Source organism: Proteus sp. G2669 (assembly GCF_009915245.1).
In the GTDB taxonomy this organism is placed as follows: domain Bacteria; phylum Pseudomonadota; class Gammaproteobacteria; order Enterobacterales; family Enterobacteriaceae; genus Proteus.
Genome location: NZ_JAABLX010000048.1, coordinates 1 through 57,671, shown reverse-complemented (window position 1 = coordinate 57,671; position 57,671 = coordinate 1). Strand labels below are relative to the sequence as shown.

56 protein-coding genes and 1 tRNA gene (1 of these 57 running past the window's edge) are annotated in these 57,671 nt (G+C 37.1%); 43 read left to right on the top strand and 14 right to left on the bottom strand.

Going from position 1 to position 57,671, the window contains the following annotated elements:
- From GWI68_RS13750 to GWI68_RS13655, 20 genes are all read left to right on the top strand, one after another.
- Positions 1–533, top strand: the end of a protein-coding gene (locus GWI68_RS13750; protein ID WP_166540659.1) for a DUF2213 domain-containing protein. It extends 730 nt beyond the left edge of the window; only the last 533 of its 1,263 coding nucleotides appear in the window; the start codon falls outside the window, past its left edge; its stop codon occupies positions 531–533.
- Positions 533–1,030: a hypothetical protein gene (locus GWI68_RS13745; protein WP_049209851.1), complete on the top strand. Its 498-nt coding sequence runs from the start codon at positions 533–535 to the stop codon at positions 1,028–1,030. Before GWI68_RS13750 ends, GWI68_RS13745 begins: the two co-directional genes overlap by 1 nt.
- Positions 1,030–2,097 carry a major capsid family protein gene (locus GWI68_RS13740; protein WP_166540658.1) on the top strand — a complete coding sequence of 356 codons (1,068 nt, stop codon included), beginning with the start codon at positions 1,030–1,032 and terminating at the stop codon, positions 2,095–2,097. Before GWI68_RS13745 ends, GWI68_RS13740 begins: the two co-directional genes overlap by 1 nt.
- A 69-nt stretch (positions 2,098–2,166) precedes the next feature.
- Positions 2,167–2,508 (top strand): hypothetical protein, encoded by a 342-nt coding sequence (locus GWI68_RS13735; protein ID WP_166540657.1) that lies wholly within the window; start codon positions 2,167–2,169, stop codon positions 2,506–2,508.
- 2 nt (positions 2,509–2,510) lie between these two features.
- Positions 2,511–2,942 carry a DUF4054 domain-containing protein gene (locus GWI68_RS13730; protein WP_166540656.1) on the top strand — a complete coding sequence of 144 codons (432 nt, stop codon included), beginning with the start codon at positions 2,511–2,513 and terminating at the stop codon, positions 2,940–2,942.
- Positions 2,942–3,400: a hypothetical protein gene (locus GWI68_RS13725; protein WP_166540655.1), complete on the top strand. Its 459-nt coding sequence runs from the start codon at positions 2,942–2,944 to the stop codon at positions 3,398–3,400. Before GWI68_RS13730 ends, GWI68_RS13725 begins: the two co-directional genes overlap by 1 nt.
- Positions 3,400–3,771, top strand: coding sequence for a hypothetical protein (locus GWI68_RS13720; RefSeq protein WP_166540654.1), 372 nt, complete (start codon positions 3,400–3,402; stop codon positions 3,769–3,771). Before GWI68_RS13725 ends, GWI68_RS13720 begins: the two co-directional genes overlap by 1 nt.
- The gene (locus GWI68_RS13715) at positions 3,758–4,273 is read left to right on the top strand and encodes a hypothetical protein (protein ID WP_166540653.1); all 516 of its coding nucleotides are present in this window, start codon (positions 3,758–3,760) and stop codon (positions 4,271–4,273) included. The genes GWI68_RS13720 and GWI68_RS13715 overlap by 14 nt, the downstream gene beginning before the upstream one ends.
- A gap of 8 nt (positions 4,274–4,281) precedes the next feature.
- Positions 4,282–5,769 (top strand): DUF3383 domain-containing protein, encoded by a 1,488-nt coding sequence (locus GWI68_RS13710; RefSeq protein ID WP_166540652.1) that lies wholly within the window; start codon positions 4,282–4,284, stop codon positions 5,767–5,769.
- A gap of 10 nt (positions 5,770–5,779) precedes the next feature.
- Positions 5,780–6,232, top strand: a complete 453-nt coding sequence (locus GWI68_RS13705; protein WP_109397949.1) for a hypothetical protein — start codon at positions 5,780–5,782, stop codon at positions 6,230–6,232.
- Between the two features lie 40 nt (positions 6,233–6,272).
- A complete protein-coding gene (locus GWI68_RS13700) occupies positions 6,273–6,731 on the top strand; it encodes a hypothetical protein (protein ID WP_004250588.1) in 459 nt (152 codons plus the stop codon).
- An 85-nt stretch (positions 6,732–6,816) separates the two neighbouring features.
- Positions 6,817–9,111 (top strand): hypothetical protein, encoded by a 2,295-nt coding sequence (locus GWI68_RS13695; protein WP_166540651.1) that lies wholly within the window; start codon positions 6,817–6,819, stop codon positions 9,109–9,111.
- A complete protein-coding gene (locus GWI68_RS13690; protein ID WP_166540650.1) occupies positions 9,108–9,635 on the top strand; it encodes a phage baseplate protein in 528 nt (175 codons plus the stop codon). The genes GWI68_RS13695 and GWI68_RS13690 overlap by 4 nt, the downstream gene beginning before the upstream one ends.
- Positions 9,635–9,952 (top strand): hypothetical protein, encoded by a 318-nt coding sequence (locus GWI68_RS13685; protein WP_166540649.1) that lies wholly within the window; start codon positions 9,635–9,637, stop codon positions 9,950–9,952. Before GWI68_RS13690 ends, GWI68_RS13685 begins: the two co-directional genes overlap by 1 nt.
- Positions 9,918–10,733 carry a hypothetical protein gene (locus GWI68_RS13680; protein WP_166540648.1) on the top strand — a complete coding sequence of 272 codons (816 nt, stop codon included), beginning with the start codon at positions 9,918–9,920 and terminating at the stop codon, positions 10,731–10,733. Before GWI68_RS13685 ends, GWI68_RS13680 begins: the two co-directional genes overlap by 35 nt.
- Before the next feature lie 2 nt (positions 10,734–10,735).
- A complete protein-coding gene (locus GWI68_RS13675) occupies positions 10,736–11,428 on the top strand; it encodes a Gp138 family membrane-puncturing spike protein (protein ID WP_166540647.1) in 693 nt (230 codons plus the stop codon).
- Positions 11,425–11,769: a hypothetical protein gene (locus tag GWI68_RS13670; protein WP_166540646.1), complete on the top strand. Its 345-nt coding sequence runs from the start codon at positions 11,425–11,427 to the stop codon at positions 11,767–11,769. Before GWI68_RS13675 ends, GWI68_RS13670 begins: the two co-directional genes overlap by 4 nt.
- Positions 11,762–12,949, top strand: coding sequence for a baseplate J/gp47 family protein (locus GWI68_RS13665; protein ID WP_166540645.1), 1,188 nt, complete (start codon positions 11,762–11,764; stop codon positions 12,947–12,949). The genes GWI68_RS13670 and GWI68_RS13665 overlap by 8 nt, the downstream gene beginning before the upstream one ends.
- Positions 12,946–13,602, top strand: coding sequence for a DUF2612 domain-containing protein (locus GWI68_RS13660; protein ID WP_166540644.1), 657 nt, complete (start codon positions 12,946–12,948; stop codon positions 13,600–13,602). Before GWI68_RS13665 ends, GWI68_RS13660 begins: the two co-directional genes overlap by 4 nt.
- Positions 13,603–13,607: 5 nt before the next feature.
- On the top strand, positions 13,608–14,990 hold the full coding sequence (locus GWI68_RS13655; RefSeq protein WP_166540643.1) for a hypothetical protein: 1,383 nt from the start codon (positions 13,608–13,610) through the stop codon (positions 14,988–14,990).
- Between the two features lie 36 nt (positions 14,991–15,026).
- Here the strand turns inward: GWI68_RS13655 and GWI68_RS13650 are convergent, their stop codons facing one another.
- The 4 genes from GWI68_RS13650 to GWI68_RS13635 form a co-directional block, all read right to left on the bottom strand.
- Positions 15,027–16,262, bottom strand: coding sequence for a phosphoethanolamine transferase (locus GWI68_RS13650; RefSeq protein ID WP_166540642.1), 1,236 nt, complete (start codon positions 16,260–16,262; stop codon positions 15,027–15,029).
- 673 nt (positions 16,263–16,935) lie between these two features.
- Positions 16,936–17,012: transfer RNA gene (locus GWI68_RS13645), tRNA-Pro, on the bottom strand.
- Between the two features lie 85 nt (positions 17,013–17,097).
- Complete coding sequence (yejM, locus tag GWI68_RS13640; RefSeq protein ID WP_166540641.1) at positions 17,098–18,834, bottom strand: LPS biosynthesis-modulating metalloenzyme YejM; 1,737 nt, start codon at positions 18,832–18,834, stop codon at positions 17,098–17,100.
- A gap of 25 nt (positions 18,835–18,859) precedes the next feature.
- A complete protein-coding gene (locus GWI68_RS13635) occupies positions 18,860–19,087 on the bottom strand; it encodes a YejL family protein (protein WP_166540640.1) in 228 nt (75 codons plus the stop codon).
- Between the two features lie 154 nt (positions 19,088–19,241).
- Between GWI68_RS13635 and yejK the strand changes: the two genes are divergently transcribed.
- Complete coding sequence (yejK, locus tag GWI68_RS13630) at positions 19,242–20,246, top strand: nucleoid-associated protein YejK (RefSeq protein ID WP_109408876.1); 1,005 nt, start codon at positions 19,242–19,244, stop codon at positions 20,244–20,246.
- Between the two features lie 83 nt (positions 20,247–20,329).
- Here the strand turns inward: yejK and rplY are convergent, their stop codons facing one another.
- Both rplY and GWI68_RS13620 read right to left on the bottom strand, forming a co-directional pair.
- Entirely contained in the window at positions 20,330–20,614 is a 285-nt protein-coding gene (gene rplY / locus GWI68_RS13625; RefSeq protein WP_006537318.1) for a 50S ribosomal protein L25, read from the bottom strand.
- A 144-nt stretch (positions 20,615–20,758) separates the two neighbouring features.
- Positions 20,759–22,522 (bottom strand): DEAD/DEAH box helicase, encoded by a 1,764-nt coding sequence (locus tag GWI68_RS13620; RefSeq protein ID WP_166540639.1) that lies wholly within the window; start codon positions 22,520–22,522, stop codon positions 20,759–20,761.
- A 193-nt stretch (positions 22,523–22,715) separates the two neighbouring features.
- Here GWI68_RS13620 and rsuA point away from each other — a divergent pair, with 193 nt between their 5' ends.
- From rsuA to GWI68_RS13605, 3 genes are all read left to right on the top strand, one after another.
- A complete protein-coding gene (gene rsuA / locus GWI68_RS13615) occupies positions 22,716–23,420 on the top strand; it encodes a 16S rRNA pseudouridine(516) synthase RsuA (RefSeq protein ID WP_109408878.1) in 705 nt (234 codons plus the stop codon).
- A 37-nt stretch (positions 23,421–23,457) separates the two neighbouring features.
- Positions 23,458–24,642, top strand: coding sequence for a Bcr/CflA family multidrug efflux MFS transporter (locus GWI68_RS13610; RefSeq protein ID WP_109408879.1), 1,185 nt, complete (start codon positions 23,458–23,460; stop codon positions 24,640–24,642).
- A 521-nt stretch (positions 24,643–25,163) separates the two neighbouring features.
- Positions 25,164–25,511, top strand: a complete 348-nt coding sequence (locus tag GWI68_RS13605) for a YejG family protein (RefSeq protein WP_072069943.1) — start codon at positions 25,164–25,166, stop codon at positions 25,509–25,511.
- Positions 25,512–25,635: 124 nt separating this feature from the next.
- On the opposite strand, the gene mepS is transcribed toward GWI68_RS13605, so the two are convergent.
- Both mepS and GWI68_RS13595 read right to left on the bottom strand, forming a co-directional pair.
- Positions 25,636–26,250 carry a bifunctional murein DD-endopeptidase/murein LD-carboxypeptidase gene (gene mepS / locus GWI68_RS13600; protein ID WP_166540638.1) on the bottom strand — a complete coding sequence of 205 codons (615 nt, stop codon included), beginning with the start codon at positions 26,248–26,250 and terminating at the stop codon, positions 25,636–25,638.
- Between the two features lie 364 nt (positions 26,251–26,614).
- On the bottom strand, positions 26,615–27,322 hold the full coding sequence (locus tag GWI68_RS13595; RefSeq protein WP_166540637.1) for a phosphatase PAP2 family protein: 708 nt from the start codon (positions 27,320–27,322) through the stop codon (positions 26,615–26,617).
- Between the two features lie 346 nt (positions 27,323–27,668).
- Here GWI68_RS13595 and GWI68_RS13590 point away from each other — a divergent pair, with 346 nt between their 5' ends.
- Both GWI68_RS13590 and GWI68_RS13585 read left to right on the top strand, forming a co-directional pair.
- On the top strand, positions 27,669–27,980 hold the full coding sequence (locus GWI68_RS13590) for a hypothetical protein (protein WP_109408881.1): 312 nt from the start codon (positions 27,669–27,671) through the stop codon (positions 27,978–27,980).
- A gap of 266 nt (positions 27,981–28,246) precedes the next feature.
- On the top strand, positions 28,247–28,576 hold the full coding sequence (locus GWI68_RS13585) for a hypothetical protein (RefSeq protein ID WP_109408882.1): 330 nt from the start codon (positions 28,247–28,249) through the stop codon (positions 28,574–28,576).
- A 139-nt stretch (positions 28,577–28,715) separates the two neighbouring features.
- On the opposite strand, the gene yeiP is transcribed toward GWI68_RS13585, so the two are convergent.
- The 3 genes from yeiP to GWI68_RS13570 all read right to left on the bottom strand — a co-directional run bounded on the left by yeiP (position 28,716) and on the right by GWI68_RS13570 (position 31,375).
- Complete coding sequence (yeiP, locus tag GWI68_RS13580) at positions 28,716–29,288, bottom strand: elongation factor P-like protein YeiP (RefSeq protein WP_166540636.1); 573 nt, start codon at positions 29,286–29,288, stop codon at positions 28,716–28,718.
- Positions 29,289–29,430: 142 nt separating this feature from the next.
- Positions 29,431–30,672 carry a tryptophan permease gene (gene mtr / locus GWI68_RS13575; RefSeq protein WP_109408883.1) on the bottom strand — a complete coding sequence of 414 codons (1,242 nt, stop codon included), beginning with the start codon at positions 30,670–30,672 and terminating at the stop codon, positions 29,431–29,433.
- Positions 30,673–30,958: 286 nt separating this feature from the next.
- Positions 30,959–31,375, bottom strand: a complete 417-nt coding sequence (locus GWI68_RS13570; protein WP_109408884.1) for an NUDIX domain-containing protein — start codon at positions 31,373–31,375, stop codon at positions 30,959–30,961.
- Between the two features lie 186 nt (positions 31,376–31,561).
- Between GWI68_RS13570 and fruK the strand changes: the two genes are divergently transcribed.
- A complete protein-coding gene (fruK, locus tag GWI68_RS13565) occupies positions 31,562–32,500 on the top strand; it encodes a 1-phosphofructokinase (RefSeq protein ID WP_109408885.1) in 939 nt (312 codons plus the stop codon).
- 46 nt (positions 32,501–32,546) lie between these two features.
- Here the strand turns inward: fruK and nfo are convergent, their stop codons facing one another.
- On the bottom strand, positions 32,547–33,389 hold the full coding sequence (gene nfo / locus GWI68_RS13560) for a deoxyribonuclease IV (RefSeq protein ID WP_166540635.1): 843 nt from the start codon (positions 33,387–33,389) through the stop codon (positions 32,547–32,549).
- Positions 33,390–33,557: 168 nt separating this feature from the next.
- A complete protein-coding gene (locus tag GWI68_RS13555; RefSeq protein WP_166540634.1) occupies positions 33,558–34,652 on the bottom strand; it encodes a YeiH family protein in 1,095 nt (364 codons plus the stop codon).
- Positions 34,653–34,836: 184 nt separating this feature from the next.
- On the opposite strand from GWI68_RS13555, the gene yieE reads away from it, so the two are divergent.
- The 16 genes from yieE (at position 34,837) to GWI68_RS13470 (ending at position 57,076) form a co-directional block, all read left to right on the top strand.
- Positions 34,837–35,730 carry a DNA-binding transcriptional regulator YeiE gene (gene yieE, locus GWI68_RS13550; protein ID WP_109408888.1) on the top strand — a complete coding sequence of 298 codons (894 nt, stop codon included), beginning with the start codon at positions 34,837–34,839 and terminating at the stop codon, positions 35,728–35,730.
- A 118-nt stretch (positions 35,731–35,848) separates the two neighbouring features.
- The gene (locus tag GWI68_RS13545; RefSeq protein ID WP_166540633.1) at positions 35,849–37,339 is read left to right on the top strand and encodes an amino acid permease; all 1,491 of its coding nucleotides are present in this window, start codon (positions 35,849–35,851) and stop codon (positions 37,337–37,339) included.
- Between the two features lie 485 nt (positions 37,340–37,824).
- Positions 37,825–38,913 carry an iron ABC transporter permease gene (locus tag GWI68_RS13540; RefSeq protein WP_166540632.1) on the top strand — a complete coding sequence of 363 codons (1,089 nt, stop codon included), beginning with the start codon at positions 37,825–37,827 and terminating at the stop codon, positions 38,911–38,913.
- Positions 38,913–39,695 carry an ABC transporter ATP-binding protein gene (locus GWI68_RS13535; protein WP_166540631.1) on the top strand — a complete coding sequence of 261 codons (783 nt, stop codon included), beginning with the start codon at positions 38,913–38,915 and terminating at the stop codon, positions 39,693–39,695. The genes GWI68_RS13540 and GWI68_RS13535 overlap by 1 nt, the downstream gene beginning before the upstream one ends.
- A 166-nt stretch (positions 39,696–39,861) precedes the next feature.
- Positions 39,862–41,856, top strand: a complete 1,995-nt coding sequence (locus tag GWI68_RS13530; RefSeq protein ID WP_166540630.1) for a ligand-gated channel protein — start codon at positions 39,862–39,864, stop codon at positions 41,854–41,856.
- A gap of 965 nt (positions 41,857–42,821) precedes the next feature.
- Entirely contained in the window at positions 42,822–44,201 is a 1,380-nt protein-coding gene (locus GWI68_RS13520; protein WP_166540629.1) for an APC family permease, read from the top strand.
- 576 nt (positions 44,202–44,777) lie between these two features.
- Positions 44,778–45,329 (top strand): type 1 fimbrial protein, encoded by a 552-nt coding sequence (locus GWI68_RS13515; protein WP_109408894.1) that lies wholly within the window; start codon positions 44,778–44,780, stop codon positions 45,327–45,329.
- 58 nt (positions 45,330–45,387) lie between these two features.
- On the top strand, positions 45,388–46,086 hold the full coding sequence (locus GWI68_RS13510; RefSeq protein ID WP_166540628.1) for a molecular chaperone: 699 nt from the start codon (positions 45,388–45,390) through the stop codon (positions 46,084–46,086).
- Positions 46,064–46,618 carry a fimbrial protein gene (locus GWI68_RS13505; RefSeq protein WP_166540627.1) on the top strand — a complete coding sequence of 185 codons (555 nt, stop codon included), beginning with the start codon at positions 46,064–46,066 and terminating at the stop codon, positions 46,616–46,618. The genes GWI68_RS13510 and GWI68_RS13505 overlap by 23 nt, the downstream gene beginning before the upstream one ends.
- 10 nt (positions 46,619–46,628) lie before the next feature.
- Positions 46,629–47,171, top strand: a complete 543-nt coding sequence (locus tag GWI68_RS13500) for a fimbrial protein (RefSeq protein WP_166540626.1) — start codon at positions 46,629–46,631, stop codon at positions 47,169–47,171.
- 8 nt (positions 47,172–47,179) lie between these two features.
- Complete coding sequence (locus tag GWI68_RS13495; RefSeq protein ID WP_166540625.1) at positions 47,180–47,872, top strand: molecular chaperone; 693 nt, start codon at positions 47,180–47,182, stop codon at positions 47,870–47,872.
- Between the two features lie 4 nt (positions 47,873–47,876).
- Positions 47,877–48,623 (top strand): molecular chaperone, encoded by a 747-nt coding sequence (locus tag GWI68_RS13490; protein ID WP_166540624.1) that lies wholly within the window; start codon positions 47,877–47,879, stop codon positions 48,621–48,623.
- Between the two features lie 52 nt (positions 48,624–48,675).
- Positions 48,676–51,261, top strand: a complete 2,586-nt coding sequence (locus GWI68_RS13485) for a fimbria/pilus outer membrane usher protein (protein ID WP_243733388.1) — start codon at positions 48,676–48,678, stop codon at positions 51,259–51,261.
- Positions 51,262–51,296: 35 nt separating this feature from the next.
- The gene (locus GWI68_RS13480; protein ID WP_166540623.1) at positions 51,297–52,463 is read left to right on the top strand and encodes a hypothetical protein; all 1,167 of its coding nucleotides are present in this window, start codon (positions 51,297–51,299) and stop codon (positions 52,461–52,463) included.
- A 432-nt stretch (positions 52,464–52,895) separates the two neighbouring features.
- Positions 52,896–54,608 (top strand): ShlB/FhaC/HecB family hemolysin secretion/activation protein, encoded by a 1,713-nt coding sequence (locus tag GWI68_RS13475; protein WP_166540622.1) that lies wholly within the window; start codon positions 52,896–52,898, stop codon positions 54,606–54,608.
- Positions 54,609–54,688: 80 nt separating this feature from the next.
- Positions 54,689–57,076, top strand: a complete 2,388-nt coding sequence (locus GWI68_RS13470) for a filamentous hemagglutinin N-terminal domain-containing protein (protein ID WP_166540621.1) — start codon at positions 54,689–54,691, stop codon at positions 57,074–57,076.
- Positions 57,077–57,083: 7 nt separating this feature from the next.
- Here the strand turns inward: GWI68_RS13470 and GWI68_RS13465 are convergent.
- The coding region (locus tag GWI68_RS13465; protein ID WP_166539075.1) for an IS3 family transposase at positions 57,084–57,671 on the bottom strand (588 nt) is incomplete at its 5' end.

The window sequence follows — 57,671 nt, the reverse complement described above, 5'->3', positions numbered from 1 at the left end:
CAGAAGAAGCAGTGGAAAAAGCCGAAATTGCCACAGAAGAGGCTGAATCTGGCGAACCTGAAGCAGTCGAGAAAGCCGAGGTCGCCATTGAAGAAGCTGTCGAAGCGATTGAAGAAGCCAAAGAGCATCTTGACCAAGCCACTACCGATGGCCTTCATCGTCGTTTAAAACGCTTAAATCGTAGCATGACCGCAATGGATGAAATGGCATCGCTAAAACGTAAAATTAAGCGATTAGAAAAAGCCAAACCCGCAATGGATACGGGGGAGTTACTCAAACAAATCGGTGCGCGTGATTCGTTAGCGCATAAATTAACGCCATTTATTGGTGTGTTTGACCACTCAGCCATGACTCAACAACAAGTTGCCGAGTACGGTGTTGAAAAACTGGGTATTCAATGCAGTAAAGGCACAGAAGCCATTGCTCTTGATGCTTGGATGCAAGGGCGTGTGCCTGACTCCCAAAAGCCCAGCTCAACAATGGACTCTGCAGTGAGCAATAAATCAATTATGGATAAATGGGGAGCTAAATAATGGCAATTCCTAAATCAGTAGCAAACGGCTTAATTTCTGGCGTTGTTGGTGAAATTAGTCATGCAGGTCCTATTCGCGCTGTTTCCGCCATTCTCAGTTCAGCAGATGAAAAGCTGAATATTTTCGGTCGCGCCTATACCTACAAAGATGATTCCGTGGAATCTGTTCAAGTTGGGGGAAAAGGGGCATTTGCGGGGATCATGATTAACCCTAAAGCCTATCGTATCGAAGAAGCATTCGCTCGTAACGGTACGCAAGGTGAATTCCTGACAATGGGGGAGGTTTTCGTTGAACTAAAAGAAGTGGCAGGAAAAATCAACGCACCGGTTGTTTTTGATGAAGCAGACGGTTCGCTATCTTCGAAAGCCACCATTAGTGCAGGTGATCGTGTCATTGGTTTTATCAGCCGACACCTTGAGTCAACAGAAAGTGCTCACTTGGGCATTATTCGTTTAACAGAAATCCCATATCCAGCATCTCCAAAGGAAGGTGAATAATGCCAGTCAGTAAAATTAAGTTTCACATGTCTGGTCGTGATGTCAAAAAACATGGCCAACTAAATATTAACCCTGATCAGAAATGGACATACGGGGAATTAGCGCAAATCGGCTTTGGTGGTTTTTCTGCGATGGACTCCGCGATCAGCGGTGGTGCAATGCAGGGGGGCTTAATTCAACGCGAAATGTTGCAACACGTTTTACCGGGTGTCATTCGTACTGCTACGCGCGTGCGTGTGTTAGATGAAATCACAGGTATTGTTAATGCGGGCGAGTGGCATGATGAAGAAATCATTCTGAATGTGGCGACACCAACCGGTAAAGCCGAACTTTATGGTGATCATACCAATGTACCATTAGCGTCTTATGCGCAAGACCAAGAGCGCCGTGGTCTTGTTCGTTTCGAATTAGGTTTCCAAGTGGGGAAATTAGAAGAAGCGCGCCAATCGTCTGCAGGTTTTGTTGCGATGGAAGAAAAGCGCAATTCAGTGACTGAATCATTAGAGCAAGGGCGTGAGCGAGTGGGTTACTACGGGTTTAATAGCCCTGAAACGCGCGTCTTTGGTTTAATGAATGAGCCTAACTTGCCAGCCTATGAAACCGCTAAAGGTAAATGGAAAGGGGGAACATTCGCGGATATTACTGCTGATATAACCGATATGTTCTCGCGCATTGAAATCAGCTCTGGCGGTATTATCAAGGATGATACGCCAATCACTTTAACATTACCGTTAGGTTTTCGTTCTGCACTGAATGTGGCTAATCCAGTCGCGCGAGGGGAGACAGTTTATCAATGGATAAAAGAAAACTATCCGAATATGCGTCTAGTTTTCTCTCCTGAATTTGCAGGCGCAAATGGTGGGGCTGATGTGGCCTATATGTTCGCAGATAGTATTGATGATGGTTCAACGGCAACCAGTGCGGTGATCCTGCAAGTCGTGCCTGTGAAATACCAGTTATTAGGTTCACTCAACCAAATTAAAGGGTATATGGAAGATGCGACCAATGCGACAGCGGGTGTGTTTGTAACTCGTCCGTGGGCGGTGACACGCTTAACCGGTATCTAATCTCACCACTTCTCTTTTTGCGCCCTCATTTGAGGGCTTTTTTATATCCAAATAACAGGAGAGCACTCCATGCCTCTTTATGCCTATTGCACCTTATCGAATGACCAGAACTACACCGTGAGAGATGGGAAAGTGTTTATTGCGGGTCAAGCTAATGTGATGACTAAACACATGTACACACCGCGTGGCCGTGTAACAGAAATTACTGATGAACAATATAAACAGCTCAAAGAAAATCACGTTTTTAATCTTCATTGTGAGAATGGCTTTATTGCCGTTGAGCCTCGCAAAGAAGATCCCGAAAAAGTTGCCACTGATATGGAAGCTAGCGACCAATCAGCCCCTGACACTCCTGAATCGTTAGAAGCTGAAAAGTTAGACGTTCCTAAAACCAACAAAAAAGGTAAGTGATCATGGAGACGAGCACATTTCCTTTAACGTCATTTCGTGTGCTCTATCCGCAGTTTAACGGTGTGTGTGATGATGAAATATTTATCATTGCTCAATCTGCGTTGAACTATTTCTCTGTATATAAGGGTGTTTGCACTAACGAGCTGTGGATGCTCGTTGTTGCACACATGCTAACACTCAGAAAAATGATTGCTGATGATGAGTCACCTACCGGTGTGGTGACGAGTGTGACTATCGATAAAGTGAGCGTGTCATATTCTGCACCGCCTGCCGGTTCGGACTGGTCGCACTGGTTCAAAATGACCACATTTGGTCAGCAATTTCTTGCACTGATCAAACGTTGTAGCGTCCCTCAATATTTTGGTGGTGGCGGTGAGCGTTCAGCATTTCGTGGTGTAGGTGGGCGATTTACACGAGGAGGGCGGTTACGTTAATGACTAAATTAGCGCAATTAAAAGCGGTTTACGATGAATTGGCTAAAAAGCGATTAAGTGTTGGTTTCTTTGAGCATTCAAAGTACCCCGATGGAACACCTATTGCTTATATTGCTTCTATTCAAGAGTTGGGCTATCCCGCTGGTGGCATTCCTCCTCGCCCATTTTTACGACCGACAATGAATGATAAAAAGCAGGATTATAGTCAGTTAATTTTTCGTGCTGTGAAAGCCTCTATTAAGGGCAACATCACACTGGATAACGGGCTGACACAAATCGGTGCGACGGTTGCGGGCGATGTGAAAATGGCAATAAAAGCAGTCACAACACCGGCACTCGATGATTCAACGGTCAAAGCAAGAGCTCGTCGACATAGCAAAGGCAAAGCCACGGATAAGCCGTTAGTCGATACAGGTCAAATGCTTCAAGCGGTTAGTTTCGCAGTGGAGGATAAATAATGTTTGGTAACTTAAATCGTATTGCTTCACGTTATATTCCCCAGCAAAAGGTGCTCTGGTTTCGATTCAAGGAACGTGGACCTGATGATAGAGGGAATGACCAGAATTACTATTACGATCCCGTAGAAGTTCGCGGAAGTTGGCAGGCGGTCGATACCCAAGATGTTCAATCAATGGGATTAGATACGAGCCAAGTGTACCGGCGCTTATATACCTCTCATGATATTAAAGCTGTGCAACGAGGTACATCTCCTGATTTTCTTGTATTCAATGGTCGAAAATATGATGTGGTGGGTGATGCAGACTGGTACGAACAAGATGGCTGGAAATCGGTGATCTGTATCGAGGCGGGTACTTATGACGGATTATGAGGTTGATGTTGCTATTCGCAAACAACTCTTGTTGCAGTTAAAAGAAGTCGGCATTGGGATCCCCGTTAAAGCCGGTTTCCAATCTACCAAGCAAGGCCGTGAAGATAACATGGTGATGTTTTTTCCCATCAATGAAAACGGTCACGGTTGGCAGAGCCGAAAATATAATGTTCAAGGCAATAAAGCCAATCACCAAGAAAACCAGTTATCCGAAAATACGTACCAAGTTCAAGCTTTCATTACCCAGTTAGGCCATTATTCAGCGAGTGATATTACCGCGATTGTCAGAATGATCGCCAATTCATTGCCCTTTGTTGAAGCTCTCCGCAAACAAGGCATTGGCGTTCAGCGGGCAACCGGTATTCGAACGCCTTATTTTCTGAATGACCAGGGCAACTACGAACAAAACCCCTCATTTGATTTCAATGTGACATTTAATCGCACACTTCATCCTGATACAGACGCCGTGAGTGCGTTGTATCCCGATATTTATCGTATTTAAGGAACGTTATGTCTATCAAACAAACTCGCTATGTCGATATCGCGAGTGCGGTGATTGGCGCGTCTGCTGTACCGATGCGTAAGCTCACGGCTCGTATTTTTTCAACTAACCCTAAAATCCCTGCTGGTAAAGTGCTTGAATTTGCCAGTGGCCAAGTGGATGACTTATTGGGTACTGACTCCCCCGAGGCACATTTTGCGCGTCAATATTTCAGCTATGTCAGCCCAGCACCCGCAAGCAAGCCGAAAGAACTGCAAATTGCCTCTTATGAGCCTGTTGGTCGAGCGCCTACCTTGTTTGGCGAAAAGACAGGCGATTTAGCTGATTTAAAATTAATTAATGACGGTGAACTTAATATCACTATCGGAAAAGTGACAAAAACAATCACAGGAATTGATCTTACTGAAAGCACATCATACGCGGATGTTGCAACAGCGGTGCAAGCGAAATTAAACGCAGAAAATGAACCTCAGTTTTCTAGCGCTTATGTCACGTTTAATTCTCTGGATAGTGCCTTTGTCATTAGCGGTGGTGTGCAAGAGCGTGCGGATATTAGTGTACGCCAATCGGTGCTTGCTGATGCGATGAATATTAGCCACGGCACATCATCAGCCGGTAATCCAGCGCAAACCCCGTTACAAGCCTTTATTGCTTCTGAGGCTGTTTCTGACTCTTTTGGTAGTGCAACGTTTTTAACGGAACTCTCATTAGAGCATGCCGTAGAGCTGGCGCAGTACGTGGCAGGCGAAAACGTGAAGTATCAATTGCACCTGTCTGTGACCAATCAAAATGCAGAAGATTTTAGCGGGGCGTTGGTGGGTACGGCTTCAACGGGCTTAAACCTAAAAACAGCAGATAACTTCTTTGTTCAAGCGTTACCTATGGCCATTATGTCCGCCACGGATTATGACCGAACCAATGCGACGACAAACTATATGTATCGCCAATTTGGTGTCACATTCCCGTCTCAAATTACGACCGATATCGATGCCGATCGCTTAGATAAATTACGGGTGAATTATTACGGAGAAACGGCCGTATCGGGTTCGCATATCAGTTTCTATCAACGTGGCTTCTTATGTGGTGGTGTTGCCAACCCATTAGATATGAGTGTCCATGCTAATGAGCAATGGTTAAAAGCCTATATCTCACAACAGTGGTTCAGTTTACTTATGGCCACACGTGGAGTACCTGCCAATAAAGACGGTGAAGCACGTGCAATGATGGTGATTGCTGGGGCAGTAACCAAGGCAATTAATAACGGCACTATTCTAGCGGGTAAAACTTTAACCGATGTGCAAAAAATCGCGGTGACAGACGCTTCTGGTGATGATTTGGCATGGCACGATGTACAAAACAAAGGTTATTGGTACAACGCTCAAATTGTTGAAAACACAGGCCCCTCTGATTTACCCGAGTACGTGATGAAATATGTATTAATTTACGGTAAGGGCGACTGGGTTCGTAAAGTCGAAGGCTCTCACAACTTAGTGTAAGGAACACAATATGCATGATGTATCAGCAACCGGCTTGAGTATTGTTATTCAGGCTCATAAAACCTTTCCTGCCGGCATTCAAATTACCGCCTTCGCTGATGATGCCGATCCATTAGATTTGCCTGCAGTGGACATTGCGCAAACAGGAATGGATATTAATGGCAATCTTGTCAGTTGGTCAACGCCAACACCTCAAACGGTCACCATTAACGTGTTAGCCGGTAGTGAAGAAGACGAAAACCTCGCTATCTTGCTTGACTCCAATACCGCTCGTCGCGGACAACGGCATGCCGGTGACATTATCACTATGGTCGCTTCGTATGGTGATGGCTCAACAACCACGGCACGCAACGGAAAAATCACCAATGGTAGTCGTGGTAGCTCTGTTGCCAGTGCAGGACGACACAAATCCAAAGCGTATACCTTCGTATTTCAAGACTTCGATCGCACTCGCGCACGTTAATTCTAGGCGGTTCTTCCGCCTTTTTTTATGGATATTAATCATGTTAATTAAACCGAAAGAAATTACGATCACCGATGCTGATCGTGAAGAGCACACTTTTATTATTAGCCGATTACCGGCAACGATTGGACGTGAAATTCTCGCTAAATATCCTTTATCGAATGCGCCTAAAATTGGCGACTATGAAGTTAGTAAAGAAGCCATGCTAAAGATGATGGCGTATGTTGCTGTCGAAAAAGAAGGACAAGAGATTTATCTGAAAACCAGCACCTTAATTGATAACCATGTGCCCGATGGTGAAGCTCTTATTCGTCTAGAACTGGAAATGTTGAAGTATAACACCAGTTTTTTCGGCAAAGACGGGAGCCAAGGTTTCCTCCAATTCCTGCTCAACAAAATCACCGGTTCACTCCCGTCGATTATAAAAACGCTGATGGCTTCTTTGCCGTCATCATCTCAGCCGGTTTCGCCACGCTCACCGAACTCAAAACGTCAATAGATTTAGAAGAGGCGTTTGATTTGTGGGAGATCGCCATTACCAACCGTTATAACGAAGCGCTGGCTTCATCGAAAGGATAAATCATATGGCCTTGCTAGATACCTTTGTTCAGGTATTTGAATTCGATACCCGCCAAGCCGATGATGCGTTTAATCGAGTGAGTAAATCGACCGATGACATTATCGCTGAGATGAAAAAGGCGCAACAATCGGCAACGATGGGCGCTGATGGGTTTACTCAATTTATTCAAAATCTATCTGCACAATTGACAGAGTTATCGTCAAACTCAGTCGATATTCATGTTAATAGTGATACTTCCGGAGTTGCTGACAGCCTGATTGCGGAGATAGATCGCATTAAAGAAAGTGCGACGGACAACTCGCAATTAGTGAGTGATTTTATTCAAAGTATTATTGCCAGCATTGAACAATTGTCATCAGGGGAGCCGATAAATATCGAGGTTGAGGTGGGTGATACGCAAGAAAAAATCGCCTCAGTCATCGTTAAAATTGATGAACTAAAGTCATCAATGAGCTTGCTTGATATCCAACGTGGTGAGCTATCACAAGGCGTAAATGAAAGCCGTGTTTCATCCGAAACGTTAAATGCTCAATATCAACAGATGCAAGATGAATTACTGGCTTTGAATAATGAGTTAAGCACACTCACTAATGCAGAAAAAAAGAACAGGGAGGGAAAGAAAGCCATTGAGGCCATTCTTACTGCATTAAATGCCGACTATACGCAATTTATTGAAACTATACGTACAAAAGGGATTAAAACCACTGAAGAGGAATCAAAGGCTCAGGATCACTTACAAAAAGAACTTTCAGAAACGGAGGCTAAATACAAGGAAGCTGGAAGCTCGGTTGCGGGGTTTGCGACAAAAGCACTAGGTGCTGTTGGTATTGTAATGAGCATTGGCAGTATTTTTGCCGAATCCGTTTCTCGTTCTCAAGAGATTGAAACGCTGGATAAGTTGGGTAAACAAATTGGTGTTGCAACTGTAGATGTTGATGCATTTTCTGGTGCAATGGCTGAATTAGGCGGTTCTAGAGAGTCCGCACAGGCTGATTTATCCGCGATGGCCAATGCGTTTGGCAACACTAAAGACTCAATGGAAAAAGTACTTCAGACAGCGGACAAAGTTCAAGGCATGAGCTTTGATAAAGCGAAGAAAACACTGGAAGGCATGGGGGTATCGGACGATAAAACCATTGAGTTAATGATGAAAGGGCGCAAAGAATTAGAGCGCACAATGGGTATTCAAAAAGAATACTCAGGCATTAGTAAAGAGAGTATTGAAAGTTCGATTAAATTCAATACAGCCATGTCTAAGTTTCAGCAAACATCGGGGGTATTAAAAAATTCTTTTCTAGAAATGGTGATCCCCGCTTTATCGAAGGGGCTAGATTGGTTAACTAAATTTATTTCTTTCTGCAAAGAAAATAAAAACTTATTGATAGGCTTCTTCTCTGCCATTGGTTTGGCTGTAGCGCTGTATTACGTTCCCCCTATGTTAGCTGCTGCATCAGCAACACTTGCAGCAACATGGCCTATTATCGCTATTATTGCCATTATTGCGCTTTTAGCTATGGCATTTGCGATTGTTTATGACGATATCATGAACTTTATTGACGGTAATGATTCGATGATTGGGCGTATTCTCGACAAATATCCACAGCTAAAAGTCGTTATTCTTGCACTATGGGAAACATTCAAAAAGCTCTTTGAATATCTAAAAGCTATCGTTGGTGTTGTGGCAGATATTGTTGTTGCCGGTTGGGATCTAATGGCATCAGGCTTAAAAGCTTATGTTAAGTATTTGCTGAGTTGTATTTCAGTCATTGCAGGTTGGGGTAAATCCTTTGCAGGTGTATTTAATACAGTCAGTGATGCCGTTGTGAGTGCGTTTGAATGGATGTGGGAGCAAGTCAAAAAAATCATTGGTTGGGTAAATACGGGACTTGATGCAGTTAAAAATGGCTGGAAATCCGCTAAAGAGTTTTTCGGATTCGGTGATGATGAAGAAATCACTGTCAATCAAAACGTAGAGCGTAAAGTCAATGATAATGGTGAGATTGAATATGCCATGCCTCAAGAAGAAAGCCAAACGACACAACAGCCACCGGTTAGGCACTCTATTGCTCAAGCCAATGCGCAATTAGATGCGATTGCCAACAATGCAATGAACCCGATTACAAGCCAAGCTATTAGTAATCAATCCAATGTGAAGAATGAAAATAACCTGAGTATTGGAGAGTTGAAAATTGAAACTCAAGCCACAGATGCGCAGGGTATGGCATCGGGCGTAAAGGATGCATTGCAATATCAACTCGCCGATTTTAATCAGCAAAACTCAACGGGAGTAGCAAAATGATCACAGAGGTCAAAATATTTGATTTAGAATCGTTTTCTACATTGTTTGATAGTGTTAATCCGATTCAAGTCAACATCAGAGATGAGCATAAAGCGACACAGTTTCAAGTTGAAAGCGGTGAAACGCGTAGTGATCATGTGATTATTAATCCCATCGAAATTGGCATGGATTTAGTGCTAACAGGGGAAATAAAAAACAGTTTTTCATCGATGCAACAAGCTTTTGATGAACACAAACTTGTTGGTATTCAAACCCGAGTTAAAACCTATCAACCGATGTTATTAACGGGGTTTAATCATGATGAAATACCCGACATGATGGATGCAATAAAACTGTCGCTACGGTTTGTTGAGTGGCGAACTGTTGAACCCGAATACGGAGATTTACCGTCTCGAGCTACACAAAAACCAGCACAGTCATCAACAGTAAATAGGGGAAATGTGCAAACAAAAGACGCCGATACTGAGACTAAGAAAAAAGGTTCGGTCGCAACACGTATCGCAGATGGGGATTGGAGCTTCTAATGAAAGTCATACCCTTAAAAGCTATTCCAAACCAACGCTTATCCGTCAATTTGGAAGGTGTTAATTGGACGTTGACAATAAAAGCCGGTCGCCATGCGATGTATCTCGATATTGAACGAGAAAGTGAGGTTATTGCGATAGGTATGCGCGCAGTAGCAAACGCACCCATTATTCCTTATCGCTATCTGGCCAATGGCACGAATTTAGCGTTTATAACAGAAAATGATGATCTGCCCTGGTATGAATCATTTGATAGAACCCAATCATTAATTATTTGGAGTGATGATGGACTTACGACGAATACGGGTGGGGATTGAAGTTGCAGAACGACTGCAGTGGTATGAAGGATTGCATATTAAAGCCAACGGCACCAAGTATGCCAATCCTTTACAAAATGAATGCACAATTAGCATTGATGGATTAAATGCCCACACTCGAGATTATCTTCTCACTGAAACCAGCCCTTATCATAAAAGCAAACAAACTCGTCGTCTTTACCTTGAAGTAGGGCGCGTCAATACAGGATTATTTCGTATCTTTACCGGTGATATTGTCAGTGCAGAAATTGCCTCGCCTCCTGATGTCACTCTAACCATTAAGGCTAAAACCAATAACGCCAGCTCAGGTGATATTGTTTCTTCCAGTGGTGGCGCCATGCAGAAGATGAGCGAGATTGCTTCATCGGTGGCTAAGGATTGCAAGGTTAGATTGGACTTTCAAGCTACCGATAAAAATATTGCTAATTGGTATTTTTGCGGTTCAGCATTACAGCAAGTACAACGATTGCAGGAAGCGGGAAACGTTAAAGCCTTTATCGATGATGATACGTTGTTTGTCAAAGATGATAACCAAGCCTTAAAAGGGCGCTTGCGCATTCTAAGCATGAAATCAGGCATGGTTGGGATCCCAAAGGCAACCGAAAAAGGGTTGTCTGTTACCTACTTAATTGATGGTGTTTCAGAACTAGGGGGAATGCTACGACTCGAGAGTAAATTCAATTCCACACTTAATGGTGACTATATCATTGAACAACTGAAATTCGATGTTGCTTCACATGATGATCCTTTCTTTTATCAGGCTACCTGTAAACGAGCATAATCATGAATAAACCCAATACAGATATTGCTAGCGATGGTTCGCTGGCAGGTGCGCTCTCGTCTGCATTTCGTAATCTGATGATGAATACAGAGGACATGCTTCCTGCAATTGTGGTCAGTTATGACGATAAAACTAATCGTGCTGTTATCAAACCACTGGTGATGATGGTAACAACGGAAGGGGGAACGGTCGGGCGTGCACCATTGGCCAACATTCCCGTTTTTAGATTTGGGGGAGGTGGTTTCTTTATTCGCGCACCCATTAAGCCGGGTGATTTCGGTTGGATAAAAGCCAATGACAGAGACATTAGCCTGATATTTCAGCGTGGAGGATTGGAGGATCAACCTAATACCGCACGCCTCCATTCATTTAGTGACGCAATGTTTTTCCCAGACACCATCAAAGGATGGGCGATAGATGGGAAGAACATTGATGCCTTGGTTATTCAGTCAATGGATGGTTCGGTTTGTTTCTCTTTGCATAACGATAAAGTTGAATTAAAAGCTCCCCGATATGAAATCAGGGCAACTGAAACGATATTTATTGGCAATGTAATAGTAAATGGTAATCACGCTGTAAACGGTAACAGCAATTCACAAGGTGGCACGATGAAACATAATGGAAAAGATATCGGTTCTACTCATCAACATAGTGGTGTTGAAGCCGGCCGTGGGAATACAGGAGCACCTCTGTGAGAACATTTTCAATTGATAAAAATAATGATCTCTTTATCGGTCCTGATGGAAACCTTCAATTCAGCGAAAAAGACGATGCAGTTAAAAACCTTTGTCAGCATTTTGCCAAGGCCGTGCGTGGTGAAATGTTACATAAAAAAGATAAAGGCATTCCTTTCTGGCCAACAACCTTTGGTCGTCAAACTGATATCCCGATGTTTGAAACGGCATTCAGACAACGTATGAGCGAAATTGAGGAAGTCGTAGAAGTAACTCATTTCAGTGCTACGGTGGAAGAGGGGGCGTTGAAGTATCAAGCAACAATTCGCACGATATACGGAGGGTTTACACTGAATGGCTGATTATCGTTATATCAATAATAAAGGCGTTATTCTTCCCGATACGGCCACAATACGTGATGAAGTCGAAAGCGAGTTTCGTGCGGTGTTTGGTCAATCGATTAACCTTGCCCCTGAAACACCACAAGGGGCATTAGCGACGATGGAAGTTGAAAACCGTGATGCAATGGTGAGAAACAATGCCGAGTTAGCAAATCAAATCAATCCCGATATTGCGGGTGGTGTTTTTCTTGATGCAATATGGGCACTCATGGGTGGCCAACGCATTAATGCGACTCACTCTTATCTTTCGAATGTTGAGTTTAGTGGTGTACCTAGCACGATTATTCCTAAAGGCTCTCTTGCATCAAGTGTCGTGGGTGTGATGTTCGAAACCATTTCACCCTTGATTATTGATAATACTGGCAAAGCAACAGGGGATATGAGGGCGGTTGAATATGGTCCTGTTGAATGCGGTGCTGGCCAACTTAATTCGGTTGCCAGTTCAGTATTAGGTTGGGAAAAAGTCAATAATCCCACTCATGCCGTTGTTGGCCGTTATGCTGAATCTGATATCAAAGCAAGGCGACGACGTAAACAAACACTAGCTAAAAATACTGTCAGTGTTGCAGAAGCGATTATTTCTTCATTGCATGAGTTAGAAGGGGTTAACTCCCTTTCTTTTCGAGAGAACTACACTGATGCGGTGCTCACTATTGATGGAATCTCTCTGTTGCCTCACAGTATTTACGTTTGTGTTGAAGGGGGCGATAGTAACGAAATTGCTAAATCATTGCTGAGAACCAAAACCATTGGATCTGCTTTTAATGGCGAGATTGAAATTGGTGTTGTAGAGCCAGTGAGCGAACAAGAATACAAAGTAAAATTTTCACGCCCTAAAGAGATCACCGTTTTTTGTCGAGTAACAGTTAAAAAATCAGCCGTTGATGCGCAAACTATTATTCCCAGTGCCATAGAACAATGGACGCGTGGAGAGTTGGACGGCGATAACGGTTTGATTGTCGGACGTGAGGTCTCTCCTTTTGAAATAGCATCTGCAGTGAATACGGTTGAGTCTCGTTTATTTGTCACTAAAGTTGAATTGTCACTGGACGGAAAAGTGTGGAATGTCGCGTTAATTCCGATTGCCATTAATCAAATCGCACGTTTGCAACGGGGTGCTGTGCAAGTGGTGATTGTATGAACGTTCAACAATTTGAGTTTCATTCTGACCTATTAAAAGCGATCCTCTGGCAATATGAAGATGCAGAAAACCTTAAAAAACTCGCAAGTTTTAAAGCCTCTCATTTTGAAAAATCGATGGTGTCATTTTGGCAAAACTGGTACCGAGATGTGTTTAATATCGATACGGCGAATGATTTTGGGTTGTCGATTTGGTCACGTATTCTGGATGTACCGTTAGGTATTGATATTCCACCGAGCGATAAAAATAAAGTTGGGTTTGGGTTTGGTAAAAAGAAATCCAATTTTAAATCCAATTTCCGACGTAATGCAGATTACACCTTGTCATTGACTGTTGATCAAAAACGCATGTTAGTACGAATGCGCTATTTTAATCTGACACAAAGCCCCACGGTCACCAATATTAATGAATTTTTAAAACGTTTCTTTTGGCGTGATGACAGTAAAGTCTTTGTCCTTGATCCGCTAGACATGACTTATATGTATTACGTCTTTAACTTCAACCCTGACGAACGCCTACGTGTTCTTCTCGAAAATTTCGACTTAATGCCACGCCCTTCGGGGGTTGGTGTCAAATATCGCATTGTGACCAAAAAAGCCTTTGGCGTTGGTCAGCATCGTAAAAACTTCTTAGGCAGTAATTTCGGAGCATAATTCCTATGACAACTATTTTTAAAACCCCCTTTGCAACACAAGGGGATAAGGCTTCTATACCCATAGAAATCCAACCAGACGGCTCAGTATCTTATACACAAGGCTATGGTTACGACTATGAGCGTGACCAAATCACAGATCCAGCTGCGAAAGATATTGAACGTGAAAAAATGAACGGGATATTTCACGATATCACGGGAGCGATTGGCGAAATTCAGCTATTTGGTTTTCCAAAATGGGATGAAGTGGGTAAGCCGTATGCGATACGCGCTATTGTGTATCATAAAAATAAAGTCTGGCAGTCTAAAGTTGAGAATAACAATATTGAGCCGGTTGCCGGTAATGCATGGGCAGAGTTAAAAGCGGATGCTACAGCAAGCGATGTGGGCGCATATTCAAAAGGAGAATCCGATAAACGCTTTCAACCGTTAGGTAATTACACTCCATCCGGTTATAGCTACTCAAAGGCAGAAACCGATACCAAATATCAACCAAAGGGTAATTATGCACCAGCAGGGAGCTATGCCAATAAAGGAGATAGTTACACCAAAACGGAAAGTGATGGACGATATCAAGCTAAAGGAAGTTACCAACCGTCAGGCGATTACGCGACAAATTCAGCACTCAATAGCGGGCTTAATAATAAGTTTGATAAGAATAATGTAACTCAAGGTACGGGAACGTCAACGGTTCATGTGATGAGCCAGAAAGCCTCTACGGATGCTTTTCAGCCTAAAGGCAGTTATCAACCAGCAGGCAATTATGCATTAGCAGGTAATTCATATACGAAGACTGAATCGGATGGCCGATATCAAGCTAAAGGGAGCTATGCAACGGCTGGAAGTAGTTACACAAAAGCAGAAAGTGACGGACGTTATCAAGGTAAAGGAAATTACCAACCAGCGGGCAATTATGCGCTAGTAGGAGCATCGTATACAAAGGCAGAGTCTGACGGTAAATACCAACCTAAAGGGAGTTATCAAGCTTCTGGTTACAGCTATTCAAAGTCAGAATCAGATGGTAAGTATCAGCCAAAAGGAAATTATGCGACTGCGGGAAGTAGTTATACTAAAAATGAATCTGATAGTCGATATGACCGCAAAGGTACAGGACGGCAGTGGCGAAAAGTTGGGGATTTTAATGGTGCATCTGCAGTAACAGAGATTACATTAAATGAAAATATATTAGGTAAGTACGTTTATGTTCAAAGGGATGGAAGTGGTAATACATATACAGGCTTTCTTGTACCCCCATTAGCAAATATTAAGATTGCAGTCTCTGTTCATGCGGCTGCTTTTTGGGAATTTCAAGTATCTAGTGATGGAAAAAAGCTGAAAATGACTGATAGTACTTATGGTAGCGCTAAAGGGGTGTATGTATTAGATTAATAAGATTTGAGCCTATATTAATAGGCTCATCAAATATTAGTCTACTTGATTAAATTGCATAATTTCACTATTAGCATTCAGAATTTTATCTTGCTCTATTGCTTTGATGAGGTATTTTTCATCTACTTTGTATCCTAAAAATTCTGATAAGATATATTTATTCATATTTCCATTTAACCAGCCATTATTACTTCTGAACTTATCAATATATTTACAGAGACTTTGGTCTTGATTGGTAAATAAAAATAGTGGAATTAGGAACTGATCTTTTCCATATCGAAATCCATGACCTTTATTTACAATTTCCCCATGGTCAGATGTATAAACTAAAATATAATCGCCTGCATTTTCTACTATACTTTGAATTCTATTTATAATGTCATCAGTTTTTAATATTGTTAAATCATAATCATCCATGTCGGGATTGTTTTTTTTATCATTATAATAGTAGTTTGTATATGGAAGATGGCTACCTAATAAATGTATTACTATAAATTTATTTTCACTATTATTATTTATTTCTTTTTCTAAGATGTTTGGTATTTTGTCATCTTCTTCTTGTGTTAGAAAGATATGATCGCTTTTTTTAGCTATATAGCCATATTTAGAAGAATAAACACCATTTAAAGACTGAGAGCCAATCCAGTAAGTTGAGTAATTGGAGTCTTTTGCCATATCAATAATAGTTTTTCTGGAAAACATTTTTTCGTCATTTTCTGGAGAGTTAAATGATAATGACATAGATATCGAATCTCTAGTAATAGGTGCAGATGAATGGACATTATTGACTATACAACCTATCCCATTATCAATCATTTTATCTAGATTTGGAGTTGTGTTTTTCTCATATCCATAAGAATGGTAACGCGATGATAATGATGATTCTCCTATTATAACAACAATATTATGATAGGTGTTATTTGATGATTTTGTGTTTAAAATTGATTCATCAACTATTTTATTTGATAAGTTATCTTGCTTGTATTTATCATTACTTATTACAGAAATAAACAAGTAAGATAGGTCACCTATAATCGTAGGAAATTTATTATGTAAGTATTTACCTAATATCTTATTATCTTCACGAATATCTGGTACCAATCTATCTGTGCTATAAATGTTTCTTGCTGTTAATATTACTAGTAAACATAAAGTTAATAAAAATATATAATTATTTATTTTATATTCTTTTGTTTTCAATCTTATGTATAGAAGAAACAAACAAAAAAATAAAGATGGAATTATTATTGTAGGTAAAAATGAATATGACATTCTTACTATTTCTGATGGATTCGTCTCTATAATTGAATCTAATACTAATAAAGAAAATCTTTCATGAAAGTTTATAACATAAAATATTTCTAACGAAAATAAAAAGGATAGAAAAGTAGTGAATATTAATCCATAAGTTGTGCATGAAAATGAGGAGAGATATATTATAATAAGTATTAAAGTACTTAAAAGAGGTAGAGTTGAGTCAACATGAAAAATTAATTTATTAATTAAATAGGCAATAATAACAGAGATAAGCAATAAATAGATATTTCTTTTCATTTTTATAAGTAATGGTAATAAATAAAGAAATAATATACATTAAAACTTTTAATCATTCAAGTTTGTTTCTTCCAAGAAAGTATTCACTTAATAGTTTTAATTGGTTTTATATATTACTACTCTATGTTTTTATTGGTTCTAAATATATTCAGCATTATTGATTTCGAGGTTAATCATGGTATCACCTATTTAACTGTGTTTTTGTACAGTTATTTATGTAAGGTAACGAATAGAATAGCAAGGAGAAAAGGGCAATTTTATGAGCTAAAGAAAGGGTGATTTTGAGAGATGATTTGTTGTCGTTTTACCAGAGTTTTACCAGAGTTTTACCAGTGGCAAATTTCAGATATAAAAAAACCAACCTTAAGTGGTTGGTTTTCTTAAAGATGTTTGGTCGGCATGATAGGATTTGAACCTACGACCCCCGACACCCCATGACGGTGCGCTACCAGGCTGCGCTACATGCCGTTTGTGCCCTGTATATTACTGTTTTTGACTACTAAAGCAACCCTTTGCTAATTAAGTGACGTAATTTTATACATCACGAATTGCGCTAGCGTTCGATAAAGCGTTTTTGTTCGGCAAGAACTTGTAATAATAATTTTAAGTCAGGTTTTGCAGAGCTAATTTCTTTTCCTGATTTATCAAATAAAGCATATCGGCCATGTTTATCTATCAACAACGTATTATCTTGTAAAAAGACCACAAATGTTTCGTCATCACCGGTGAAAATCCATGGATGATTACGAGTGCTTGCAAATAAATCCTCACCTTGTGAATAGTTATCCGCAGGGCTAATCACACGTAAAACATGTTGCATTAAGGTTGTCATGATATCTTGATGGCTAGTCATTTTATCAATCGACTGTGGTTTCATGTTTGGCCAGTGTACCATTAGAGGCACTTGTGATTGGCTTAAGTTAAAGGTGGTTTTATCAGAAAGCCATTGGTTGTTTTGTTTTTTATCACTATCTTGATGATAGCTAGAAGTGACAACTACAACGGTATTATCGAGTACTTTGGTTTCTTGCAATGTATTAAAAACGCGCTCTAATTGTTGATTTAATGTCATACGTTGAGACGTTTTATTGGTGTGACCATCAATTTGTAAGAAAGAGAACCAAGGTGTTGTTTGGTTGTCTTTTATTAGCCAATTGCGCCAGCTATCAATGGTGGCATCGTTATTACCACTGCGTGATGTTGGAATAGAAAAATCTGATAGCACAGCTTGTTTAAACAATGGTGTCTGAAAACCATTTGTTGAGAACATTGCTAATTGATAGTTTCGATAACTTAAAGCATCAAATAGTGCGGAGTTTTTTCTGCTACTCAATACACTATCTAAATAAGAAGGTGAGATACCATAAAATAAACCAAACAATGCCGTATCGTTATCAATACCTGATGAATAATGATGGGTAAAATTGAGATTATTTTGTGCAAACTCTTGCAAGCTTGGTAATTCAGGAACTTCCTCATTACCTAAACCATCAACAACGATAACTAATAGATTATAAGAATACGTTTCTTTTGAGTAAATCAATGGTGCAAGAGGGTAGGTAATACCTTGTGCGGCTGGGTTACCTTCACTGATCACTCGTTGTTCATATTCTGATTGATTAATAAAACCATGGCGCTCAAGGAACTTACGTGCAGTCATCGGGTAGGATAATGGCAAATTGGCGCGTTGCATTGTAATCGGGCGATAAAAATTAGCATCAGCCCAAATTGACATAGAGTGAGATAAGACAAAACAAGTAATAAAAACACCAGCTAATGGTTTACCCCATCGCTGACGGTTTAAACTGCGTAATTTTTGCCAACTCCATGTTGCAAAAAGCATCTCAATAAGAAAGATAATAGGAATGCCAATAAAAATAAGTTGCCATTCACGAGCCATTTCACCTTCATCTGGATTAATGACTAGATCCCAAACAAGTTGAGTCAGATGAAGCTGAAATTGTTGGTAAACAGCCATATCAAAGATAAGGATTGTGAGTCCAGCACTGGCGAGAGCACAAGAGATCACTCTAAGTAGCCGTTGAGATACGACTACAAAGGTAAGTGGAAAAAGGACAAGAATATAGATAGCAAAAACAATAAAACTAAAGTGTCCCATCCAACTTACAATTGCGTAAAAACGACCCGCGAAAGTTGCAGGCCAATCTGAAATAAACAGGTAACGGCTTCCGAGCAATAAGCTTAGAATAATATTAAATAGCGCAAACCAGTGACCCCAACTGATCATTTGGGATACTTTTTCACGATAGGACTGAGGTCTCGTTACCATGTCTATAAATAATTTTCTATGTTTATTAGTGAATATTGCCTTCATCAATTGAAGCACGCAATGCGTGAACAAAAGAATCAGCAATCAGCATCCGTTGAGCAGGGGCAATACTTGTATTAACTAAGTTTGTCACCATGTTCCCCAACACCATCAAAGAAAGATCTGTAGGAGTATGATGTTTTTCAAGAACGCTGACAAGTTCTGCTAATAACTGCTCAACTTGTTCATCACTATAACGGGATTTTTGTGGCATAAAATCAGAATTCCTACTAAATGAATAAAACGCTATATATTACCGTATTGTTGGGTCTTTTTCCGCTATTAAATTAATTAATTTTCCCTTGATACTGAAAGTGGGGAGTGTTTGAATACGCGCATGAGAAAGTGAAGAAATAAAGAGGACGACCATGAGTCTAGATATTAGTCAGTTAGTCTTACATCAGCTTATCAAGCGAGATGAGCAGACATTAGAAGTTGTGTTACGCGATTCAGTATTAGAGATTGAACCTGTTGTTCAGGAAATGATTGAAGAGTTGCATCGTGTCTACAGTGCAAAAAATAAAGCTTATGGTCTGTTTAATGAAGAAAGTGAATTAGCGCAAGCATTACGTTTACAGCGCAAAGGTGAAGAAAACTTTTTAGGTTTTTCGCGTGCAGCCACAGTGAGATTAAAAGATGAATTAGCAAAATACCCCTTTGCAGAAGGGGGAACCGTTCTCTTTTGTCATTATCGTTATTTGGCGGTGGATTATCTTTTAATTGCTGTATTGAGTAGCTGCAATAGCATGTGGGTGAATGACAGTCTTGATGTTTCATCAACACGTTATCTAGATATTCCTCATGCAGATATTATTGCTCGTATTGATTTAACTGAATGGGAAACGGCTCCAGATTCTCTGCGCTATTTAACTTTCTTAAAAGGTCGAGTAGGACGCAAAGTCTCTGACTTTTTTATGGACTTTTTAGGTGCTCAAGAAGGTTTAAACGCTAAAGTTCAAAACAAAGGTTTATTACAAGCTGTTGATGACTTTTGTGAAGCTTCCGAAATGGATAAGCAAGCACGTCAGACTTGTCGCGAACAAGTATATAGCTACTGTAATGAGCAATTACAATCTGGTGAAGAAATTGCCTTAACCGAGCTTGCTGAAGAATTACCATCTTTGGGTGATCAAAACTTTGTTCAATTTACCGAAGAGAAGGGCTATGAATTAGCTGATACTTTTCCAGCTGATCGCAGTACCTTACGTCAATTAATGAAATATTCTGGTAGTGGCGGTGGATTAACTGTTAATTTTGATGCGAAATTATTGGGTGAAAGAATATTCTGGGATCCTGCAACAGATACACTCACGATCAAAGGTACTCCACCTAATTTACGTGATCAATTACAGCGTAGAGCATCAGAAAAATAATTACCTAGTAGAAACAAATAACGCCACATTAAGTGGCGTTACATGCTCGGCGTCCCGAAAAATAAAGCTCGAAGGGTGGCTTATTAAGCGCGCAGGAAGTCAATATGAGTAATTTTTGGCTTATACTCGTGACGTTGCACTGCTTTAACTTTAACTTTAGTTTCTTTACCATCGATTACCAGGTTAACGAAATCAGAATAGAATTCAGATTTGTGTTCTTGGTTGATTACTTCGTTGTGATCTAAATCGATAGCGATTGGCTCTTCATTTCCGCCATAAACGATAGCAGGAAAACGGTTAGCCACACGCAGGCGGCGGCTCGCACCCTTACCCTGCTCTTTACGTACAGTTGCATTAATAGTTAACATCTTTTTTCTCTTATGAAAAAGAAAGAAAATACATACTTGTTACAGGCGACCCAGCAACAAGCTCGAGATTTGGTTTATCTAAAAATAGATAAAGCGGAGCGCATTTTAACGAAAAAGTCCACTAACAGCAAATATAAATCCAGATTAATACAAGGTATCTGCTTTTCGATAGCGTCCTGTATAGTCAAAAATCTTATTTCTTATCTTCCAAAAATGCTCTTTTTTACCTTTATGAGCGACAATAAAATCAGGATGACGTAATAAATCGAACTGCTTAATAATATCGTTAGCATTATGCCAAATAAAAGGAACTCCGGGCGCTCGCTGGTGTTCACGTAGAAACTTCAACTCAAATACTTTACGTTGAGCAGGAGTGGTTAAGCGAAAACGCTCTGATACTGAAGTGCCTTCTTCATCGTAATAATTGATGTCTAACCATTCTCCTTTAGCATCATTTCCAGATTGAAATTGCATGCCACCACAGCGCAAAACAAGTGCTCCTTTTAGCTTTAATGCGGCTTTAAGCATATCATCAGGATCAACTAATATTTCATTACAGTGAACACAACGACGTGCTGCAATATCATTTTCTTCATTACAATGAGGGCATAATTTAAAGCGGAAGCGGAATTCACACTGCTGTTTTTGTCCATGTTCATTGAGTTCCCAGCCTTGGCAACGCCGACCATAATGTTCAATAATATCGCCATCAGCATCGACTATTCCCCAAAAAGTATTAGCAAATTGGCAAACAGGGCAGAATACTTGCACGGGTTTGCTATTAGGGTTGGGTTTTTTAGTGCCAACTTCAGGAAGATAAAGATCATGAGGATTACCCGCATAATCTAAAATCAGACATTCGGTTTTTCCTGCAAATAATCTTAATCCACGTCCTACAATTTGTTGATATAAGCTGACTGATTCTGTTGGGCGTAAAATGGCGATTAAATCAACATGCGGTGCATCAAAGCCTGTTGTTAGCACAGCAACATTGACCATATAACGTAACTGTTGCTGTTTAAAACGAAAAATCAGCGTATCTCGTTCATGAGAAGGCGTATCTGCGCTTACTAATGCCGCTTCATCTTGAGGCAAAAGAGAAAGAATTTCTTTTGCATGTTCAACGGTGGCTGCAAATATCATGACACCACGGCAGTTTTCTGCATATTCAATAATCTGTGAAACAATATGGGGAGTAATACGTTTTTGTCTTTTTATTTCACGATTAAGATCTTCTTCATTAAATATTCCATTTTGACTTGTTCGGACTTGGCTAAAGTCATATTGCAAAATAGGCATATCTAATCGAGTTGGGGGTACTAGAAAATGATTGCTTATCATATAACGTAAAGGCAATTCATAAATACAATCACGGAAAAAACACTCTTCATCACCTCTAATCATCCCGTGATAATGATATTGATAAATCCAACCCGTAGGTAAACGATAAGGTGTTGCAGTTAATCCCAAGATCCGTAATTTGGGATTAATGGATTGTAATTGTTTAATAACTTGTTGATATTGGCTATCTTTAGACAAACTAATACGATGGCATTCATCGATTATAAGAAGCGAAAACGTATCATTAAATTGTGATAAATTACGCGCAACAGATTGCACGCTACCAAAAACAACTTTTCCGCTACTTTCTTTTTGTTGTAAGCCTGCGGCATAAATATCTGCGGATAGACCATAAGCTTCATATTTGTTATGGTTCTGTTCAACTAATTCTTTTACGTGTGCCAAGACTAAGACACGTCCTCGCGCTCTTTTAGCAAGTTCTGCGATAACTAAACTTTTTCCTGCACCGGTGGGTAAGACTATCACCGCGGGTGTATCGTGTTGACGAAAATAAGAGATTGTCGCGTTAACAGCGTCAAGTTGATAAGGTCTGAGTGTAAATGCCATAACTCTACATAAGAAATCAAACAGGGCGTCAGCGTAGCATTTTTTTATAGATAGCGCGAATAAGGTAAGTGGTGTTTGATAAGTAAAGGATGTAATAATTTATTTATAAATTAATTAGTTGTTTTATTGTTAATATTCATTTTTAATAGATACCTCATATCAGATGGTATTCATCCATTTTTCAGAGAAATTCATGCGATTAGATAAATTTTTATCCCAGCAATTGGGGATTAGCCGTAGCTTGATACTTCGTGAGTTAAGAGCAGGGCTTGTAACAATTGACGGTGAAATGGTGAAAAGCGGTTCCACCAAAATAGCACCAGAACAAGAAGTAGCTTATAACGGCAATGTGTTAACCCAGATTTTAGGGCCTCGTTATTTTATGTTGAATAAGCCTATTGGCTATGTGTGTTCAACAGATGATCCAGTTAATCCAACTATCCTTTATTTTATTGATGAGCCTCTGGCATATAAATTACATGCCGCTGGACGTTTAGATATTGATACAACGGGGCTTGTATTATTGACTGATAATGGTCAGTGGTCACATCGCATTACAGCGCCAAAACATCATTGCGAAAAAACGTATCATGTCACATTGGAAGAGCCAATTGCTGAAGGTGTTGCTGAACAGTTCCAAAAAGGTGTGCAACTGAATGGCGAAAAAGATCTGACTAAACCCGCTAAATTAGAAATTATTACACCTACAGAAGTGAAACTCACAATTAGTGAAGGCAAATATCATCAAGTAAAACGTATGTTTGCTGCTGTGGGTAATCATGTCAGCGCATTACATCGTGAGCGTATTGGGGATATTACATTAGATGAAACTTTAGCTGAGGGCGAATATCGTCCATTAACAGAAGAAGAGATCAACAGCATTCACTTACCTCAATAATTATTATCTGTCCTGTCGTCTTTGGGAGTTTATCTGCGTGCAACAGCAACGTTCGTCGTACCTTAGTCTCATTTTAATATTGGGACTTATTTCCATGCTTATGCCATTGGCTATAGATATGTATTTGCCAAGCTTACCTACTATTGCACAAGATTTTGGTGTGCCTAGCGGTAAAGTGCAAATGACATTAAGTATCTATATTTTTGGTTTTGCTATTGGGCAACTCGTTTATGGTCCTATGGCGGATAGTTTGGGACGTAAGCCTGTCATTTTGGGCGGTGTGATTGTTTTTGCTTTTGCCTCTAGTGCATGTGCATTATCTGAATCTATTGATATGCTAATTGGTATGCGTTTTCTCCATGGCTTTGCGGCAGCTGCTGCGAGTGTGGTTATTAATGCATTAATGAGAGATATGTTCTCTAGAGATGATTTCTCTAGAAGTATGTCTTTCGTTGCATTGGTGATGACGATTGCACCTTTATTAGCACCATTACTAGGTGCTTGGGTGATGAATTGGTTTTCATGGCATGCTATTTTTTGGAGTATTGCGATAGCAGCAGTAATTGCGGGTGCATTAATTGCATTTTATATTCCTGAAACCTTACCCAAAGAGCGTCGTCAGCGCTTTAGCCTAAGAGTAACATTTAGCCAATTTATTAGTTTGTTTAGAACTCGTCGTGTTCTTTGTTATATTCTGGCGTCAGGTTTTTCTTTTGCCGGTATGTTCTCATTTCTGAGTGCAGGGCCTTTTGTTTATATCGAATTACACGGTATTCCATTCGATCAATTTGGCTTGTACTTTGGTTTTAATATTATCTTTTTAATTGTCATGACAAGCATAAATGGGCGATATGTTCGCCGATTTGGTGCGTTGAAGATGTTGCGTTTAGGGCTAACCATTCAATGTATTATGGGGATCTTTCTATTATTAGTTGTTGCCCTTAATTTACATTTCTATTATCTCGTTGTGGGAGTAGCGATGTATGTTGGTGGCATTGCAATGATCACATCAAACGCCATGGCTGTTATTCTTGATGATTATCCACATATGGCAGGAACGGTTTCTTCTTTGGCAGGAACTGTACGCTTTGGTGTTGGAGCTTTAGTTGGAACGGCTATTGCTATGTTCCCAGCAAAATCAGAATGGCCAATGGTAAGTGCTATGGCTTTTTGTGTGCTATTTGCTATGGGCTTTATTTTACTTGCGCGCCGTTACAAATAAGAATATCACGCTATAAATAAGAGAAATTTATAGCGTGCTTCTCCTTTTTCTCCTTTACTTCCCCTGAACAGACCACATTTTCCTCTACTGTACTTCATGAATCGTTTCAAATTAGTGTGCTTTTTTGATTTGAATCAATACTCAATGTTGTTGTTTTGTTAAATTAAGTAAAATTTATTTTAATAATCATCTATTATTGTTTTGTTGGTATGAAACATAGTGATAAAAATTGATGAATTGTTTTACTTGAATGCGTAATATTTTATACAATTATTTTATATAGTTGATAAAATGTTAAAAAAATGAAAGAATAATTGAAGAGATTAATCATCGTAGAAATGAATACGTACAAACGCTAAGCTAAATAAATGGTTTGATACGTCTCTTCGCTTTTTTTGTAAAATAATTGTAATAATTATGTTTTATGATTAGCAAGGTTTTAATATGACGTGTGAGCAAGTCAGTTCAAACTCGTATTGATGATGTATTAAATTAACGTGTTGATGAAACAGGATTGATTTGTGGATAATGTACAACTTTCGGTAGTTCATAAGCTGCCGCTGAGTTATCGGTGGCTAGCAGGCTTTGCAGGTACAAGAGTAGAGATACTGCCTGAAAATGATGCTGGAAAGCAAAATACACTGATTGGCTTAAAATTATTAAGTCATGATGGTATGACACTGGATGAAGCAATACAGAATTTGCGTCAGTATCTGAGTAATCTCCATATTGATAGCGTTGTGATTGAGTGGGATGGCGTGCCATGTCTTTTTTTATGTAGTGATGATGAATGTGCTGCGCTGTGTTGCTTAAAGAATGCAGGTGTTGCCATTGCTGAACCATTTCCAACAGCGTATTCTTATTTATAACATTACCTATTGTTATAAAACTGACGTGATGATTGTGTGATTTACAAAATGACGAAAGAACACAAAAAAGCCTCATTATTTGATAATGAGGCTTTTTATTTGCAATAAGATATAAGGGAATAAATTATCTTAATACACTTTTTGAAAAGTTGTTCTCAGCAAGGGTTGCATCATTGTTTTCTATAACACGTCTTGCCGCATAAAAACGCTTATTCCAGTAAATATTAGACATTTCTGACACTGTCACACCATTGCTGGTGGATGCGTGTACAAATTTATCATTTCCAATATAAATACCAACATGGCGCATAGTACGGCCTGTTTTAAATAGAACTAAATCACCTGCTTGTAATTTTGATTTGTTAACCTGAGTACCTGAGAATTGTTGGTCTGAGGTTGAGCGAGGTAGTTCTACACCGAATTGGTCAAGGAAGGTTCTTTGTACAAAGGCAGAGCAGTCGATGCCTTTTTTAGTATCTCCGCCTAAGCGATAAGCGACGCCTTTCCAGTCTGCATATTGGTCAAGTATCTTAGATTTTATATCGAGATTCTTCACCAATGATTCAAATTCATCTTGAGATGCTTGGGAAATAGAAGTGCTTGATGATGTATTAAGTGGGGTAGTGCTTGAATTCGCTAAGCGTGAATTTGCGTTCTGTGAGCTACAGGCCGATAGCGTAGCTACAACAATGAACGCCGGTATGAGCTTAAGCATTCTCATATACGGTTTTGTTCTCATTGTGACAGATTTCCCTTACATCCTTACGTGCAGAAGCGCACCTGAATTATTCACCAAATAACCAGAGAATATAGTGTAATTTAACTCTGGCAACCCTATTTCGCGAAAAACGTGCTCTAAAGCACGTAAATATCCACATTAAACAATAAATAATGAGGAAACCAGAAAAGTGTACAGAAATAGGCGTTAAATGGCGAGAGAAATGAGGTTTAATTTACAAAACATTAGATAATAAAGTGCTAATACTTAAAATAGATCTCATTTTATCATCATAATATCATTTAAATGTCAAAAAATGACCAAAAGAATAAGTGCCATTATGTTTGCACTTATTCTTTTTTAATTAATCAGAGGTATTTTTCTTTTATTTTTTAAATGGAAGATATTTTTCTAATTGTCTGACAATAACATCTGATAATGGTGTGATTAATAACCAACTTGTTGTGATTAGAGTTAAAGAAATAGAACCCACTAATATATCAGAAGCCCAATGTGCACCAGCCATTACTCGTGGTAATGCGAACACAACGGTAATAAGTAGTGCCCATAAGAAAGCGCGGAATGAAAGATAACGTAATATAAAGCTACAAAAGATAAGTAACATTAAGCCATGATCGCCTGGGAAGCTGTCACCAGAGGCATCTTTTGTTGGAATGCCAGTTACAACACCCACTCTATGTGCATCTTGAAAATAAAGTGTTGGGCTGGGTCTTTCTATTGGAATGTTTTGTCCAATTTGATTAATCAGTACAGCGCTGATCACCATCACTAATCCTACAATTATAAGATGGCGTTTACCTTTATAATCTTTTTGACGAAAAGTATTGTAATAAAGTGCGCCCATAGCTAACAAAATGACTAAATCAAATTTTCTATTATTAACGTAAGCCACAAAAGTTGCGAAAAAAGTATCAGGCAAAATATGTTGATTAAAATAATAAAAAATATGAGTGTCTATTGATAGCCAAAATCCATGTTGTGCAGGAAGATACCAAGAGAGGAAAATAATGAGGCCCACTAGGTTAAGTAGAAAAATAGCGACGGCTTTTTGGTAAAAATTAGAAAGTTTCATAGTAATCAAATGACAAATTTCACATGTTTTTGGTGATCTAGATCACAATAAGTTTAAGTTTGATTATAGGACTATAGTCAAAATAAAAAAATATATCTTTGCAATTTATTGCTTAGATAAATGTTATCTATTCGTTTCGTTTTTGTTATCTCTGTTCATTCTTACTTAACTTAAATTTAGAGTGTTTTTTCTTGGTAGTCTTAATTTGAGCGTCTTATAATTTTTTTCTATTCTTTAATTAAAGATAAAAATTAAATAAATAAAGTAACAAGCCGATATTAGTTATGACTTTAATAACATATTGGCTTGTCAGATTTCTACGCCCAATAATCAGAGGAGATTAGTTTTGAAGAAGCTTTATATTGCATCTATGTGCTTGTCTTTATTATTAAGCGCACCTTCATTTGGTAAGGAAAATAAAGTTATAGGCTCCGGAACAATCACTTTTGTTGGTGCGATTGTTGAGGGCAATTGTTTAATGGATACAGATAAAAATACTTTTAAAACAAAGTGTTGGAATGGTAGTGAAATGCAAGAGTCTCAATATAAGTTAGAAAGGAATAAGCAATTCAGCTCGAAATTGATTAACAACAAAGGTTCTATGGATATTAAGTGGATTAATGACAATTTAGCTATAATGAATATTGTTTATAATTAATCGCATAAGATTAGAATAATAACAATAATTGTATTAATTAAATAAAATTTTAATGCTTTTATAAAACAGTTATTAAAGTTACAAATATTTGACTTAAGTTTGATCAACGTTGATTTCTTATTTATAAACATCGAACACTTATATTTGATAGACATCAAATATTCTTCTTATGTCTATATGAATGTCATATTTTATTGCTATGATGAAAATATGTCGGGTAGGTGTGATCCTCATACCTGCTAGCGCAAACAAGAAGTGAGGTCGTTATGAGAAAATATCTGACCGTAGTATGCAGTCTTCTCGTTTCCAGTTCGATATCATTAGCTTGGGCATCTGATCCCATGCAAACAACAGGTCAGATTTATCTGCGGGGTGCGATTGTTGATCCTGCGTGTGAAATGAATTTCACATTAGATAAAGCTGAATACCAGTGTTACAAACACAACAAAGTGTTTACATCTACTCAATCCATTGTTCCTGCTTCTTTTGATAAATCCCAACAAATGATTATTTTGCCTCAAGATATGGGCCAAGCAGAGATCCGTTGGATGGATGATACGCAAAAAAATGGCGTTATTGACGTTCAATACTTTTAAAGCATCAATGGGGTGTAGATAAAAGTAACAAAGATAAACAAGTCAAATAATCGTTTGTCACATTGGGTTTCTTACGATTATCTGACCTATTTAGAGCAACATTAGCAATACGCTAATGAGTAGATGTTTTGACTATTGATTAGTCAGCTCGTCCCATATAGCGACGTTCTGCAATATGGATACGCACTTTATCGCCAGTAGAAAGATACTCAGGAACCTGAATAACTAATCCTGTTGGTAATGTTGCCGGTTTAGTACGCGCACTTGCTGATGCACCTTTAATACCTGGAACAGTTTCAACAATTTCCATATCAACAGTTTGTGGCAGCTCTAATGCTAAAACCTGACCATCCATTGTTAATACTTGCATTCCCGCTAAGCCTTCTTCAGGAATAAACAGTAATTCATCTTCGATTTGATCTTTTTTGAAGGTATAAGGAGTGTAATCTTCGTTGTCCATAAAGATATACTCATCACCATCAATGTAAGAAAAGCTAACAGCACGGCGAGTTAAGTTGATGGTATCAACCATATTATCGCCTTTAAAACGTTCTTCTACTTTTTGGCCTGTACGGATATCGGTAAAACGCATTTTATACAGAGTACTTGCGCCTCGAGCACTTGGTGCTTGAATATCGATATCTTTTACCAGTAATAATTTGTTGTTATAACTAACAGCCATACCACGCTTAATTTCATTGGCTTTTGCCATATAAAACCTTCCATTAAATAACATTGATGATAATGGCGACAAAATTACTCGCAGTGCAGAAACTTGGCAAGTTATTCACGTAATTTTTTTATAAGATTTGATGAAAAAATAAAGCCAGCAATGCTGGCTTTTAGTGAAGTGATTAGCGGTAGATAGGAAGAAGATTAAAGTTTGCTAAAATATGTGCGCTAGCATTGATGATGCCAAACAAAATAACAAATCCAATCATAAACATACCACCTGGAGCCTTAAAGCTTTGACCTTGATGACGTTGGCGACTGGCTTTTGCCATTAAGGCTGGAATAATTGCAGCCCAAATAGTTGCTGCGAGTCCTGCAAATCCAATGGCATATAAGAAACCATCAGGGAAAATAATAGCTAAAATAGTCGGTGGTATAAACGTCACAAGTGCAGATTTAAATCGACCACTTCCTGTATTGGAAAATTTAAAGAAATCCGCTAAGTAATCGAATAATCCTAATGAAACACCTAAGAATGAGCTTGCTAATGCCATATAAGAGAACAAATCTAGTAACAGTGATACAGTCGCATTGGCAGTTGTTGAACGCATTTGTGCTAATAAATTACCAATATTCCCACCATCAGCAATGACTTGCTTGAATCCTTCACGAGGAATATTACCTTGTACAACAAACTGCCATAAAATATAAATTGCCAGTGAAATCAGTGTACCAATCAACAAGCTTTTCATGACGGCTTTGCCATCTTTACGGTAATACGTTACTAAGCCTGGAATATTGCCATGATAACCAAATGAGGTCAGTAAGTAAGGGAGTGCAGCTAAAGCATAAGGCAAGTAACTCGCATTACTTTCATTTGTATTAAATAACACAGGCATTTTTACTTCTGTAAATAATCCACCAATGGCTAATACAAAAGCAATTACCATACCGCCAATTAAAATGGTGCTTAATCTATCCACTGCACGTGTTGATAACCAAACAAAGAAGGCAACAATTAATGCAAAGACTAAGCCCGCAATAGCTTGCGATACACTGATGATGCCTGCAAAATTTTGTACGATAATGGAGCTACCCGCAGAAATATAAGCGTAAGTTAAAATATAAAGAACAAACGCAATGGAAAGCCCATTAATAGTGCTCCAGCCTTTTCCTAATAGATCTTTGGTGATGGTGTGAAAACTTGAACCTAGAGGATAATGAAGATTCACTTCTAAGATCATTAATCCCGACATAAATAGGCAAAACCAAGTATAAATTAACAAAAAAATAGACCCGGTAAACCAGACACCGGAAGTCACAATCGGAATGGAAAACATGCCAGCACCGACAGCGGTGCCTGCAATGATCATTGCGCCACCAAGTATGGATGGACGCTTTGTTATTGATGTGACTTCTGACATAAGATGTCCTTATTAAATTGACTCAATGTACTAGCTTGATGGTGTAAAGAATACACGTTTGTATTCAGAGTGTAAATAGAGGTTATTGTGCTTTATAAAAGAAAAAAGTGAGTAAAAATAATACAGTAAAAGGGGGCGATCATATAAATCAATAGATTAGTGTAAGCATTATCAGAAATGATAAAGAAATTGAGAGTTAAATAAGTGGTTTTTTAAGCAAGATTAAACGTTGAAACCATTATTCTGAACAAAAATTATTCAGAATAATGAAAGTGATAGGAGAAAATTAGCCTTGGTAAAACTGTTTGTTTTTCCATAATGTAATGGAATTACGGCTGGCTTCAAAATGAGGTTCAGGTAAATCATTCGGTGAACACCAGCGGATCTCAGAACATTTGTCTGGCTCCATTAATTTGGGCTCATCGCCTTGGTATTGTGCAATCATGCAAATAGAAACTGTGTGTTTACCTTCTAATTGGTAAGTTTCTAAGTTATTACTAATACCAATTACTTTAGGTGATGTAATAGTAATGCCAATTTCTTCTTTTATTTCGCGAATGGCGCATTGTTCAAAAGTTTCACCATCATCGACATGACCACCAAAAATTGACCAATAAGGTGCGTGTGTGCCACAGCGTTTTCCTAATAACACTTCACCTTTTTCATTTACAATAATCACGCCAACACCGACCACAACTGACATTCTAGGCTCCTTATTTTTTATATAGTTATTGATAACGGATAGCTAAGTCATTTTTTATGAGCGTTATTGTCCTTGGCGAAGAGTAAGAGTCAAGGAGAACTGATGCAATTTCACTGAATTAAAGGTTAATTAGTGCTATATATAGCCCCTAAATATTCATAATAAAAACGATTGGAGAGTAAAGACATGAGTCGCCGTGTCGCTACGATCACTTTAAATCCTGCCTATGATCTTGTTGGTGCTTGTTCAGCGATTGACGTAGGTGGTGTTAATTTAGTCCGAACAGCTGGACTTAATCCCGCAGGGAAAGGTAATAATGTCGCGAAAGTCTTGCGTGATTTGGGGATAGATATTACCGTCAGCGGATTTATGGGACGCGAAAATCAAGAAGAGTTTCAGCATTTTTTTAGTGAAAATGGGATGGCTAACCGTTTTTATCTGGTATCTGGCCGTACACGTATTAATGTGAAATTGACGGAAGGAAAAGGGCAGGTTACTGATTTTAATTTTTCAGGGTTTACAGTATCACCACAAGATTGGCAACGCTTTGCAGTAGACTCACTTAATTGGCTGGGGCATTTTGATATGGTGGTTGTTAGTGGCAGCCTACCGAATGGTGTTGATCCTGAAGCTTTTACACAGTGGATGATTAAATTAAGGCAGTTGTGCCCTTGTATTATTTTTGATAGTAGTCGTGATGCATTAGTGGCGGGATTAAAAGCCGCACCTTGGTTAATAAAACCGAATCATAGGGAGTTAGAAGCCTGGGTTGGACATTCACTGACTGAAATGACAGATATTATTAAAGCAGCGCATCAATTGAGGGATAAGGGCATTGCACATGTTGTTATTTCATTAGGAGAAAGGGGGGCATTATGGGTAAATGCTTCAGGTGCTTGGCTAGCTAAACCACCGTATTGTGATGTCGTAAGCACTGTGGGAGCTGGTGATTCTATGGTTGCGGGATTAGTTTACGGTTTATTGATGAGCCAAACTAGTGAACATACGCTACGTTTAGCAACGGCCATCTCTGCGTTATCTGTGAGTCAGCCTGATGTTGGAATTAAAGATAGAAGTCAACTTGCTCAGATGATGACTAAAATTGAGTTAACACCAATTAAATAATGCTCTTTGCGGTTTATTTTGAGATAAACCGCAAAGAATACCAAATTTAGGTTTGTTGTGATTTTAACCAGGCAATTTCATCAGGCCAAATATCAGGATTAATTGTTTCTAAAATTAGTGGAATACCATCAAAACGCTTATCCTGCATAATATAGCTAAAAGGTACTTTACCAATATTACCTTCGCCTAAGCTATGGTGACGGTCAACTCGACTTGCTAGTTCACTTTTAGCATCATTTAAGTGCATCGCTTTTAAGTATTGAAAGCCGACGATTTTTTCAAATTCTGCAAAGGTTTTTTCACACTCTTCATGGGTTCTTAAATCATAACCAGCAGCGAAGGTGTGACAAGTATCAATACAAACACCAACGCGAGATTTATCTTCAACACCGTCAATAATCGCCGCAAGATGTTCGAAACGATAACCCAAATTAGTGCCTTGGCCAGCTGTATTTTCAATAACAGCAGTAACATTTTTTGTTTTTTCTAAAGTGATGTTGATTGACTGAGCTATTTTTTGTAAGCACTTATCAACATCAATTTTATTTAAGTGGCTACCAGGATGAAAATTAAGTAATTCAATACCAAGTTGTTCGCAACGTTGCATTTCATCTAGAAATGCGTCTCTTGATTTTTCAAGCGCTTCTTCTTCAGGATGGCCTAAATTAATTAGATAACTGTCATGGGGTAAAATTTGAGAAGGGCCATAACCATAAAGTTCACAGTTCTTTTTAAATTTATCAATGACTTCTGTGGATAATGGTGCGGCTTTCCACTGGCGCTGGTTTTTAGTAAAAAGAGCAAACGCAGTGGCTTTGATTTCATGTGCGCGTAATACCGCCTGATCAACACCACCAGCAGCACTGACATGTGCGCCAACAAATTTCATTATTTCTCTCCTTAGATTTATTTTACACCATGATAACAAACATACAGCATATAACATAATATTGAGGTGATAAAAGCAAAAAAGCGCAACTAAGAATAGTTGCGCAATAATGAAAAGAACTTCTCAAGGCGAAATTTTAAAGGGGATGAATTTTTATCGATATTCCTATTAAGACATCAACACAGTTTGAATAAAGATATTAATTATCACACCACCAAGGGTTAACCAGAAGAATAAGAATAAAGCTAACAATAACGGTTTGACGCCTGCTTGTCGGATAGCGCTAATATGTGTTGTTAAACCTAATGCCACCATTGCCATTGCTAATAGAATGGTATCGATAGTAACAATGTAACTAACAATAGACGCTGGAATTAAATTTAAAGAGTTAAAGCCAGCCATTAAAATAAAAAATACGGCAAACCAAGGAATAGTGATTGGGCTTTTTTCAGCTACTTGTGCGCCATTGTTTGCCTTGCTTTTCTTTTTACTTAAATAAGTTGAAAGAATAATTAAGAATGGTGCCAACATCATTACGCGGATCATTTTACTAATAACGGCTGCATTTTCAGCGTCAGGGCTAATTGAGTGTCCTACGGCAACGACTTGAGCTACTTCATGGATGGTTGAACCTGAAAAAATACCAAAGGTTTCTTCTGTAAATGGTAACCAGCCAGCAAATGCATTTAAGTGATAGAACCAAGGATAAAGGAAAATACCAATAGTCCCAAAAATCACAACAGTAGATACCGCAACAGCTACTTGGCTTGCTTGTGCTTTAACAACCGGCTCTGTCGCCATAACAGCCGCCGCACCACAAATACTGCTACCCGCACCAATTAAGATCACTGTTTGTTCGTCTAAGCCGAAATATTTTCGACCAATCCACATTGCAATAAGAAACGTCGATGTCAGCATAATTGCATCTATAATTAAACCCGTTGCACCCACATCGGCAATTTGCTGAAACGTCAGTCTGAAACCATACAAAATAATACCGGTGCGTAATAAATAGTGTTTGGCGAATTTGACACCGTCATCACTATAAGGTTTTGCAACAGGATAAAGCGTATTACCAATAATAATGCCGAATAAGATCGCCAGCGTTAATGCGCCTAACCCCATACTAGAAAACCAAGGAATATCACCAACATAAATAGCAAGCGCAGTTAATACACCTGTTAGTAATAAACCAGGAAGCCAGCGATAGACTGGAGTAAAACATTTTTTCGCCAATGTAATAGGTTGACTTTGCTCTGACATAGAAAAACCTTGCTTATATGAATTTTGCATAAGCATATAACAATCAATCTTATTTATTAAACTCATTATTTTTATAATAATAACCAGTAAAAGTAATATGTGTGTATTTTCTTAAATGTACTTGGTATGTTACTGGTTTGTGGATAGTATGTTATTACAATGATGGCTCAAAGGTGGAATGGACATGCGAATTACGTTGCGGCAACTGGAAGTCTTTACTGAAGTTCTCAAAAGTGGTTCTACAACGCAAGCATCACAACAGCTTGCTCTATCTCAATCTGCTGTCAGTGCTTCTTTAACTGATCTAGAAAGCCAATTAGGGGTACAGCTTTTTGATAGGGTGGGAAAACGCCTTGTTACGAATGAACATGGTCGATTACTTTATCCCAGAGCATTATCTTTACTTGAACGTGCAATCGAAGTTGAACAACTATTTCAAGCAGGAAATGGTGCCTTACGTATTGCTGCAAGTACCACAATAGGTAATTACATTCTTCCAAAAATGCTGGGTAATTTTCATCGTAATTATCCTGATATTCCATTAGAAATGAGCATTGGTAATACAGAAGAAGTCGTTAAACTCGTGAGTGAATTCAGGGTTGATTTGGGATTAATTGAAGGTGCTTGTCAAAGTTCTGAGTTAATTAGTCAAAAATGGCTCCTAGATGAAATGGTTATTTTTTGCTCACCAGATCATCCTTTAGCTAAAGCAGCAAAAGTGACTTTAGCTGATTTACAATCAGCACCTTGGATCTTGCGAGAAAATGGTTCAGGGACTCGAGATGTTCTTAATCATCTTCTTTTTGCTTCTTTACCAGGCTATCGCATTGAAATGGAATTAGGTAATTCAGAAGCGATAAAACACGCAGTTATGTATGAAATGGGTATCAGTTGTTTATCTCGTCGAGTTATTGAGGAACAGATTAATAACGGTTCATTAAAAGAGATAAAAGTAGAAGGATTGGCATTACAACGTACCTTATATCTGGTTTATCATCGCCAAAAACATGTGTCTGATGCACTGAAAAAATTGCTGACATATTGTAATGCTGAACACTTAATCGGCAATTTTTCATAAATTGCTAATAATTGACGCCCGATTATGAAGGTATCTTATAATCATGGATCCTTGCTATTCACGAACGACAGATTTGCTACAATCCTCGTCAGAAAAGTGAATATAAAAGTGGAATGTTATGTCAGAACAACAAAAAAGTACTGCTAAGTCGGGCGCAGTACAGCAGACTTTGCGCCGAGAATTAAAGGCGCGACATTTAGCGATGATCGCTATTGGTGGTTCAATTGGTACAGGACTTTTTGTCGCATCGGGGGCTACTGTTGCTCAAGCAGGGCCAGGTGGGGCATTACTCTCTTATGCTTTAATTGGGCTGATGGTCTATTTTCTAATGACAAGCCTTGGTGAGTTAGCCGCATTTATGCCCGTATCCGGCTCTTTCTCAACTTACGGTTCTAAGTATGTAGAAGAAGGCTTTGGTTTCGCATTAGGTTGGAACTATTGGTACAACTGGGCAGTTACTATTGCTGTTGACCTTGTTGCTGCACAATTAGTGATGCTCTATTGGTTCCCTGATGTTGATGGTTGGATCTGGAGTGCTCTATTCCTTTGCGTTATATTCTTGCTTAACTATATCTCTGTAAAAGGATTTGGTGAGGCTGAATATTGGTTCTCTTTGATCAAAGTTTCCACTGTGATTATCTTTATTATTGTGGGTATTGCGATGATCACTGGTATTATGAAAGGGGCTGAAAACGCAGGCTGGCATAACTGGGAAATTGGAGATGCACCTTTTGCAGGTGGATTTGCAGCTATGATTGGTGTCGCAATGATTGTTGGTTTCTCATTCCAAGGTACAGAATTAATTGGTATCGCGGCGGGAGAATCTAAAGATCCAGCTAAAAATATTCCAAAGGCTGTGCGTAAAGTTTTCTGGCGTATTTTGCTGTTCTATATCTTTGCTATTCTAATTATTAGCTTAATTATTCCTTATACTGATCCAAGTTTATTACGTAATGATGTTGGCGATATCAGCGTTAGCCCATTCACGTTAGTCTTTAAAAATGCTGGATTACTGTCTGCAGCAGCAATTATGAATGCTGTCATTTTAACGGCGGTTCTTTCTGCGGGTAACTCAGGCATGTATGCCTCAACTCGGATGCTATTTACACTGGCAAGAGAAGGCAAAGCACCAAAATGTTTTGGCAAATTGTCTAAAAATGGTGTGCCACGTAATGCACTTTATGCAACAACTGTTGTTGCGGGCCTGTGTTTCTTAAGCTCAATGTATGGAAACCAAACTGTCTACTTGTGGTTATTAAACACGTCAGGAATGACGGGTTTTATTGCATGGTTAGGCATTGCAATTAGTCATTATCGTTTCCGTAAAGGTTATGTAGCACAAGGGCGTGATTTAAATGATTTACCTTATCGCTCTGGTTTCTTCCCAATTGGTCCAATTTTTGCCTTTGTACTGTGCCTAATTATTACATTAGGTCAAAATTACCAAGCGTTTTTGGAAGATACAATTGATTGGTATGGTGCTATTGCAACGTATATTGGTATCCCATTATTTTTGTTAATCTGGTTTACTTATAAAATTGTGAAGAAAACTCGTTTTATTCGTTATAACGAAATGGAATTTCCAACACATATTGCGAATAAAAAATAACCGATAATTCAGTATATTGAGACGCCCGCTTTGTGATCTAAATCACATTAAAGCGGGCGTTTTTTTTATTTTCCAATCTAATCATTATAAAAAATATACAAAAGCTTCAATTATATTAGCAATCGTATTGATAATTATTATTATTTGCTTTATTGTTAGCGCGTATTTAATTTGTGAACTAATAAAATAACAGCGCTATTGATTGTGAATATTATGCTAAATGTAATGAGCCTGATAATAATTAGTCCTCTTATCTCTCAGTATTACAGATCAATAGCCTATCGCATTGTAATAATTTACACAGCGAATATGTTTCACCGTATAATAATTTAGCGACTCATTTCTTTGTTAGATAAATTGTCCCAGATTGATAATTTGCTTCATAGCAATAAAAAGCATCTGATGAGTTGTACGGTATGCTTTTGCCAACGTAAACGCAGGTAAGAGCAGAAGAACGTAAAAAAAGACTAGGTACAACAATTGATATGAGCATTATGTCAGAGCGACTTACCGCAGAAGAACAAGCAAAAAGCACATCCGATAATGTAAAAGTACATTATCGGAAAATGATGAGTAAGCGCATGTTATGGTTAGGTGTGATTGTTTTAATTATTTGTGGTTCGGTGGTGTTAGATTTCACCATGGGGCCTTCAGGTTTATCGCTAGATAAATTATTAACAACACTGTTTCAGCCTGAGCTTGTTGATGCAGGTTCAAGAGTGATTGTATGGGATATTCGCTTACCTTATGCCTTAATGGCGGTGGTGGTAGGTATGTCGTTAGGGTTAGCTGGTGCAGAAATGCAGACTATTTTAAATAACCCTTTAGCAAGCCCATTTACATTAGGTTTATCAAATGCGGCATCATTTGGTGCGGCATTAGCTATTGTGCTCGGTATTGGTATTCCCGGAATTCCTGATCAATGGTTTATTTCAGCCAATGCATTTCTTTTTGCGTTGTTATCAGCCTTGTTATTGGATGGAATTACACGTTGGACTCGTGTTCCGACATCTGGTGTTGTACTTTTTGGTATTGCCATGGTGTTTACTTTCAACGCATTGGTTTCAATGATGCAATTTATTGCGACAGAAGACACTCTTCAAGGACTTGTTTTCTGGACAATGGGAAGTTTAGCGCGTGCAACATGGGTAAAACTTGGTGTTATGGCTGGTGCTTTTGCTGTCATTATGGTGATTTCATGGCTAAGTTCATGGAAACTAACTGCATTGCGATTAGGTGAAGACAGGGCGATTAGCTTTGGTATTGATGTAAAACGCTTAAGATTAGGCTCATTGTTACGGATCAGTATTTTAACGGCACTGGCTGTTGCTTTTGTTGGACCTATTGCTTTTATTGGGTTAGTTGCACCTCATATTGCCCGTATGATGTTTGGTGAAGATCATCGTTTCTATTTACCAGCAAGCGCATTAATCGGTGCTTTAGTTTTATCATTGGCGTCGATTGCATCTAAAAATTTAATACCTGGTGTTATTATTCCTGTTGGTATCGTGACATCGCTGGTGGGTGTGCCATTTTTCCTCAGCATGATTTTACGTCATAGAGGGAATATCTAATGATTGAAGGATTAAAAATTCAAGATTTTAGCGCTGGCTATGCTAAACACCTCATCATTAAGGCACTTGATGTTGAGCCATTACCTAAAGGAAAGGTTACCGTACTATTGGGGCCAAATGGGAGTGGAAAATCAACATTATTAAGAGCATTAGCTGGATTAAATAAATCATCAGGTGTTGTCAGTTTAGATGGAAATGATCTAGCTTCGATGAATTTCGCACAACGAGCTCAAAATGTCGTCTATTTACCACAAACATTGCCTGCGGGTGTTCATTTACATGTTTTAGAATCCATTATTGTGGCGCAGCGTGCTTCCGGTGGATTACATAATGAACATAGTGAAGCTCAGGTAATGCACCTATTACGTCAATTAGGTATTGAGCATTTAGCGTTACGTTATTTAGATGAGTTGTCGGGTGGCCAAAAACAATTAGTTGGGCTTGCCCAATCATTGATTAGACAACCCTCTTTATTATTATTGGACGAGCCGTTGAGCGCATTAGATCTTAATTACCAATATCATGTAATGGATTTAGTCGCTAAAGAGACACACCGTAGAAATATTATTACTGTTGTTGTTGTCCACGATATTAATATCGCCTTACGACATGGCGAACATGTATTAATGTTAAAACAAGGGCAATTAATTGCGCAAGGTGCGCCAGATAAAGTTATTACAGCACAAAGCCTTGCTGATGTTTACGGTGTTCAAGGTAGATTGGAATATTGTTCACAAGGAATACCTCAAATTATTATTGATGGTTTAGTGGATAAAATATAGAGAAGCAAAAGAGAAAAGAAATAAATATAGGGATGCAGTAAATAGGGATATAAAAATAATATTAAAATAACCAAGGGTAATTAAATTATTACCCTAATTTCTGAGCAATTGTCGATCTGTCCATCTATATAAAACGTAAAGAATATATATTCTTGGAGAATCGGGAATGGTAGTGTTAAATAAAAATAAAATCGCGCTTAGTGTTGTTGCTGCAATTGCATCTAGTTTTGTTATGACTGCAACAGCTGAAAATGTAGAAAAACTACTTGTTACAACTGCTTCTGGGTTTAAACAAACCGTTGAAGATGCGCCTGCATCGGTTTCTGTTGTTACTCGTGAACAATTAGAAACTAAGTCTTATCGTGATGTAACTGATGCGCTAAAAGATGTTCCTGGCGTATTAGTGACAGGCGGTGGAAGTAGTTCTGATATCAGTATTCGTGGTATGGATGCAAAATATACCATGATCTTGGTTGATGGTAAGCGTATTGCCTCGCGTGAAACGCGTCCTAATAGTGATAACTCGGGTATTGAACAAGGTTGGTTACCGCCTTTACCTGCCATTGAACGTATTGAAATTGTACGTGGCTCAATGTCTTCTTTATATGGTTCAGATGCAATGGGTGGGGTTATCAATATTATCACTCGTAAAGCGCAAAAAGAGTGGAACTTTAGCTTACGTGCAGATACCACATTAACTGAACGTAAAAACGAAGGTAATACGGGACAAGGCAGTTTCTATGCTGCAGGACCATTAGTTGAAAATCTTTTAGGTTTAAAAGTTCAAGGCCAATATTCACATCGTGGTGAAGATAAACGCGTTGATGGTTATAATCGCCAAATTATGTCAAGTGGTGGTGGTACATTAAGTTGGACACCAGATGAGCAAAATACGATTGATTTTGAATTTAAAAAAGATAATCAGCATCGTGATTACCGCAAAGGTTATTCTGATACTGCTGATGGTTTTTCTAAGTACGAATTAACCCATTATGCATTAACTCATGATGGTGTTTATGATTTTGGTACCATGAATACTTATGTTCAGCGTGATGAAAACCGAAATCCATCTCGCAAAATGGATTATGACGATACAGTTGTGCGTAACCAAACTGTCTTTGCTTTAGGGGATCATACTTTAAGTGTAGGGGGGCAATACCGCTATGAAGAACTTAAAGATGATGGTAATAAGATAGATGGTGGTAATAAATTAGATCGCTATAGTTGGGCACTATTTGCTGAAAATGAATGGGCAATGACCAACGATTTCGCTTTAACTGGCGGTCTACGTATGGATAAAGACGAAAACTACGGTACTCACTGGACACCACGAGTTTATGGCGTATGGCATATGGCTGATGAATGGACGTTAAAAGGTGGAGTCTCTACCGGTTATCGTTCACCTGATTTACGCCAAGCAACGAAAACTTGGGGACAAGCAACGGGTGGTCGTAATGGTAATGGGGTGATTTATGGTAACCCAGATTTGAAACCAGAAAAATCAGTTACGGAAGAAATCAGTCTGATCTGGGATAATAGAGAAAATTTATCTGCAAGTGTAACTGTTTATAATACTGAATTTAAAGATAAGATCACAGAAGTCCGTCGTTGTGATAGCACAGTAGATAAAAATGGCAATAAAAAGAATGTCAATTTACGTGACTGTAATAGACCTGAAGATGGTTTAAGTAACGGCAAAGAATACGATTTTGTTAGTGATAGAATAAACGTTGGTAAAGCCAATATGCGTGGTGTTGAGGTTACGGGAAACTGGATTATTTCACCAGAATGGAATATTGCTGCTAACTATACCTTTACAGATACTGAGCAAAAAAGCGGTGATTTTAAAGGTAAGCCTTTAAATAAACAGCCTCGCCATATGGCTAATGCGACCCTAAATTGGGAAACCACACCAGAAATGGAAACATGGGCGCGTATTAACTTCCGTGGTAAAACATCGGATTATTTATCACGCACCAGTATGGCAAATGGTACACCATCTTATGCATTTGTTGATGTTGGTACTAGCTACAGCTTAACCAAACAATTAAATGTAATTGGTGGTGTTTATAACGTATTTGACCGTCGTATTGAACGTGATAACTTTGGTTCAACCTTAGAAGGTCGTCGTTACAATATTGGTTTGAACTACAACTTCTAATTAATTACCCTCGGTTTGTGTCATTAAGACTCCACTTGTGGAGTCTTTTTTTATGATTCATTTCTTTTTATTTGTTCAAAATTAATACTGGAAAATTTAAATATTGAGGTTTATATTTAGCTTATAAATCATCTTATCAATCGCTTTATTCTGACTACTAGATTGTTATTTCTACGTATTATTTATCGTTTTTTCCTTAATTTGTTTAATTACATTTTTATTGTGCGAAATAGACCTATAAAAAATAGGTGTTTTTTATTAAAAAAATGTTTTTTTGAAAAATAGAAATGGATTTTAACAAAAATATAGCATTAATCTTATTAATGTATTTTAAATGCTTTATTTTGATGGTTTGATATTGATAGTAATTCTAAATTATCTATTAGTCTTTATTTATCAATTAGTTGATGGGTTGTTTTTTTAATTGTAATTCTATCTTCCTAAATGTTTATATCTTAGTGTTTGTGATAAAATCACAATAATTGTTAATTAAATGTGGCGTTATATGTTGACTTAGTTTGCGAATTGAAAAGATCGTAAAAAAAGAGGGCTTTTTGATGAAAATGTATTGCTATTTAAGTCTGAGACGTGCAAAATGCGCCCACTAAAAATATGACTGATGCGTTTAAAGTGCATCGGTTTTTTTTTGCATTTTTACTTATTACTACACCAAGAGGTCAGATTCATTTGAGTCTGAATAGATAACATAATTTGATTAGCAGCCAGCCCCTTAGAGAAAGGGTTGTCATGATAGAGGAATGCTAATATGGTACAATTATTCTCTTTCGCAGTCGGGCCAAACGGCACCTGCGGTAATGATGACTACGGAGCACGGCGTCTCCTGAACACATACACATCCTTAAAAACTTCATTCTATTCTGTTTATAGGCAGATGCGAAGTCTTCCCAGTAACTGTCGGTTGAGTTTATTGAATACTCAAACCGAAGTTATGGGAGGGTTCGCGAATGTCAGATAACGTCATCTCCTCTATCGGCACTAACCAAACAGGTGCTAACAATCGAGTTCAACTACGTAAAACCTTGACACTAATGCAGGTAGTCATGATGGGGCTTGCTTTTTTACAGCCTATGACTATTTTCGATACATTTGGTATCGTTTCTGGCATTACCAATGGTCACGTAGCAACATCGTATGCAATTGCTTTAATTGCAATTTTATTCACCGCAGTAAGTTATGGAAAATTAGTTAAACGTTTTCCATCAGCTGGCTCGGCGTATACTTATGCTCAGAAATCCATGAGTCCTTATGTAGGCTTTATGGTGGGTTGGTCATCTTTACTCGACTATTTATTTATGCCAATGATCAACATTTTATTGGCGAAAATCTATTTACAAGCAATATTCCCGGGCGTTGAACCGTGGATCTTTGTATTTGGTTTAGTGGCCTTAATGACGTTCTTTAACCTACGTGGTATTAACGTTGTTGCTAACTTAAATACAGCAATTGTTATTGTGCAAGTTGCAGTAATGGTTGTGTTTGTAGGGTTACTTATTCACGGCGTATATAATGGAGAAGGTGCAGGGGAGTTATGGACCTTTAGACCATTTGCGTCTGTTGATGCGCAAGTCATACCTATGATAACCGGAGCAACAATACTCTGTTTCTCATTCTTAGGTTTTGACGGTATCAGTACATTGTCAGAAGAGACGCCAAATGCAGGTAAAGTTATCCCTAAAGCGATTTTCTTAACAGCGCTGATTGGTGGGATTATCTTTATTGCGGTTTCTTACTTTTTACAACTGTATTTCCCAGATATTTCACGATTCAAAAATCCAGAAGAATCACAACCAGAAATAATGCTGTATGTTGCAGGTGCTTTATTCCAGTCCATTATTTTAGTGTTCTCTTGCGTAACAGTATTAGCGTCTGGTATGGCGGCTCATGCTGGTGTTGCTCGTTTACTTTATGTAATGGGACGTGATGGGGTATTCCCAGAGAAGACTTTTGGCTATGTACACCCTAAATGGCGTACTCCTGCATTTAACGTATTATTAGTGGGTTTCTTAGCCTTAGGCGCAGTGTTCTTCGATTTAGTAACTGCAACGGCATTAATTAACTTTGGTGCGTTGGTTGCGTTTACTTTCGTGAACTTGTCTGTAATTTCACAGTTCTATATTCGTGAGCGCCGTAATAAAGGAATAATGGATCACATTAATTACCTGATATTACCTATTATTGGTGCAGCGACAATGGGTGTCTTGTGGATAAACCTTGAACCTGGTTCTATGGAATTAGGCCTTGTTTGGGGCGCTATTGGCATACTTTATATGGTGTGGATCACGCGTCGTTTCCGTCGTCCAATGCCGCAGATGCCAGAAAAGTAATATTCTAAGAATTGTCATAATGATAAATAAAATGGCCTCAGAAATGAGGCCATTTTTTTGTATTGAATAAACAGTATTAGAATTAAACAGGATAATAAATAACCAATTAATTGATTTATATACAATAAAATTAAGTGAATTTACCTATTCAAATAAAAAAATTAAAAATAATTTTATGTGGAAACTGAGTTTATTCTTAAGTATTTATAATTAAGTGCATTTACCTATTTTAATTAAATTAAATAATTTTTCATATTAGTTTAAATATGTCTATATATATGAAAAACAAACTTTATATATAAAAAAATATATGTTTTTATTTTTTGAGTATTATATTGATAATCAATTAAAGATTAGTTAAATATTCTAAAAATAAAGAAAACACTTTATAAATAAAGTGTTTTAAATAATTATCATTATGCAATTTTAACTCACTTTATGAGTAAACTTTGATTGCTGTGCTACTCTTTAATTAGGATTAGAAAATATATTTTCTTAATTCACATCTAATTAAGATGATTAAGAAATAATACTAATTCCAATAGGCGATTTATTTAAAAAACGAAAGGTAACAATATGTCTTTAATTAAGAAAGTTGCTCCGTTTATCGTGTTGTCTGGATTTATGGTTGCAGGTAATGCTTTTGCTGCAACACAGGGTACAACTGTGTCATTCGAAGCATTAATTCGTGCCGCAAGTTGTGATGTTTCTTCAACAACAGAAGGTTCTAGAATTGATTGGGGTACCTTCACAAGTGATGAAGTGACTGGCAAAAACGTCGGTGATCAATTAGGAGATAACAAGACGTTTAATTTAGAGCTTTCTAATTGTACAGCAGCATTAGCAGCTGATGGAACAATCAATCTTTATGCTCGTGGTAATAAATCAAACTTTGATTCTGAAATGTTTGCTAACGCAACAGCAGCTTCTTTAGCTGTAAAATTGTTAGCAACAGCAAGTAATACTTTAGTTAAACCAAATGTTGAAACAGGTCTGGTATTAGGACAAGAGATCATTAAAGACGGTACTGGTCGTATTCCGATGACTGCTGGTCTGTATTTAACAAATGGTGCAGTAACAAGTGATGAATTAAAAGTACCAGTTACTTTTACTGTTGCTTATAACTAATATTACTTAATTTTTAGAGGCTCTATCTAATAGAGCCTCTCATTAAAGAAGAAATATAATGATTAAAAATACAAATAGAATAAGAAAATTTTTTGTTATTTTACTAATGATTATATCACCACTTGCTTATTCCAAAGGTGTGGGTTTAAACGCTACACGAATTATTTATCCTGAAGGTGAGAATAGTGTAGGTGTTATCGTTCGTAATGAAGAACCAAAAATAAATTATTTGGTACAAGCCTATATTTCCTCTGATGAAAACCCAATTGTATTTCAAGTCACTCCACCTCTTTTTAGAATTAATAATTTATCAAGACATGAAGTAAAAATTTATGCCATGAGTAATTCTTTACCGAAAGATAGAGAAAGTATTTTTTATTTTCATGCAAAGATGATCCCTGGACAAAACAATAATTCTGACACAGCGGGCTTAAGTGTTGGATTTGATAATGTCATAAAGCTTTTCTACCGACCTAAAAACTTACCGATGACATCAGAGGATGCGCAAAAGAAATTAGGATTTAGTGTGGAAGGAAAACAATTAAAAGTAGTCAATAATTCCCCTTATTACATCAATTTTGCTGGGTTCTCTGTCAACAATATAAAGTTAGATGTTAGTTTAGCCAATAACAATGCCATGATCGCGCCTTATAGTTCGATAAAGTATGCCTTACCTACAGGTGTAACTAAAGGAAGTGTTCAATGGCGTACAATAGATGATTTAGGTGGATTTAATGAACATAAAGCCACATTTTAAACCAATTGTATTGGGCGCATTATTAACTTGTATCTCTTTTTATGGATATAGTGCTGTTGATGACTCTGCGGTTGTAATAGTAAAAGGCTCAGTAACAAAAGGAACGTGTGCTTTTACTTTATCAGACCAAGCGGTGAAATTTTCTCAATCAACATTAATGCAAAATGTTGATGAAATAGGTGTAAAAAAGGAAAACAAAATACCTTTTTCAGTTAATTATCTTTGCCAAGATTATGTTGATGAAACTCCTGATATGGAAGTTATTATAAAAGCGGGATCAGGAACACAAATTGCAAATAACAAAATATCGCCGGTGAATAATCCAACTAATGCGAGTTTTGCTCTATACGATTGTAAAGGTGAGCATTGTTCTTTAGTTAATTTTAATGCTGGAACAAGTTCTGTTTATATTACAACTGGAAATGGTAATAAAAATAAAGATTTTGAAGTCGAGCTCGTTAAGAAAGACAGTTCAGCGGTTAATCCCGGTACGCTAAAAGCAATATTAGCATTAACACTTATACAACCTTGAGAAAGTAAATATGAATATATTTCTATTGAAAAGGAGTTTGTTAAGTTTATTTATTACACCAGCACTATTTATTAGTTTTAGTGCTCAAAGTATTGAATTTGACTTTAAAGTGACCATTGATAAACAGACCTGCAAGCTCTCAGTTTCAGGAACAAGTAACAATGAAGTTGATTTTGGCAGTATTCAGTCGAATAAAATTAAAAATAATCTTATAGAACCTATTCCGATAAAGGTATTGCTGAGTGATTGTAAAACGAATGACTTTTTTGATACTTATGTGACGATGAAGGCAAAAAGCACTTTAAATACGATTACTTTTAATGATGATCTCAATAAAAGTTTTGGTATCAGAGTATCTAGTAAAAATAATGTTGCTCAATCTAATGCTAATGCGGATTTTTTTAAATCTGAAGATACGGTTTGGAATAACATAAGTAAAGATAAATTAGAAAAAACACTTTATACCTATGTCAAATGCAAAGATCCCACAGTTTGTGATCCCGAACCTGGAGAGTTTTCAGCAACGCTAACTTTTTCGTATATCGTTGATTAAGATATTATATGAATAAATTTATTATAAAAGTTTCCATTATTTTAATATTAGCTTTTAGTTATTTTAATGCTAACGCTCAAGGGGTTAGTTTAGGCAAAACACGCGTTATTTTTTCTGAAGGTAGTTCAAGTGAAAGTGTATATATTTCTAATGATGATAATCAACCTTATTTAATACAAGCTGGCGTTACTGAAAAAATTGATGGAAATTTGTCATCTAATTTTATCGTTACTCCTCCTGTATTTCGTTTAGAAAAAAAGAGCGTATCATCTTTACGTATTTTATTAAAAGATACTCAATATTTACCTAATGACAAAGAATCACTCTTTTATTTGAATACAAAAATTATACCCTCTACTAAACGGCCTAATGAAAGTGAATCACAGGAATCAAAATTAGTATTAATAACTAATTTTGTGATTAAAGTAATTTATCGACCTGAAAATATAGCAAGGCCTTCAGAACAAGATTACAAAAAAATCTTTATTAAAGAACAGGAAGGAAAATGGTTTTTAGATAACCCAACTCAATATTATATGACATTAACATCAATAAAAGTTAATAATGAAAAATATAATAAAACTTTCTTGTTAGCACCTTATAGTAAAACTGAATTGGTAGAGGTATCAATAAAAGAAGCTAGTTGGCATGTAATTAACGACTATGGTGAGTTATCAAAAGAATTCGAATATAAGGACTAATGATATGAACGTTTTAAATAGTCGTGTTTTTTCTATTATTACTTTGATATTAGGTTTTTTTTATTGCCAATTGGCATGGTCTGCTAATAATGCATTTGAATTTTCATTACAAAGAATGACATATAATGAAGGTAGTAAAAGTATTTCTATCGGCTTAAGAAATAATGAAAAAAAAGCGTATCTCGTTCAAGCTAGTATGAGATGGTTAGATGAATCTACGGGTTTACAATTAATTGATAGAAAAGAGAATCCTCCTTTTATTTTAACTCCTCTGTTACAAAAAATAGAACCTGAAGAATACTATGAGTGGGTAATTAAGTTTACTGGTTCAGAAAGTGTATTACCAACAGATAGAGAGAGTGTTTATATTTCTCAATTCAGATTAATACCATCCACATCTGAAGAAACTCCAAATGTGCAGATGAACTTTATTAGAGCATTAAACTTTAAAGTCTATTATCGGCCAAAATCTCTTGAAGGTATAAAAATAAAAGATGCAGAAAAAAAATTATCATTTTCAATTGATGGTAATAAAATAATAGCTAAAAATGACTCACCTATTTATTTAGCTTTTAACACAATAAAGATAAATGGAAAAGAGATTGAACTGCAAGAGTTATCGAAAAATGTACCTCCATTTGGTACGCAAGAATACTTATTTTTGAATGAAAAAAATATTACATCTATTCATTGGCAAGTATTAGATGAGTTTATGTTCCCATTAGATGAAAAAATGAAAACAGTAAATTAATAAATTTATAAAAATATATGTTTTTATAAAGCTAAATATTAAGAGTGTAAAAATGAATAAATCAATGGCAATGTTTAGATACAGTTTTTTTACATCACTTATTTTGTTCTCATTTAATTCTTTTGCAGAGGATTATTTTGATCCCGCTTTACTTGATGGACAATTAGGTGCATCTGCAAATGAAATTGATTTAAGCCAATTTTCACAAAAAGATGCATTACCTGAAGGTAAAATATCTTTATTAGTTTATGTCAATAATAATAACAATGGTGAGTTCATCATTAATTTGGTAAAAGGGCCTAATAATAAAGTGGTGCCTGAAATAACCAGAGAGTTATTAGATGAATTAGGTGTTAATACTAAAGTAATACCTAAGTTAAACATGTTAAAAAGCGATCAAGTGATTTATGATATTAATGAATATATTCCTGACGCATTAATAAAAGTAAATTTATCAGAATTAAAACTAATCACTAGTTTTCCTCAAATTGTTATGTCCAATGATGCCGTTGGCTATATTGATCCAGCTTCTTTTGATAGTGGTGTTTCTGCCATGTTTATCAATTATATGTTTAGTGGAGGACATTCTTCTAACGATAGCCATTTTGATAAAGTTAATAATAATGGAAAACAAAAAAATGATAATTTCTTTGCTCAACTAAGAGCTGGTTTTAATCTTTATGATTGGCGTTTACGTTCGACAATGACACAGACTTATACCCGAAATTCAAATAATGTAGAGACTCAAAGTAATAATAGTAATAAATTTTCTAATACATATCTTTCTCGTAATCTTTATTCTTTACGCTCGGAATTTATTATTGGTGAAACTACAACCGGAAATGATGTCTTTGATAGTATACCAATGAAAGGTATGCGTTTAGTTTCTAACGAACAGATGTTGCCAGCGAGTCAACAAGGTTTTGCTCCAGATGTGAGTGGGATTGCTCAATCTAATGCCCAAATTACTATCCGACAAAATGGGAATGTCATTTATCAAACTTATGTTGCACCCGGCGCATTTAAAATAACAGATCTTTACGCGAGTGGCTCAGGAGGGAACTTGGATGTCACAGTGAAAGAAGAAGATGGTTCAGAAAGGACATTTACAGTTGCTTTTTCATCATTACCCGTAATGTTAAGACCGAGGGGTTGGAAATATGAAATTAGTACTGGGCGATTTGATGGCGGCACAACGGTTGGTTCTAAAAAAGCAGATTTTCTGCTTGCCAGTGGTATTTATGGTTTACCTCATGATGTCACTCTTTATGGTGGGTTATTAGGTGCGAAAGATTATTACGCTATTTCTTCTGGGATAGGAATTTCATTAGGTAATTGGGGTGCTCTGTCTACAGATATCACACATGCTCATGCTGATTTTAATACAATAGGCTCCCAAAATGGGCAATCTTATCGATTCCGTTATTCTAAGAATATGACCACAACAGGAACCTCTGTTGACTTAACGGCATTACGTTTTTCAACTAAAGATTATTACGATTTTAATCAATTTAATACTGAAGATTATCGGTTAAAAGACGGTACTTCACCGTGGTTAGGTGAACGAGAAAAAAGTCGTTTTACAACGTCATTATCACAATCATTAGGCAAGTACGGTAGTATTTATTTATCTGGTAGCCGTTATAATTATTGGGAACAAGATAAGAATGTTACCCAACTTACGACAGGTTATAATGGCAATATCCAAGGTATTAACTTTGGCGTTAATTACAGTATTGATAGAATAAAATCAGATGATAGCTGGCCTGAAAATAGGCAAATTAGTTTTAATGTGAGCGTTCCATTTAGTGTATTTAGTAATTCGCCTGCGCTCAGTAATTTTAATAGCACTTACATGATAAACCATGATAATAATGGAAGAACTAACCAGCAAGTTGGTTTATCTGGCAGTGCATTTGATAACTCCTTATCTTATGGTGTTTCTCAATCTTGGGCTAACCAAGGCCAATCTAATAATGGCTCAGCATATGCTAATTATTCAGGTAACTACGGTACATCCTCTCTAAATTATAATTATTCAAGTGACTATTATAACGTTAATGGCAGCATGAATGGTGGTTTGCTTTTACATTCAGGTGGTTTATTGCTGGGTAGAAGTATGGGAAGTAGTATGGCCATTGTTGAAGCACCTGGAGCAAAAGGCACTGAATTAAGTTCAGGAAATGGTGCGATAAATGGACAAGGATATGCGTTATCACCATATCTTACAGAATATCGCCAAAATACAATCGCATTAAATGTTAATACATTGCCTGATAATACGACTCTACAATCCACATCTCAAAATGTAGTTCCGACAAAAGGCGCTATTGTTAAGGTTACCTTTAAAACAAAGATTGGCTTCCAAGCTATTTTAAATCTTTCTCAGAACAAAAGTGTTGTCCCATTTGGCGCTATTGCTACGTTAATTGATGCTGATAATCCTAATGATTTGAATACAGGTATTGTTGGTGAAAATGGTCAGCTTTATATGAGTGGACTTCCTGATAATGGCAAGCTGTTAGTGAAATGGGGTAATAAAAATCAACAAAGTTGCAACGTTTCATATAGTGGCTTAAGTAATATTGAAGTCAATAGCAAGCAACCAATAAGAATTTTATCTCTTTCTTGCCAATAAAAAATAATCCTTATTTTATAGGTGGATGCATAACAATGAAAATGCGTAATTTAATGATGGCATCACTGACTTCAGTATTAATGACTTCGTCATTTAATGTTTTAGCTGGAACAGATATGGGTGCGATGACATTAAACTTAACTGGGGTGATTGATATGAATATTAATCCCACTCAAGTTCAATATATAAATGGTACATTGACTGGGACTAGTAGTTTTCGTGGGAGCCCTGTTTATGATAATAGCAGTAACTCTTCTTGGGATACTCAGTATGCGATTATTTCATTAAGTCAGTCAAAAACGAGATGTAATGCTACATTTGTTTCTAAAGTTCCTGGGCAAACTAATAAATATGGTCTGAAGTTAACGCATGCCAATAATTCAAGGACTGCAGTATATGTAACACCACAGTTTAACTTCAATGTCAGTTTATCTAGTTTTAGTTCTAATTATCAAAGTGCTTATTCAGGACAATTTTTTCAGGTGAACACTAATCTTGTTGATAAAGAATCATCTGATATTAATGTATGTTTTGTGCCATATAATTATGCGACAGCAACAGTTCCTGGTGGCGGTTCAAAAGTTGTTAGTGTCACAACACCAAGTTCATTTCCTGTTTATATTGATGCTAATTTAACGCCTGGTAAGTTAACGTATAAAGGCACTCCTTTTTATGTAGGTAGTTTTGGCCGGATTGGTGATGGTGATTTTTTTGCACAAGTTAACGTAATTGCAGATGTAACAGTAAAACGTTCTTGTGCTGTTACTGGTGTATCTAATCAACAAATTAATGAAAATATGACATTTACAAATGAAGTCATTAAAGACTCTGTATTTACATTATCCTGTGGCGGTACAGGTAACCCTGTAAATATGTCAGCGGTGATTAAAGAGGGAAGCTTAGATCCAAGTAATGTAAATAAATTAGTCTTAGCACCTATTAATGGCACTGTATCTAACAAAAAGCCTTGGGTTATAGGATTGCCTTATAAGCAAACTTCAACACCGAATTTAAAATGTGCTGATGAAAATAATAACAACTTATTAAAGTTCAATAATACAGATATTGAGCTAAGAGGAACCAATATGGGGAATAATCAACCTGATATATTTGGTATCAAATGGGCTCTTTGCAAACCAGAGGGCACAAAAGCAGGTGAATATCGCGGAAAAGTGGATGTGAATATTTTTGTCCGTGGATAAATAGAGTGATTAAAAAAAGAAAAAAGTGGATCTTAGTATCCACTTTTTTTATGGAAGATATTTTTATTTCCACTTATTTAATTTAAGGTTTTATTTTAACTTGAATAAATATTTCAATAATAAATAAATTATTTTAATTCAAGTTATTTAAACTAAATAAATGACTATGATTTAATTTAAAGTAAAATTTATTTTAATTTTTATAATTAATTGAGATTAACATTAATTAATTTATTAAGTAATTTTTGTGATTACATAAGGCTAATTGTTTAACATAAGTTGATTTTTTTAATCTTTACATTGTCAAGGTTACGGTATTTTATTTGTTATTCATTTTTTGATATTTACCTTATATATTTTAATATCAATAATGTTAAAGATTAGATGTACCCTAAATACAATTAAAATTACACACTCTATTTATTGCACAATATGAAAAAAATTATACTCTTTTTAAATTTATGGGTGTTTTTTACGCTCTTTAATACTCCCATATCTTCAGCTGATGCTTCTGAAAAAGCGACGGAAATCTTTAATCAGCAACAACAGCATAATCAAAGTCAACAAGAAGCACTTTACCAACAATTAACACCTGAAATACCTAATATATATTTTGATATTAGCAAATATGAAGAAACAGAGAATAAAACAGAAGAAAAGCTTTGCTTCCAAATAGAGCACATTGAAATAACAAATACCGAAGTTATTCCCCATTGGGTTAATTTACCCCTTTTTAAAACTGAATTTATAGGACAATGTTTGGGGGTGAAAGGAATAAACGCTTTAGTGACTCGTATGCAAAATCGGTTATTAATGCATGGGTGGATCACCACGCGTATTGTTGTACCTGAACAAGATATTAGTCGTGGAACTTTATATCTAACAATAGTTCCCGGCATTATTCGCCATGTTAAGTTTACTGATGACTCTGATAAATACGCCTTGCTGTATACCAGTATGCCTGCACATAAAAAACAACTACTCGATTTGCGAGATATTGAACAAGGGTTAGAAAATCTGCAACGATTACCGGTTGTTAGTGCAGAAATGGAAATAAAGCCAGGTGAAAATGCAGGTGAAAGCGATATTGTGATAAAGCGAAAAAAATCCCGTTTCTGGCATACTTCATTGTGGATAAATGATGCCGGATCACCTGCAACAGGGCGTTATCAAGGTGGTTTAATGTTAGCACTAGATAATCCTTTAGCGCTGAGTGATTTGTTTTATTTATCAACAGAACGTGATTTAGACTTTGTTGGTAGTAAGAATAATCAAAATATTATGGCGCATTATTCAGTGCCTTTTGGCTATTGGTTATTCGATATTAACGCCTCGAAATATGATTACTCTCAAACTGTAGCAGGCCATATTAAAGATATTCTCTATTCAGGAGAAAGTGATAGTGTTAATGCAGGTGTGTCATACATTCTCTTTCGTAATCAAAATAGTAAAACAACATTACGTTATAGTGTTCAAGCTAAAGTATTACGAAATTATATTGATAATACCGAAATTGAAATACAACGCCGGCGAGTGAGTCATTGGCTAGTGAATCTCTCGCATCGTCAATATTTTAGCTTTGGGACTTTGGACGGTAGTATAAATTACCAAAAAGGAACTCGCTGGTTTGGTTCAATGGCGGCTTACGAAGAAAAGTATCTTGATAATTACTATGCAACAGATAAAGCGAATATTTTAACGTGGCGCGCTGAATTAGATATTCCAATATCTATTGGCCAACAGCAATTTAAATACCAAGCAAGCTATCGTAAACAAATGACACACGATGCATTAACCCCCATTGACCAATTTGCAATTGGTAATCGTTGGACTATTCGTGGATTTGATGGTGAAAGAACGCTCAGCGCAAATGAAGGCTGGTTTTTACAAAATACATTGAGTTGGCGATATCCTGCAACAGAACAGTTTATTTATCTTGGTGCAGACTATGGTGAGTTAAAAACAAATACGGATAATCCTCGCTTATTAGGTAAACATCTTGCAGGTGGTGTTGTGGGTATAAAAGGTTCGTTATTTTCATCCACAATAAAATATGATTCGTTTATTGGCACACCATTATCTAAGCCAGATGGATTTAAAACAGATCATGTTAATTTAGGATTTAGTATTAACTTTAATTATTAAAACACAGTATTAACTCAAATATTAAATAAAAAATAATAATTAAGTGAAATTTTATTGTCTTTTTGACAAGGAACTTACATATGAATAAATTATGTTATCGTGTTATTTATAATCGTACTCGACAGTTAATGGTTGTCGTTTCTGAATTAACTAAATCAAGTGGTGAAAATAATAAACGAAATAATATTATTTCATCGCCTATTCGTACATCACTTAATAGTGTAGCCTTTATTTTACTATTAATGCAGGGATTAGTGAGTTTTTCAGCACAAGCGAGCCAAATTATTGCTGATCAACATGCGCCTCAAAATCAACAAGCAACGGTATTACAGACAAGTAATGGGCTTGCTCAAGTTAATATTCAACAACCGAATCAACATGGCGTTTCTCGTAATCAATTTACGCAGTTTGATGTTGATAATAAAGGTGCAATTTTAAATAACAGTCTGCAAGATACACAAACTCAATTAGCGGGCATGGTAACCGGTAACCCTTGGCTCGTTAATGGTGAAGCTAAAGTTATTTTAAATGAAATTAATAGCCAAAATCCGAGCCAATTAAATGGTTTTATTGAGGTTGCAGGTCAACGTGCTGAAATTATTATTGCGAATCCAGCAGGGATCAGTTGCCAAGGTTGTGGCTTTATTAATGCAGTAAATACCACATTAGTTGCCGGTAATGCACTAACGCAAGATGGTGCAATTACTGGATATGAAATTAACAATGGTAAAATTGTTATTTCAGGAAATGGATTAAATGATACAGCGAGTGATTACACGCGTATTTTAGCGCGAGCGGTAGAAGTAAACTCACGTCTTCAAGCTAATAAATTAGAAATTACCACAGGGAAAAATATATTAGATAACGAAGGTAATATTGTAAATCAGGATGACAAAGCTGAAAAACAAACTGACTATGCCATTGATGTTGCACTGGTTGGTGGTATGTATGCTAATAAAATAAAGCTTGTTGGTACTGAACATGGTGTAGGTGTACGTAATGCTGGAGAAATTGGTGCTGATATTGGTGGTTTAACTCTTAATGAAAATGGGCAGTTAGTTAATAGTGGTAAAATCCAATCTTATTCAGAATTAGATATAAAAACAACGAGCCTTAACAATCAGGGGGCTATCGTTGGTAAGCAAAACCTAAATGTTACTGTTGAAAACCATTTAGCAAATAGTGGTACGTTACAAGCTAAAAATAATATTCAAGTTGATGCAAAAGGAACTGTTTCTCAAACGGAAGTAGGTAAATTTCTTGCACAAGAAAATATTCAGATTGATGCTAAAAATTATTTGGCAGAGAAAAAAAGTCAGTTAGGTGCTGGCGTTGATAATAAAGGTAATATCTCAAAACCTGCAACGTTGACATTAAATATAAAGGATGAATTAAATTCTGCGGGTCAACATTTAAGTAGTAGTGATATTGCTTTTAATGCCAAGAGTATTGATCTTTCAAATAGTCATACTCAAGGTAAATCACTGCAAGTAAAAGCGACAGAAGGCCATGTAACTTCTGACTCAGCTCAGGTTAATGCTGAAAATATAGTGCTTGATGCGGGTACTTATATCTCAAATCGCCACGGTGAAATTAAAGGTGAGACAGTTTCACTTACAGCACCTCAATTGATTGGTAATACCAAGGGGAAAATTACACAAACAGGCTCTCGTGAATTATCTTTCAATGCAAATGAGTTAAATAATCAACAAGGTGAAATTAATGCACAAGGTGTGCTGACGTTTAACAACCAAATACTAAACAACCAAAAAGGAAATATTCAAACTCTAGGGAATCAATTAATAGTAAAAGCAACAGAACTGAATAACCAGCAAGGTATTATTTCTTTACCTAAACAAGGGCTATTAGCTATAGAAGCCCAACATCTTTCTGGAAGAGAGGGAACATTATTATCAGCGGGCGACTTATCTTTACAAGGTCAACTGCTTGATTTAGAAAAAGCAACAACGCAGGCTGATAATATAACTATTACTGCAACTAATCTGAATCATGATAATGCGACCTTAAAGCAAACAGGTGATAAAACAACCTTTATTACAGTTAAACAAACACTCAGTAATCAACAAGGCAAAATTCAGACTCAGGATCAGTTAACGCTTAAAGCAAGTATAATTAATAATAATCAAGGCGAAATCAGAACATTAAATAATGATCTTGCTATAACAACACAACAAAATTTGATCAATACTGAAGGTAAATTAATTGCAACTGCCCAGAATAAAATCAATGCAAGTCAATTAGATAATTCCAAAGGTCTTATACAGGCTGAAAAAAATATTTTACTTACCTTAATGAATGAGCTGAATAATCATTCAGGTAAAATAATCACGTCTGAAGATAGTCAACTTCAAGCTGGTCGATTGATAAATGAGCAAGGTAAAATTGGTGCCAATACATTAAATATAACGCTGAATAACGAAGCTATGACTAGTCCTGATATAGGTTGACAATTTTTCAGGCATAAAACGCTCGATGTACTTCATCGGGCGTTTTATAGTTTAACGATAAGTGTGGCCGTTTTTCATTATAGAGTTGAATTGATTCTTCTACTAATTTTCTTGCTTGTTCCAGATTACTCGGTTTTATCAGTAGATACTCCATTTTTAATATTCCATTAATTCGTTCTGCTAAGGCATTTTGATAACAATCATACCCATCAGTCATAGAACATTGAATATTATGCTCTTTATGTATCTTCTGATATTCCGAAGAACAATACTGTATCCCTCGATCTGAATGATGGATTAACGAAGTTGTCGAAGTCCGTTTTTTTAACGCCTGAACCAACGATTTCTTCACTGAACTTGTTTTCATATTGTTATCTAAATGATATCCCACGATTTTTCGTGAATACGCATCCGTAATTAAACTTAAATAAGTATCACCTTCATGCGTCGATAAATAGGTAATATCTGCCACCCAAAGCTGTTCTGGTTGTGTGGGGATAAACCCTGACTTAATTAAATTTGGATGCCGATGAAAACGATGATGGCTTAAGGTTGTTCGATGATAAGCCCGTTTATTAGGCACCAGTAACTGATG

Coding starts and splice junctions, on each gene's coding strand:
- GWI68_RS13695 (WP_166540651.1), top strand. CDS start 6,817: ATGGCCTTGCTAGATACCTTTGTTCAGGTATTTGAATTCGATACCCGC.
- GWI68_RS13685 (WP_166540649.1), top strand. CDS start 9,635: ATGAAAGTCATACCCTTAAAAGCTATTCCAAACCAACGCTTATCCGTC.
- GWI68_RS13515 (WP_109408894.1), top strand. CDS start 44,778: ATGTCTTTAATTAAGAAAGTTGCTCCGTTTATCGTGTTGTCTGGATTT.
- GWI68_RS13495 (WP_166540625.1), top strand. CDS start 47,180: ATGAATAAATTTATTATAAAAGTTTCCATTATTTTAATATTAGCTTTT.
- GWI68_RS13545 (WP_166540633.1), top strand. CDS start 35,849: ATGTCAGAACAACAAAAAAGTACTGCTAAGTCGGGCGCAGTACAGCAG.
- rplY (WP_006537318.1), bottom strand. CDS start 20,614: ATGTTAACTATTAATGCAACTGTACGTAAAGAGCAGGGTAAGGGTGCG.
- GWI68_RS13650 (WP_166540642.1), bottom strand. CDS start 16,262: ATGTCATATTCATTTTTACCTACAATAATAATTCCATCTTTATTTTTT.
- GWI68_RS13665 (WP_166540645.1), top strand. CDS start 11,762: ATGGCTGATTATCGTTATATCAATAATAAAGGCGTTATTCTTCCCGAT.
- yeiP (WP_166540636.1), bottom strand. CDS start 29,288: ATGGCAAAAGCCAATGAAATTAAGCGTGGTATGGCTGTTAGTTATAAC.
- rsuA (WP_109408878.1), top strand. CDS start 22,716: ATGCGATTAGATAAATTTTTATCCCAGCAATTGGGGATTAGCCGTAGC.
- yejK (WP_109408876.1), top strand. CDS start 19,242: ATGAGTCTAGATATTAGTCAGTTAGTCTTACATCAGCTTATCAAGCGA.
- GWI68_RS13540 (WP_166540632.1), top strand. CDS start 37,825: ATGAGCATTATGTCAGAGCGACTTACCGCAGAAGAACAAGCAAAAAGC.
- GWI68_RS13745 (WP_049209851.1), top strand. CDS start 533: ATGGCAATTCCTAAATCAGTAGCAAACGGCTTAATTTCTGGCGTTGTT.
- GWI68_RS13480 (WP_166540623.1), top strand. CDS start 51,297: ATGAAAATGCGTAATTTAATGATGGCATCACTGACTTCAGTATTAATG.
- GWI68_RS13700 (WP_004250588.1), top strand. CDS start 6,273: ATGTTAATTAAACCGAAAGAAATTACGATCACCGATGCTGATCGTGAA.
- GWI68_RS13570 (WP_109408884.1), bottom strand. CDS start 31,375: ATGTCAGTTGTGGTCGGTGTTGGCGTGATTATTGTAAATGAAAAAGGT.
- GWI68_RS13735 (WP_166540657.1), top strand. CDS start 2,167: ATGCCTCTTTATGCCTATTGCACCTTATCGAATGACCAGAACTACACC.
- GWI68_RS13725 (WP_166540655.1), top strand. CDS start 2,942: ATGACTAAATTAGCGCAATTAAAAGCGGTTTACGATGAATTGGCTAAA.
- GWI68_RS13505 (WP_166540627.1), top strand. CDS start 46,064: ATGAACATAAAGCCACATTTTAAACCAATTGTATTGGGCGCATTATTA.
- GWI68_RS13730 (WP_166540656.1), top strand. CDS start 2,511: ATGGAGACGAGCACATTTCCTTTAACGTCATTTCGTGTGCTCTATCCG.
- GWI68_RS13635 (WP_166540640.1), bottom strand. CDS start 19,087: ATGCCACAAAAATCCCGTTATAGTGATGAACAAGTTGAGCAGTTATTA.
- GWI68_RS13675 (WP_166540647.1), top strand. CDS start 10,736: ATGAATAAACCCAATACAGATATTGCTAGCGATGGTTCGCTGGCAGGT.
- GWI68_RS13680 (WP_166540648.1), top strand. CDS start 9,918: ATGATGGACTTACGACGAATACGGGTGGGGATTGAAGTTGCAGAACGA.
- GWI68_RS13660 (WP_166540644.1), top strand. CDS start 12,946: ATGAACGTTCAACAATTTGAGTTTCATTCTGACCTATTAAAAGCGATC.
- fruK (WP_109408885.1), top strand. CDS start 31,562: ATGAGTCGCCGTGTCGCTACGATCACTTTAAATCCTGCCTATGATCTT.
- yieE (WP_109408888.1), top strand. CDS start 34,837: ATGCGAATTACGTTGCGGCAACTGGAAGTCTTTACTGAAGTTCTCAAA.
- GWI68_RS13655 (WP_166540643.1), top strand. CDS start 13,608: ATGACAACTATTTTTAAAACCCCCTTTGCAACACAAGGGGATAAGGCT.
- mtr (WP_109408883.1), bottom strand. CDS start 30,672: ATGTCAGAAGTCACATCAATAACAAAGCGTCCATCCATACTTGGTGGC.
- GWI68_RS13510 (WP_166540628.1), top strand. CDS start 45,388: ATGATTAAAAATACAAATAGAATAAGAAAATTTTTTGTTATTTTACTA.
- mepS (WP_166540638.1), bottom strand. CDS start 26,250: ATGAGAACAAAACCGTATATGAGAATGCTTAAGCTCATACCGGCGTTC.
- yejM (WP_166540641.1), bottom strand. CDS start 18,834: ATGGTAACGAGACCTCAGTCCTATCGTGAAAAAGTATCCCAAATGATC.
- GWI68_RS13535 (WP_166540631.1), top strand. CDS start 38,913: ATGATTGAAGGATTAAAAATTCAAGATTTTAGCGCTGGCTATGCTAAA.
- GWI68_RS13705 (WP_109397949.1), top strand. CDS start 5,780: ATGCATGATGTATCAGCAACCGGCTTGAGTATTGTTATTCAGGCTCAT.
- GWI68_RS13520 (WP_166540629.1), top strand. CDS start 42,822: ATGTCAGATAACGTCATCTCCTCTATCGGCACTAACCAAACAGGTGCT.
- GWI68_RS13500 (WP_166540626.1), top strand. CDS start 46,629: ATGAATATATTTCTATTGAAAAGGAGTTTGTTAAGTTTATTTATTACA.
- nfo (WP_166540635.1), bottom strand. CDS start 33,389: ATGAAATTTGTTGGCGCACATGTCAGTGCTGCTGGTGGTGTTGATCAG.
- GWI68_RS13620 (WP_166540639.1), bottom strand. CDS start 22,522: ATGGCATTTACACTCAGACCTTATCAACTTGACGCTGTTAACGCGACA.
- GWI68_RS13595 (WP_166540637.1), bottom strand. CDS start 27,322: ATGAAACTTTCTAATTTTTACCAAAAAGCCGTCGCTATTTTTCTACTT.
- GWI68_RS13555 (WP_166540634.1), bottom strand. CDS start 34,652: ATGTCAGAGCAAAGTCAACCTATTACATTGGCGAAAAAATGTTTTACT.
- GWI68_RS13485 (WP_243733388.1), top strand. CDS start 48,676: ATGAATAAATCAATGGCAATGTTTAGATACAGTTTTTTTACATCACTT.
- GWI68_RS13490 (WP_166540624.1), top strand. CDS start 47,877: ATGAACGTTTTAAATAGTCGTGTTTTTTCTATTATTACTTTGATATTA.
- GWI68_RS13720 (WP_166540654.1), top strand. CDS start 3,400: ATGTTTGGTAACTTAAATCGTATTGCTTCACGTTATATTCCCCAGCAA.
- GWI68_RS13710 (WP_166540652.1), top strand. CDS start 4,282: ATGTCTATCAAACAAACTCGCTATGTCGATATCGCGAGTGCGGTGATT.
- GWI68_RS13690 (WP_166540650.1), top strand. CDS start 9,108: ATGATCACAGAGGTCAAAATATTTGATTTAGAATCGTTTTCTACATTG.
- GWI68_RS13585 (WP_109408882.1), top strand. CDS start 28,247: ATGAGAAAATATCTGACCGTAGTATGCAGTCTTCTCGTTTCCAGTTCG.
- GWI68_RS13470 (WP_166540621.1), top strand. CDS start 54,689: ATGAATAAATTATGTTATCGTGTTATTTATAATCGTACTCGACAGTTA.
- GWI68_RS13715 (WP_166540653.1), top strand. CDS start 3,758: ATGACGGATTATGAGGTTGATGTTGCTATTCGCAAACAACTCTTGTTG.
- GWI68_RS13530 (WP_166540630.1), top strand. CDS start 39,862: ATGGTAGTGTTAAATAAAAATAAAATCGCGCTTAGTGTTGTTGCTGCA.
- GWI68_RS13740 (WP_166540658.1), top strand. CDS start 1,030: ATGCCAGTCAGTAAAATTAAGTTTCACATGTCTGGTCGTGATGTCAAA.
- GWI68_RS13475 (WP_166540622.1), top strand. CDS start 52,896: ATGAAAAAAATTATACTCTTTTTAAATTTATGGGTGTTTTTTACGCTC.